At 68.9% G+C, this 47,571-nt stretch carries 44 protein-coding genes (1 of these 44 only partly in view); 14 read left to right on the forward strand and 30 right to left on the reverse strand.

Translation table 11 applies throughout. The annotated features are described in order from the left end of the window. The 3 genes in view from dnaG to dusB are tightly spaced (each overlapping or abutting the next) and all read right to left on the reverse strand, a layout consistent with a single transcriptional unit that may run on beyond the window. Positions 1-1,315: the 5' portion of a DNA primase gene (gene dnaG / locus ACTJKK_RS04845; protein ID WP_440747162.1), read on the reverse strand. 548 nt of this gene lie to the left of the window's left edge; the window shows 1,315 of its 1,863 coding nt (coding positions 1-1,315); the start codon lies at positions 1,313-1,315; its stop codon lies off the left edge, out of view. Next, positions 1,315-2,706 (reverse strand): deoxyguanosinetriphosphate triphosphohydrolase, encoded by a 1,392-nt coding sequence (locus tag ACTJKK_RS04850; RefSeq protein ID WP_247632053.1) that lies wholly within the window; start codon positions 2,704-2,706, stop codon positions 1,315-1,317. Before ACTJKK_RS04850 ends, dnaG begins: the two co-directional genes overlap by 1 nt. Further along, positions 2,699-3,853, reverse strand: a complete 1,155-nt coding sequence (dusB, locus tag ACTJKK_RS04855; protein ID WP_402784921.1) for a tRNA dihydrouridine synthase DusB — start codon at positions 3,851-3,853, stop codon at positions 2,699-2,701. The genes ACTJKK_RS04850 and dusB overlap by 8 nt, the downstream gene beginning before the upstream one ends. Positions 3,854-3,913: 60 nt before the next feature. Here dusB and ACTJKK_RS04860 point away from each other — a divergent pair, with 60 nt between their 5' ends. Next, positions 3,914-4,405, forward strand: coding sequence for a glutathione peroxidase (locus tag ACTJKK_RS04860; protein WP_247622239.1), 492 nt, complete (start codon positions 3,914-3,916; stop codon positions 4,403-4,405). Here ACTJKK_RS04860 and ACTJKK_RS04865 read toward each other — a convergent pair. Next, positions 4,402-5,106, reverse strand: coding sequence for a DsbA family oxidoreductase (locus ACTJKK_RS04865; RefSeq protein WP_440747163.1), 705 nt, complete (start codon positions 5,104-5,106; stop codon positions 4,402-4,404). The genes ACTJKK_RS04860 and ACTJKK_RS04865 overlap by 4 nt on opposite strands. Positions 5,107-5,162: 56 nt before the next feature. Between ACTJKK_RS04865 and ACTJKK_RS04870 the strand changes: the two genes are divergently transcribed. Continuing rightward, positions 5,163-5,774 (forward strand): AAA family ATPase, encoded by a 612-nt coding sequence (locus tag ACTJKK_RS04870; RefSeq protein WP_440747164.1) that lies wholly within the window; start codon positions 5,163-5,165, stop codon positions 5,772-5,774. Here the strand turns inward: ACTJKK_RS04870 and ACTJKK_RS04875 are convergent. Together ACTJKK_RS04875 and recO are read right to left on the reverse strand one after the other, a co-directional pair. Further along, on the reverse strand, positions 5,714-6,517 hold the full coding sequence (locus ACTJKK_RS04875) for an isoprenyl transferase (protein WP_440747165.1): 804 nt from the start codon (positions 6,515-6,517) through the stop codon (positions 5,714-5,716). The two genes, ACTJKK_RS04870 and ACTJKK_RS04875, sit on opposite strands and share 61 nt — an antisense overlap. Next, entirely contained in the window at positions 6,514-7,254 is a 741-nt protein-coding gene (gene recO, locus ACTJKK_RS04880; RefSeq protein ID WP_247622235.1) for a DNA repair protein RecO, read from the reverse strand. The genes ACTJKK_RS04875 and recO overlap by 4 nt, the downstream gene beginning before the upstream one ends. A gap of 34 nt (positions 7,255-7,288) precedes the next feature. Here recO and ACTJKK_RS04885 point away from each other — a divergent pair, with 34 nt between their 5' ends. After that, positions 7,289-7,975 (forward strand): trimeric intracellular cation channel family protein, encoded by a 687-nt coding sequence (locus ACTJKK_RS04885; RefSeq protein ID WP_247622234.1) that lies wholly within the window; start codon positions 7,289-7,291, stop codon positions 7,973-7,975. Between the two features lie 116 nt (positions 7,976-8,091). Here the strand turns inward: ACTJKK_RS04885 and leuA are convergent, their stop codons facing one another. Further along, a complete protein-coding gene (gene leuA, locus ACTJKK_RS04890; RefSeq protein WP_247622233.1) occupies positions 8,092-9,846 on the reverse strand; it encodes a 2-isopropylmalate synthase in 1,755 nt (584 codons plus the stop codon). A 189-nt stretch (positions 9,847-10,035) separates the two neighbouring features. Here leuA and ACTJKK_RS04895 point away from each other — a divergent pair, with 189 nt between their 5' ends. Then, complete coding sequence (locus ACTJKK_RS04895) at positions 10,036-10,695, forward strand: hypothetical protein (protein ID WP_440747166.1); 660 nt, start codon at positions 10,036-10,038, stop codon at positions 10,693-10,695. A 13-nt stretch (positions 10,696-10,708) separates the two neighbouring features. On the opposite strand, the gene ACTJKK_RS04900 is transcribed toward ACTJKK_RS04895, so the two are convergent. The 11 genes from ACTJKK_RS04900 to hrcA all read right to left on the reverse strand — a co-directional run bounded on the left by ACTJKK_RS04900 (position 10,709) and on the right by hrcA (position 19,807). Beyond that, a complete protein-coding gene (locus ACTJKK_RS04900) occupies positions 10,709-11,194 on the reverse strand; it encodes a hypothetical protein (protein ID WP_440747167.1) in 486 nt (161 codons plus the stop codon). Beyond that, entirely contained in the window at positions 11,194-12,168 is a 975-nt protein-coding gene (locus ACTJKK_RS04905; protein ID WP_440747168.1) for a hypothetical protein, read from the reverse strand. The genes ACTJKK_RS04900 and ACTJKK_RS04905 overlap by 1 nt, the downstream gene beginning before the upstream one ends. Beyond that, a complete protein-coding gene (locus ACTJKK_RS04910; RefSeq protein WP_440747169.1) occupies positions 12,161-12,685 on the reverse strand; it encodes a sigma-70 family RNA polymerase sigma factor in 525 nt (174 codons plus the stop codon). Before ACTJKK_RS04910 ends, ACTJKK_RS04905 begins: the two co-directional genes overlap by 8 nt. A gap of 54 nt (positions 12,686-12,739) precedes the next feature. Continuing rightward, positions 12,740-13,636, reverse strand: a complete 897-nt coding sequence (gene era, locus ACTJKK_RS04915; RefSeq protein ID WP_440747170.1) for a GTPase Era — start codon at positions 13,634-13,636, stop codon at positions 12,740-12,742. Next, positions 13,629-14,930 (reverse strand): hemolysin family protein, encoded by a 1,302-nt coding sequence (locus ACTJKK_RS04920; RefSeq protein WP_440747171.1) that lies wholly within the window; start codon positions 14,928-14,930, stop codon positions 13,629-13,631. The genes era and ACTJKK_RS04920 overlap by 8 nt, the downstream gene beginning before the upstream one ends. Then, on the reverse strand, positions 14,927-15,385 hold the full coding sequence (ybeY, locus tag ACTJKK_RS04925; protein WP_247622226.1) for an rRNA maturation RNase YbeY: 459 nt from the start codon (positions 15,383-15,385) through the stop codon (positions 14,927-14,929). Before ybeY ends, ACTJKK_RS04920 begins: the two co-directional genes overlap by 4 nt. Next, a complete protein-coding gene (locus ACTJKK_RS04930) occupies positions 15,382-16,404 on the reverse strand; it encodes a PhoH family protein (protein ID WP_247624677.1) in 1,023 nt (340 codons plus the stop codon). The genes ybeY and ACTJKK_RS04930 overlap by 4 nt, the downstream gene beginning before the upstream one ends. 91 nt (positions 16,405-16,495) lie before the next feature. Beyond that, positions 16,496-16,846, reverse strand: a complete 351-nt coding sequence (locus ACTJKK_RS04935; protein WP_440747172.1) for a histidine triad nucleotide-binding protein — start codon at positions 16,844-16,846, stop codon at positions 16,496-16,498. Positions 16,847-16,888: 42 nt separating this feature from the next. Continuing rightward, positions 16,889-17,617 carry a 16S rRNA (uracil(1498)-N(3))-methyltransferase gene (locus ACTJKK_RS04940; RefSeq protein WP_440747173.1) on the reverse strand — a complete coding sequence of 243 codons (729 nt, stop codon included), beginning with the start codon at positions 17,615-17,617 and terminating at the stop codon, positions 16,889-16,891. A gap of 3 nt (positions 17,618-17,620) precedes the next feature. Continuing rightward, positions 17,621-18,736 carry a molecular chaperone DnaJ gene (dnaJ, locus tag ACTJKK_RS04945; protein ID WP_247956328.1) on the reverse strand — a complete coding sequence of 372 codons (1,116 nt, stop codon included), beginning with the start codon at positions 18,734-18,736 and terminating at the stop codon, positions 17,621-17,623. Between the two features lie 36 nt (positions 18,737-18,772). Continuing rightward, a complete protein-coding gene (hrcA, locus tag ACTJKK_RS04950) occupies positions 18,773-19,807 on the reverse strand; it encodes a heat-inducible transcriptional repressor HrcA (protein WP_247632042.1) in 1,035 nt (344 codons plus the stop codon). 102 nt (positions 19,808-19,909) lie between these two features. Here hrcA and ACTJKK_RS04955 point away from each other — a divergent pair, with 102 nt between their 5' ends. After that, positions 19,910-21,331 carry a carboxylesterase/lipase family protein gene (locus tag ACTJKK_RS04955; protein ID WP_440747174.1) on the forward strand — a complete coding sequence of 474 codons (1,422 nt, stop codon included), beginning with the start codon at positions 19,910-19,912 and terminating at the stop codon, positions 21,329-21,331. A 16-nt stretch (positions 21,332-21,347) separates the two neighbouring features. Here the strand turns inward: ACTJKK_RS04955 and hemW are convergent, their stop codons facing one another. Genes hemW through lepA form a run of 4 tightly spaced genes read right to left on the reverse strand, consistent with a single transcriptional unit; the run spans position 21,348 to position 25,582 of the window. After that, complete coding sequence (hemW, locus tag ACTJKK_RS04960) at positions 21,348-22,565, reverse strand: radical SAM family heme chaperone HemW (protein WP_440747175.1); 1,218 nt, start codon at positions 22,563-22,565, stop codon at positions 21,348-21,350. After that, the gene (locus ACTJKK_RS04965; protein WP_247622219.1) at positions 22,565-23,218 is read right to left on the reverse strand and encodes a DUF1990 family protein; all 654 of its coding nucleotides are present in this window, start codon (positions 23,216-23,218) and stop codon (positions 22,565-22,567) included. Before ACTJKK_RS04965 ends, hemW begins: the two co-directional genes overlap by 1 nt. Before the next feature lie 10 nt (positions 23,219-23,228). After that, positions 23,229-23,729: a DUF1990 family protein gene (locus ACTJKK_RS04970; RefSeq protein WP_440747176.1), complete on the reverse strand. Its 501-nt coding sequence runs from the start codon at positions 23,727-23,729 to the stop codon at positions 23,229-23,231. Beyond that, positions 23,729-25,582, reverse strand: coding sequence for a translation elongation factor 4 (gene lepA / locus ACTJKK_RS04975; protein WP_440747177.1), 1,854 nt, complete (start codon positions 25,580-25,582; stop codon positions 23,729-23,731). Before lepA ends, ACTJKK_RS04970 begins: the two co-directional genes overlap by 1 nt. A 225-nt stretch (positions 25,583-25,807) precedes the next feature. Here lepA and ACTJKK_RS04980 point away from each other — a divergent pair, with 225 nt between their 5' ends. The 5 genes from ACTJKK_RS04980 to ACTJKK_RS05000 all read left to right on the forward strand — a co-directional run bounded on the left by ACTJKK_RS04980 (position 25,808) and on the right by ACTJKK_RS05000 (position 32,294). Continuing rightward, complete coding sequence (locus tag ACTJKK_RS04980) at positions 25,808-26,791, forward strand: ABC transporter permease (RefSeq protein ID WP_440747178.1); 984 nt, start codon at positions 25,808-25,810, stop codon at positions 26,789-26,791. Position 26,792: 1 nt separating this feature from the next. Then, positions 26,793-27,722, forward strand: a complete 930-nt coding sequence (locus tag ACTJKK_RS04985) for an ABC transporter permease (protein ID WP_336640185.1) — start codon at positions 26,793-26,795, stop codon at positions 27,720-27,722. Next, entirely contained in the window at positions 27,719-29,662 is a 1,944-nt protein-coding gene (locus ACTJKK_RS04990) for an ABC transporter ATP-binding protein (RefSeq protein WP_336640184.1), read from the forward strand. Before ACTJKK_RS04985 ends, ACTJKK_RS04990 begins: the two co-directional genes overlap by 4 nt. A gap of 108 nt (positions 29,663-29,770) precedes the next feature. Next, positions 29,771-31,483, forward strand: a complete 1,713-nt coding sequence (locus ACTJKK_RS04995; protein WP_440747179.1) for an ABC transporter family substrate-binding protein — start codon at positions 29,771-29,773, stop codon at positions 31,481-31,483. 85 nt (positions 31,484-31,568) lie between these two features. Further along, positions 31,569-32,294, forward strand: coding sequence for an alpha/beta fold hydrolase (locus tag ACTJKK_RS05000; RefSeq protein ID WP_440747180.1), 726 nt, complete (start codon positions 31,569-31,571; stop codon positions 32,292-32,294). On the opposite strand, the gene ACTJKK_RS05005 is transcribed toward ACTJKK_RS05000, so the two are convergent. Both ACTJKK_RS05005 and ACTJKK_RS05010 read right to left on the reverse strand, forming a co-directional pair. Continuing rightward, positions 32,289-33,509 (reverse strand): MFS transporter, encoded by a 1,221-nt coding sequence (locus ACTJKK_RS05005; RefSeq protein WP_440747181.1) that lies wholly within the window; start codon positions 33,507-33,509, stop codon positions 32,289-32,291. The two genes, ACTJKK_RS05000 and ACTJKK_RS05005, sit on opposite strands and share 6 nt — an antisense overlap. After that, on the reverse strand, positions 33,506-34,879 hold the full coding sequence (locus ACTJKK_RS05010; protein WP_440747182.1) for a glycoside hydrolase family 1 protein: 1,374 nt from the start codon (positions 34,877-34,879) through the stop codon (positions 33,506-33,508). Before ACTJKK_RS05010 ends, ACTJKK_RS05005 begins: the two co-directional genes overlap by 4 nt. 255 nt (positions 34,880-35,134) lie before the next feature. On the opposite strand from ACTJKK_RS05010, the gene rpsT reads away from it, so the two are divergent. Further along, positions 35,135-35,395, forward strand: coding sequence for a 30S ribosomal protein S20 (gene rpsT / locus ACTJKK_RS05015; protein ID WP_247622209.1), 261 nt, complete (start codon positions 35,135-35,137; stop codon positions 35,393-35,395). Between the two features lie 104 nt (positions 35,396-35,499). Here rpsT and holA read toward each other — a convergent pair whose 3' ends face one another. The 5 genes from holA to ACTJKK_RS05040 form a co-directional block, all read right to left on the reverse strand. Further along, positions 35,500-36,540, reverse strand: a complete 1,041-nt coding sequence (gene holA, locus ACTJKK_RS05020) for a DNA polymerase III subunit delta (protein WP_247622208.1) — start codon at positions 36,538-36,540, stop codon at positions 35,500-35,502. Between the two features lie 9 nt (positions 36,541-36,549). Continuing rightward, positions 36,550-38,883: a ComEC/Rec2 family competence protein gene (locus ACTJKK_RS05025; RefSeq protein ID WP_440747183.1), complete on the reverse strand. Its 2,334-nt coding sequence runs from the start codon at positions 38,881-38,883 to the stop codon at positions 36,550-36,552. Continuing rightward, on the reverse strand, positions 38,880-39,539 hold the full coding sequence (locus tag ACTJKK_RS05030) for a helix-hairpin-helix domain-containing protein (protein WP_440747184.1): 660 nt from the start codon (positions 39,537-39,539) through the stop codon (positions 38,880-38,882). The genes ACTJKK_RS05025 and ACTJKK_RS05030 overlap by 4 nt, the downstream gene beginning before the upstream one ends. Before the next feature lie 209 nt (positions 39,540-39,748). Then, complete coding sequence (gene leuS / locus ACTJKK_RS05035) at positions 39,749-42,325, reverse strand: leucine--tRNA ligase (protein ID WP_440747185.1); 2,577 nt, start codon at positions 42,323-42,325, stop codon at positions 39,749-39,751. A 34-nt stretch (positions 42,326-42,359) separates the two neighbouring features. Next, complete coding sequence (locus tag ACTJKK_RS05040) at positions 42,360-43,703, reverse strand: anthranilate synthase component I family protein (protein WP_440747186.1); 1,344 nt, start codon at positions 43,701-43,703, stop codon at positions 42,360-42,362. A gap of 41 nt (positions 43,704-43,744) precedes the next feature. On the opposite strand from ACTJKK_RS05040, the gene ACTJKK_RS05045 reads away from it, so the two are divergent. Genes ACTJKK_RS05045 through ACTJKK_RS05055 form a run of 3 tightly spaced genes read left to right on the forward strand, consistent with a single transcriptional unit; the run spans position 43,745 to position 46,317 of the window. Further along, a complete protein-coding gene (locus ACTJKK_RS05045; RefSeq protein ID WP_247956341.1) occupies positions 43,745-44,416 on the forward strand; it encodes a DedA family protein in 672 nt (223 codons plus the stop codon). Positions 44,417-44,420: 4 nt separating this feature from the next. After that, a complete protein-coding gene (locus ACTJKK_RS05050) occupies positions 44,421-45,446 on the forward strand; it encodes an App1 family protein (protein WP_247632027.1) in 1,026 nt (341 codons plus the stop codon). Position 45,447: 1 nt separating this feature from the next. Then, complete coding sequence (locus ACTJKK_RS05055) at positions 45,448-46,317, forward strand: 3-methyladenine DNA glycosylase (protein WP_440747187.1); 870 nt, start codon at positions 45,448-45,450, stop codon at positions 46,315-46,317. Positions 46,318-46,324: 7 nt separating this feature from the next. Here the strand turns inward: ACTJKK_RS05055 and ACTJKK_RS05060 are convergent, their stop codons facing one another. Further along, a complete protein-coding gene (locus ACTJKK_RS05060) occupies positions 46,325-47,344 on the reverse strand; it encodes a glycoside hydrolase family 3 N-terminal domain-containing protein (protein ID WP_440747188.1) in 1,020 nt (339 codons plus the stop codon). Between the last annotated feature and the right edge of the window lie 227 nt (positions 47,345-47,571).

Consider the following 47,571-nt stretch of genomic DNA (forward strand, 5'->3'; position numbering starts at 1 on the left):
GCGCCGAGCGCTCCACCTCGGTGTGCACCTCGGTCGGATCCATGCCCAGACGGCGGGCGAGCACGCGCTCGTACCCGGGACGCAGCAGGCGATCGCGGATCTCGGCCACGATCGGGGCGGCCGCGCGCAGAGCACCGACGCGCCCCTCCACCGTCGCCAGGTCGAAGCCGGCGAGCTTGCGGTCGATCGCGAACTCGAACATCGGCACCTTGGCGTCCATGAGGCCGCGCACGGCGGCATCACCGCGCTGCAGCCGCAGGTCGCAGGGGTCGAGGCTGTCGGGCGCCACGGCCACGAACGTCTGCGCGTTGAAGCGGTCGTCCTCGGTGAACGCGCGCAGCGCCGCCTTCTGTCCCGCCTCGTCGCCGTCGAACGTGAACACGACCTCACCCGAGGCGTTGTCGTCGCCCATCACCCGGCGCAGCACCTTGATGTGCTCGGCGCCGAAGGCCGTTCCACAGGTCGCCACCGCCGTCGTGAGGCCGGCGAGATGGCACGCCATGACATCGGTGTATCCCTCGACGACCACGACGCGCCGCGGATCTCCGCGGGAGATGTCGCGCTTGGCGAGATCGAGACCGTAGAGCACCTGCGCCTTCTTGTAGATCGGGGTCTCGGGGGTGTTGAGGTACTTCGGCCCCTGGTCGTCATCGAAGAGCTTGCGCGCGCCGAACCCGATCGTCTGACCCGACACATCGCGGATCGGCCAGACCAGGCGCCCGCGGAACCGGTCGTACACGCCGCGCTGCCCGGTGGAGACCAGGCCCGCGGTGCTGAGTTCCTCGCGCGTGAAGCCCTGGGCCGTCAGCGCCTTGAGCATGCCGTCCCATCCGCGCGGCGCGAAGCCCACGCCGAAGTGCGCGGCGGCACCCGCGTCGAAGCCGCGCTCGCCCAGGAACCGTCGCCCCGCCTCGGCATCCGCCGACAGCAGCTGCGACCGGAAGAACTCGGCCGCCGCGGTGTTCGCGGCGTAGAGCCGGCTCCGACCGCTCGTCTCGGGAGCCGCACCGCCGTCCTCGTAGTGGAGGGTGTAGCCGATGCGGCCGGCGAGCCGCTCCACCGCCTCGGTGAAGCTCACGTGGTCCATCTCGCGCAGGAACGAGTACACGTCTCCCGACTCGCCGCACCCGAAGCAGTGGTAGTACCCCACCTGCGGGCGCACGTGGAAGCTCGGGCTCTTCTCGTCGTGGAACGGGCAGAGTCCCTTGAGCGATCCGACGCCGGCGGATTTCAGCGCGACGCGCTCCCCCACGATGTCGGCAATGTTCGTGCGCGACTTGACCTCGTCGACGTCGGCCTGCCGGATGCGGGGCATCAGCGGGCCCCTTCGACGACGGTCGACCTCTCGGCGTGCGCGCGCGCCCCGGGGCGTGCGTGACGGGGGGTCCAGATGCCGACCTCGGCCGGGTCGATCTCGCCCACGAGGCGGTTGTGCCAGTCGATCGCGCTCTGGTCGGTGAGGCTGGCGATCTGGTCGACGATGACGCGGGCGCGCTGGTCATCGGTGTCGGCGTCGTGGAAATCCGCGGCGAACGCCGGTTCGAGCACATCGGCACCGGCCGACCACAGCGTGTCGGTCTGCCAGAGTGCGTCTGCGAGACGGGTGAGCACCCGGCGCTGCTCCTTGTAGACGCCCTTGCGCGCCTCGATCGTCACGATGGCCTGGCCCATGATGCCCTTGAGCACGGCGATCTCGGCCTCGACCACGCGCGGCACGACGACGTGTGCGTTGTAGCGCACCAGGGCCTTGCTGCCGTAGGCCTCGCGGGTCGCCGAGACGGCCGCGCGGGCGAAGCGCCCGATCAGGTCGCTCGTCAGGTTCTTCAGACGCGCGAGCGACTGGCGGCTGCGGTCGAACGACGAGAGCCACATCGACTGCGACGAGAGACGGTAGAGCGCGTCGGCCAGCTCCTCGCGCGTGAAGTCGTACCCCACCCACTGCTGGATGCGTCCGAGCAGGGCCTCGTGCTCTGCCGGATCCGAGAGCTGGGCGACGTCGAGGTAGCCGTTGACGATCGCATCCTCGAAGTCGTGCACCGAGTAGCCGATGTCGTCGGAGAGGTCCATGATCTCGGCCTCGATGCAGCGCAGACGCCCGGGCGCACCCTCGCGCATCCAGCGGAAGACCGCCTCGTCCTCGGGGTACACGCCGAACTTGAGCCGGCCACCGGGGTCGGGCACCGGGCTGTCGACCGTCCACGGGTACTTGCACGTGGCGTCGAGACTCGCGCGCGTGAGGTTGAGTCCGACGGAGCGCTCGTCGTCGTCGAGCACCTTCGCCTCGAGACGGGTGAGGATGCGCAGCGACTGCGCGTTGCCCTCGAATCCGCCGATGTCGGCCGCCCATTCGTTGAGCGCACGCTCACCGTTGTGGCCGAAGGGCGGATGCCCGAGATCGTGGCTGAGGCAGGCGGTGTCGACGACGTCGGCCGAGACCCCCAGAGCGGTGGCGAGTTCGCGCCCCACCTGCGCCACCTCGAGCGAGTGGGTGAGGCGGTTGCGGGCGAAGTCGGCGGTGCTCGCGGGGCTCAGCACCTGCGTCTTGGCGGCGAGGCGGCGCAGGGCCGCCGAGTGCAGGACGCGGGCCCGGTCGCGGGCGAAATCGTCGCGCTCCGAACGATGGGTCTCGGCGAAGAAGCGCTCGGCGTCGCGCGGGTCGTATCCGTCGCCGCGAGGTGCGCGCGCCGGTGTGACCGCGTCACCCACCGCTGTTCTCGATCTCTGCTCCGCGCATCATCTCCGAGGCCGATGCGGCGATCTCACGCGAGTCGAGCCACTTGTCCGGAAGCGCCGGGCGCTTGGGACGGCCGGCACGGCCGCGCTGGCCCTCGGCATCCGCTCCGGGATAGGGCGCGGTGTGATCGAGGCGTCCGAGCAGGTCGTCGATCTCGGCGAGGCTCGACGCCGTCGCGAGTCCGGTGCGGATGTCGCCTCCCACCGGGTAGCCCTTGAAGTACCAGGCCACGTGCTTGCGCACGTCGCGGCACCCGCGGTCCTCGTCCTCGAAGAACTCGACGAGCAGTTCCGCATGCCGACGGAAGGCATCGGCCACGAATCCGAGGGTCGCGTCGACCGGGTGGCTCTCGGCGCCGAAGGCGGCGGCCAGTTCGCCGAACAGCCAGGGGCGGCCGAGGCATCCGCGTCCGACGACCACGCCGTCGCAGTCGGTCTCGGCCATCATGCGAACGGCGTCGTCGGCCGACCAGATGTCGCCGTTGCCGAGCACCGGGATGCTGGTGACGGCCTGCTTGAGTTCGCCGATCGCGTTCCAGTCGGCGTTGCCCGAGTAGAACTCGCTGGCGGTGCGGGCGTGCAGGGCGACCGCGGCGACACCCGCGTCTTCGGCTGCGCGGCCTGCGTCGAGGAACGTGAGGTGGTCGGGATCGATGCCCTTGCGCATCTTCACCGTGAGCGGCACATCGCCCGCGGCCTTGACGGCCTGAGTGACGATGTCGGCGAAGAGCGAGCTCTTCCAGGGGAGCGCCGCTCCCCCGCCCTTGCGCGTCACCTTGGGGACGGGGCATCCGAAGTTCAGGTCGATGTGATCGGCGTGGTCCTCGGCGACGATGATGCGCACGGCCTCGGCGATGGTCTTCGGATCGACGCCGTAGAGCTGGATCGACCGGGGCGTCTCGCTCTCGTGATGGCGGATCAGACGCATCGTCGTCTCGTTGCGCTCGACGAGCGCGCGCGAGGTGATCATCTCACTGACGTAGAGGCCGGCACCGTACTCACGGCACAGACGACGGAAGGCGGTATTCGTGATCCCGGCCATGGGCGCGAGGACCACCGGCACGTCGAGGTCGATGGGACCGATGCGAAGCGTGCGCGCGGATGCGGTGGCGAGAGTCATGTCCTGACCATTCTCCCAGACGCGGAGCCTGTGGTGCCCCATCGACCTAAGCTGTGGAGTATGACCGATTCCGCGCTCCGTTCGATCCCCTTCACCGATGCGCAGGGCAACGAGAAGACTCTCGATGACCTCGGCGCCGATGTGCTGCTGGTGGTGAACGTCGCGTCGAAGTGCGGACTCACCCCGCAGTACGAGCAGCTCGAGGAGTTGCAGCGTCTGTACGGTGATCGCGGCTTCAGTGTGGTGGGCTTCCCGAGCAACCAGTTCCTGCAGGAGCCCGGTTCCGTGGAGCAGATCACGGAATTCTGCTCGACCACCTACGGCGTCACCTTCCCGGTGAACGACAAGGTGAAGGTCAACGGGCGGAACGCCGCCGAACTCTTCAAGGCTCTCAAGGAGACGCCCGACGCGAACGGCAAGGCCGGACGCGTGGAGTGGAACTTCGAGAAGTTCCTGGTGCTGCCCGACGGCGAGGTCCTCCGGTTCCGGCCGAAGCAGAAGCCGGACGACCCCGCGATCGTGAGCGCCATCGAAGGCGCGCTCACGCGTTAGACGGCGGCGGCTTCGGCCTGCGCGTCACCCTCGAGCTCGGCGTCTCCGCGCTTGGACCACAGGTCGCGCAGCACGTTCTCGAATGCGGCCGGCGGCTGCGCGCCGCTGATCCCGTACTGCCCGTCGATCACGAAGAACGGCACACCCTGGATGCCGTAGGCGCGCGCCTGCGCCTGGTCCTGACGGACGGCGGGAAGGTACTGCTCGGTCTCGAGCGCCTCCCGCGCGGCGTCGGCGTCGAGTCCGACCTCCACCGCGAGGGCGACGAGGTCGTCGATGCGACCGACGTGCTTGCCCTCGGTGAAGTAGGCCGACATCAGGCGCTCCTCCAGCTCGTGCTGGAGGCCCTGCGCCTTGGCGAAGTGCAGCAGCTCGTGCGCCTTGACGGTGTTCGTGTGCTGCAGCAGATCGAAGCGGTACTGGAGGCCCGCCTTCTCGGCGACGCCGGTGACGTTGGCGAGCATCTGCTCGACCTGGTCGCGCGGCATGCCCTTGTGGCCTGCGAGGAAGTCGATTTCGTCGCCGTCGAAGTCGACGGGGGTGTCGGGCGAGAGTTCGAACGAGTGGAAGGTGACGTTCACCTGCGGGGCGTCGTCATCACCGGCGACGGCTTCGAGCCCCTTCTCGAGATTGCGCTTGCCGATGTAGCACCACGGGCACGCGATGTCGGACCAGATGTCGATGGAGATGGGTTCGCTCACACCCTCATCCAACCCCACGCGCGTCCGCCGTATTCCGGCGTCGCTAGGATCGACGGATGCTGTCCGCCGACGATCCGCTCCCCCGGGTGCCGCAGCGCGTGCTGGTGGCGGGGGTCACGGGTTCGGGCAAGACGACGCTCGCTGGCCGCATCGCCCGGCTCTGGGGGCTGCGCCACGTCGAGATCGACGGGCTCTTCCACGGCCCGGACTGGACTCCGCGGCCGGAGTTCCTCGACGACGTCCGGGCCTTCGCGGCCGAGGACCGGTGGGTCACCGAGTGGCAGTACACGAGCAAGGGCACCGATCGCATCCTCGCCCCGCGCGCGGACCTCGTGATCTGGCTCGACTACCCCTACAGAGTCGTGCGCTCGCGACTGCTGCGTCGCACGATCGCTCGTAGCATCCTGCGCACGAAGATGTGGAACGGCAACGTCGAGAAGCCGATCTGGCGCATGTTCCGCGGTTCGCCCGAGGAGAGCATCCTCGCCTGGCAGATCGCGACGCTCGACAAGTGGACGGAGCGGATGCCCGTGGCCGCCGCCGCGTTCCCGCATCTCACGATCGTGCGTCTGCGGCATCCGCGCGAGGCGGAGCGGTGGTTGCGCGCTCAGTCCGAGGCGTCGGGCGCGTCGATCGCGCCGCCGAAGCGTCGGTCGCGGGACAGGTAGATCCCGATCGCCCGCCAGAGCTCCTCGCGGGAGAAGTCCGGCCACAGCGTGTCGAGGAAGACCATCTCGGCGTAGGCCGACTCCCAGAGCAGGAAGTTCGAGGTGCGCTGCTCACCCGAGCTGCGCAGGAACAGGTCGACGTCCGGCATGTCCGGCACGTAGAGGTTGCGACGGATCATCTTCTCGGTGATCGCGTTCGGCTTCACCCGGCCGGCCGCGACGTCCGCCGCGATCGAGCGCATCGCATCGACGAGTTCCACGCGTCCGCCGTAGTTCACGCACATCGTGAGTGTCAGGACGTCGTTGCCGCGCGTCAGCTGCTCGGCGTACTGCAGCTCCTTGATGACGCTGCCCCACAGCCGAGGCTTGCGCCCCGCCCAGCGCACGCGCACACCCCACTCGTTGAGCTGATCGCGGCGCCGGTGCAGCACGTCGCGGTTGTATCCCATGAGGAAGCGCACCTCCTCGGGCGAGCGTGCCCAGTTCTCGGTCGAGAAAGCGTAGACCGAGAGGTGCTTGACCCCCGCCTGGATGGCACCGGCGACGACATCGAGGAGCACCTCCTCGCCGGCCTTGTGGCCCTCGACACGGCTCAGTCCCCGACGGTTCGCCCAGCGGCCGTTGCCGTCCATGACGATCGCCACGTGCTCGGGTACCGCGCGGAACGCCGGCGGGTGCACCCCCGTCCAGTCGAGGGGACGGTACGCGATGGCGTCCTTGTGCGTGTAGGGCTTCGGGGTCACCGTGCTCCTCCGGGGATGTCGGATACGTGCGCGAGCGAGCGGATGCCGCGCTCGAGGTGCCATTGGGCGTAGGCGCTGATGAGGCCCGATGCGGCGGCGGTGTCGGCGGCGGACGCCGCGTCGACGGCATCCCACTCGCCCGCCATGAGCGCGCGCAGCAGACCCAGCGCCTTCTCGCCGATGCGCGGGCTGCCCGCCGGCGCGCACGACGTGCACACCAGGCCACCCAATTGAACGACGAAGGTCGAGTGCGGGCCCGGAGTACCGCATCGGGCGCACTCGCCGAACGAGGGCGCCCAGCCCGACAGGGCCATGACGCGCAGGAGGTAGGAATCGAGGATGCTGCGGGGGGCGTGTTCACCTCGTGACAGCGCGCGCAGACCGCCGACGAGCAGCAGGTACTGATCGGGAGTCGCCTCGGCATCGCTCAACCGATCTGCCGTCTCGACCATCGCGTTGGCGGCGGTGAAACGCTCGTAGTGCGCGACGATGTCGGCGCCGTAGGAGCCGAGCGACTCCGCCTGCTGCACGATGTCGAGCGAGCGCCCCTGATAGAGCTGCACGTCCGCGACCATGAACGGCTCGAGCCGCGAGCCGAACTTCGACGACGTGCGCCGCACACCCTTCGCGACCGCGCGGATCTTGCCGTGCTGCCGCGACAGCATCGTGACGATGCGATCCGCCTCCCCCAGCTTGTGGGTGCGCAGGATCACCGCTTCGTCTCGATAGGTAGGCATCCCTCGATTATCCTCCGTGCGAGACAATGGGCGGGTGACCGAACCGCTCTTCATCATCCCGTTCTGGGCGGATCTGCTGGGCGTGGGGCTCGGCGGCGTCCAGGGAGCCCTGTTCGCCTCCGGTTTCCAGGGTCAGCGACGCCTCGACTGGCTCGGCGTCGCGATCATCGGGATCATGATCGGGATGGGTGGCGGTCTCATCCGCGACATCCTGCTCGGGCAGACCCCGGCGACACTGCAGAACCAGTGGTACCTCGTCACGGCGACCGGGGCCGCGCTCTTCGGAATGCTGCTCGCCGGGCTCTTCACTCGTCTGAACAAGGTGATCGTCGGGCTCGACGCGATCGTCATCGGCATGTTCGGCGCCTTCGGCACGAGCAAAGCCCTCGCCCTCGGCATCCCCGAGGTTCCCGCCGTCTTCATCGGCGTCTGCGCAGCGGTCGGCGGCAGCGTGCTGCGCGACATGCTCATGGGCCTGCCGACCGCGATCATGCACGTCGGCTCGCTGTACGCCGTGGCCGCCGGTGGCGGATGCGCGTTCATCGTCATCGCGCACGCCCTGGGCATGTCGATCCCCCTCGCGGCGGTCATCGGCATCGCCGTCACCGCGGTGATCCGCGTGCTCGCGGTGAGCTTCGACGTCTCGTTACCCGAGCAACGGCGCCTCTACCGCCGCAAGGTTGCCGCCGAGACCGGGGCGATCCCGATCGTCAAGCCCTGACACGTTCTCGCTGGGTCCCTGAGCTCGCCGAAGTGCCCCACCACGCGCAACGGCTCCTCGTGGGGACGCTTCGACAGGCTCAGCGACCCATGCAGGTCGGCGACCTGGAAAGCCGGTCAGACGGCGGCGAGCTCGCCCTGCCGAGCGCGGATCGAGCGGTTCACACCCGACACGATCGCCTTGAGCGACGCGGTCGAGATGTCGCCGTCGATGCCGACGCCCCACAGGCGCTGATCGCCGATCTGCAGCTCGACGTAGGCTGCGGCCTGCGCGTCGCCGCCGGCGCTGAGAGCGTGCTCGACGTAGTCGTAGAGCGTGATGTCGAAGCCCTGCGCGCGCAGCACCTCGATGAAGGCGGCGATCGGTCCGTTACCGTTCCCCGCGACAGCCACCTGCTGGTCGTCGTCACGGAGAGTGACGTCGAGCACCACGTCACCCGACATGTCGCTGCGGGTCTGCGTGGCGAGCAGTTCGAAGCGCCCCCACTTGTCCTCGCTCGATGCGGCCGGCAGGTACTCGTCGTTGAAGATCGACCAGATCTGGTCGCTCGTGACCTCACCGCCCTCGGCATCCGTCTTCGTCTGCACGACGCCCGAGAACTCGATCTGCAGCTTGCGCGGCAGGTCGATCGCGTGGTCGGCCTTCAACAGGTAGGCGACGCCACCCTTTCCGGACTGCGAGTTGACGCGGATGACGGCCTCGTAGGAACGACCCAGATCCTTCGGATCGACCGGCAGGTAGGGCACCGCCCATTCGATGTCGTCGACCGTGACGCCCTCGGCGTCGGCCCGCACGGCCATGGCCTCGAAGCCCTTCTTGATCGCGTCCTGGTGCGACCCGCTGAACGCGGTGAAGACCAGGTCTCCCGCCCAGGGGCTGCGCTCGGGCACCGGCAGCTGGTTGCAGTACTCGACCGTGCGCTTGACCTGGTCGATGTCGCTGAAGTCGATCTGCGGGTCGATGCCCTGCGTGAACAGGTTGATGCCGAGTGCGACGATGTCGACGTTTCCGGTGCGCTCCCCGTTACCGAACAGGCATCCCTCGATACGGTCGGCACCGGCCATGTAGCCGAGCTCGGCCGCGGCGATCGCGGTCCCGCGATCGTTGTGCGGGTGCAGCGAGAGGATCACGTTCTCGCGGTGGTTCAGGTGCCGGCTCATCCACTCGATCGAGTCGGCGTACACGTTCGGCGATGCCATCTCGACCGTGGCGGGCAGGTTGATGATGACCTTGCGGTCGGGCGTCGGCTCGAAGACCTCGATCACCTGGTTGCAGATGTCGGCGGCGAACTCGAGTTCGGTACCCGTGTAGCTCTCGGGCGAGTACTCGTAATAGACCTGCGTCTCGGGGATGCGCTTCTCGAACTCGCGGCAGAGTCGTGCACCCTCGAGGGCGATGTCGATGATGCCCTGCTTGTCGGTGCGGAAGACGACCTCGCGCTGCAGCACGCTCGTCGAGTTGTACAGGTGGACGATGGCCTGCTTCGCGCCGGCGATCGACTCGTAGGTGCGCTCGATCAGGTGCTCACGCGCCTGGGTCAGAACCTGGATCGTGACGTCGTCGGGGATCAGGTTCTCTTCGATCAACTGGCGGACGAAATCGAAGTCCGTCTGGCTGGCCGACGGGAAGCCGACCTCGATCTCCTTGTATCCCATGTTCACCAGGAGCTCGAACATCACGCGCTTGCGCTCGGGCGACATCGGGTCGATGAGAGCCTGGTTGCCGTCACGGAGGTCGACGGCGCACCAGCGCGGCGCGGTCGTGATGCGGGCATCGGGCCAGGTGCGGTCCGGGAGGTCGACGGTGATCTGCTCGTGGAACGGCCGGTACTTGTGGATCGGCATCCCGGAGGGGCGCTGCGTGTTCTGCATGATGGGCTTCTTCTCTTCGTCAGAATGTACGGGCCAACACAAGCGCCGCGACGAGGAAGGCCCTAGCTCTTAGGACTCGTCGCGGCAGCTAAGAAGAAGCAGACCGCCGAAAGGCATGTGGTCATGCTAGCAGGATGCCCCGTCCGCCGTGCACGTGAGACGAACGCCGTCTCCACGACACTGGTGGGTATGAGCACACCACTGCGTCGCCATCTCCTCTGGTCCGCTGCCCTCGCGACGGCGCTCGCGTCGACCCTGGCCGCCTGCGCGACGGGTCCCGGCGCGGGTGGGTCGCCGACGAGCAGCGCCGACCCTCAGGCGCAGGACTTCTCAGGCATCGTATCCGAGCCGCCGACGGGACGCGTGCGCGGCACCGGCACGGTGCTCGACGTCGGCGGAGAGGTGCAACTGTGCCTCGGCGGCGTCGCCGAGTCGTACCCGCCGCAGTGCACGGGTGTGCCGCTCATCGGATGGAGCTGGGACGGCGTTGACGGGAGCGAGACCAGCGGTAAGACGACCTGGGGCGCCTACGCGGTGACCGGACGGTACGACGGGGAGAGCATCACCGTCACCGACCCGCCCGTGCTGCTGGCGCTGTACGACCCGGTGCGACCCGACGATCCGACCGGAGGCATCGAGGGAGATGCGACCGCCGGCGAGCTGACGGAGATCCAGGACGATCTGAGCTCACGCCTCGGCAGCGACGCGCTGACCCTCTGGACCGAGCGCGGCTACGTCTGGGTGCAGGTCGTCTGGGACGACGGGCAGCTCCAGCGCGCGGTCGACGCGGAGTACGGCGACGGCACGGTCATCGTCCTCCCCGCGCTGAGCGAGTTCGACGCGTCCTAGGAGGATGATGGGCTCAGAGGACGCAGCGGACCGTCTTCGCCGTCCCGCCGACGTTCACCCATCCACCGGCGTTCGCCGTCGCGAGCACGCCGCCCGCGCTGTTGCGCGCCTGGGCGTAGCCGGAGCTCCGGGCATTGGCGAGGGAACGGGGCACGAAACCGCTCGGCACCGTGAGCGTTCCGCACGTGCCCCAGGACACGCTCGTGCCCGACAGCGAGCCGGCGCTGAAGGCGCAGATCCGTCCGGACGCGCAGTTTCCCACGGCGGCGCGGGCGAAGAGCCCACCCAGGCCCGACGGAACCGTGACCTCCATGTCGAGCGCCGGCCAGACCGCGCGATGCGCGTCGATCAGCACGCCCCCGGGAATCTCGTCAAGCATCTGCGCGATCTGCGGATCGACCTCGTCTCCCCCGGTCGCGGCGGAAGCCGCAGCGGGGGTGGCTACCACGAGCAGGCCGGCGACGATCAGGGCCGAGAACACGGCACGGGGAGACCTCATCACAGAATCCCTTCGATGTCCCAGAGCTGGTACGAGATGATGGCGCCCGCGGCGAACGCCTCGTTGTCGAGGAGGTTGGTGCGCTCGACACCGACGATGCGCCCGGTATCGGCGGAGAGCAGGACGACATCGCTCGAGGTGCCGTCCGGTGACGGGACGCGCAGCGCGGTCACGGGTCGCTCCAGTCGATCGATCGAGGTGCCCAGCGCCTCGACCCCCGGCACCTGCTCCAGGATGCCGAGCATCTCGGACTCCTGGGCGTTCGTGAGCGTCCACTGCCCCTTGGCCGAGCTGATCGCGGCGACGACGTCGAAGCCGGTCGGATCGCTCGGCAGCCAGTAGGCCTCGAGCACCGCCCGCATGTTCTCCGGCGTGGCAGCGGGCATGTCGACGATGGGGGCGGCGAACTCGCCCGGCGCCATGTCGAGCTCCCACGCGACCTCGCCGCTGCTCGAGATCTCGGAGCCGACGTTCGCGGCGGCATCCGCGGGATCGTAAGGCACGCCCTCGATCGCGACCGTTCGCCCGGACAGATCCGGGTTCCAGGTCGTCGTCACGAGCTGCGGCACGACCTCGGTCTCGCGGGTGCCCATGTCCACCGCGAACGACCACGATGCGGACTGAACGGCGCGTTCCGCTCCGGCGGGTCCGTCGCTCGTCGCGAGGGCGGCCTGCGCGTCGTCGAGAATCTGAGCGGCCGTTCCGCCGGCATCGAACTCGAGCGGGAGGGGTGTGCCGGCCACGGCCGCGTTCTGCGGAACCATGACGGCGACCGCGACGACGGCGGATGCCGCGGCGACGGTGAGCCCCGACGCCCATCCGGCGACGACCGCGCGGTGCTGGCGCGGGGCGCGCGTATCGCGCAGGATCCGATCCCGCAACGCGATGGCTCGCAGGTCGGGTGCGGATTCCCGCGGTGTGCGCGCCGGGTCGGCGTCGGTGAGCACGCGCTCGAGCAGAGCACTGTCAGTCATCGACGATCACCCCCTCCGATCTCAGCGCTTCGCGCACGTGTTCCTGTGCGCGAAGCAACGTCTTGCGCACACGGGCCACGGAGATCCGCGCGAGTTCGGCGATCTCCCCCACCGACAACCCATCCCAGTACGTGAGCACGATGATACGCCTCTCGCGGGCCGGGAGTACAGAGAGAGCACGCAGAACGGCCGCCTGCTCGGTCGCATCCGCCTCGTCGCGCGGACCGCGGATCCCCTCGTGCACCGCTGCCGCCGTGCTCGACCGGGTGCTCGCGGCGTGCGAGCGCGCGCGCAGCGCACGATCGGCGGCGCGCAGGAGCCACACGCGCCCCATCGGCTTGCGCGGATTCAGTCGCGCCCAGGCCGTCACGAAGACCTCCGAGACGATCTGGGTCACCTCGCCGTCATCGACGACGACGCCTTCGATGTGGTGACGAATCGCCGCCCAGTGGGCGTCGAAGACCGTGGAGAAGACCTCGTCCCGCAGCGATTTCGGGTCGTCGCTGCCGGTGATCATGCGCTCGGGGGTGGCGGTCCCGCGTACGCCGCCTGAGTCCCTCGGGAAGTCATGTCAGAACCCGAGCCGGCCCAGCTGCTTCGGGTCGCGCTGCCACTCCTTCGCGACCTTCACGTGGAGGGCGAGGAACACGCGGGTGCCGAGGAGCTGCTCGACCTGCGCGCGGGCGCGCGCACCCACGTCACGCAGGCGCTTGCCCTTGTGCCCGATGATGATCGCCTTCTGACTGTCTCGCTCGACGATGATCGATGCGTGCACATCGGTGAGGTCGCTGCCCTCACGCGGGGCCACCTCGTCGACGACCACCGCGATCGAGTGCGGCAGTTCATCGCGCACGCCCTCGAGCGCGGCCTCGCGGATGTACTCCGCGATCCGGTCGTCCTGCGACTCGTCGGTCGTGATGCCCTCGGGGTACAGTGCCGGCCCCGTGGGCATGAGGGCCAGGATCTGATCCGAGAGCACGTCGAGCTGATCGCGCGTGAGCGCCGAGAGCGGGACCACAGCCGCCCAGTCCTCGCGCAGCGCATCGACCTCGAGAAGGCGCTCGGTGATCTCGTCGCGTCCCGCGGCATCCGTCTTCGTGACGATCGCGACCTTCTTCGCGCGCGGGTATCCGTCGAGCGAGGCGGCGATCCGCCGATCGCCCGGGCCGATCTTCTCGGTGGCCGGGACGCAGAAGCCGATCACGTCGACGTCGCCGAGCACCTGCTCGACGAGATCGTTCAGACGCTCGCCGAGGAGCGTCCGCGGCTTGTGGATGCCGGGGGTGTCGACGATCACGAGCTGGCCGTCGGGGCGGTTGAGGATGCCGCGGATCGCGCGCCGGGTCGTCTGCGGCTTCTCGCTGGTGATCGCGATCTTCTCGCCGACCAGGGCGTTCGTGAGAGTCGACTTCCCGACGTTCGGTCGGCCGACGAAGGTCACGAACCCGCTTCGGTTCTGCTCAGTCATCGTGTCGTTCTCCTTCGTCGTCCGCAGCTTCCTCGCCACGCGCTGCTCTCTCCACGAACACCGTGGCGATCCCTCTGCCGCGTCCTCGGGACGCGCCGCCCGTCAGGACCAGCCCGTCGACGACGGCCGTCGCACCGGGCTGCGGAACCTGCCCGAGCGCCTTGCCGAGGAGGCCGCCGATCGAGTCGACGTCCTCGTCCTCCAGTTCGAGCCCGAACAGATCGCCCACGTCCTCGAGCGAGAGGCGGGAGCTCACGCGGTAGCGCCCGTCGCCCAGGTCGAAGAATTCGGCGGATACCCGATCGTACTCGTCCGATATCTCGCCGACGAGTTCCTCGATGAGGTCCTCGAGCGTCACGAGTCCCGAGATCCCGCCGTGCTCGTCGATCACCAGGCAGACGTGCACCGCATCGCGCTTCATCTGCTGCAGGAGCGTCTCGGCGCGCATCGACTCGGGAACGAAGGTCGCAGGCCGCGAGATGGGGCGGATGAACGCTCCGCGCCAGGCACCCTCGTCACGGTAGGCGAACTGCACGAGGTCCTTGAGGTAGAGCACACCCACGACGTCGTCCGCCTCGTCGTCGACCACGGGCATGCGCGACACCCCTCGGTTGAGGAAGAGTTCCATCGCCTCGCTGGTCGACGCCGTGGCATCGACGGTGACCATCTCGGTGCGCGGCACCATGACGGCGCGCACGAACTGGTCGGTGAAATCGAACACGGAGTGGATGAGGTCGCGGTCGTCGGCCTCGATGAGGTCGTTCGACGCCGCCTCGTCGACCATGCTGAGCAGTTGCTCCTCGGACGAGAAGGAGCTGCGTCCGGCGCCCGGCGTCACGCGGTTGCCGAGGAGGACGAGCCCCTGCGCGATCGGGCCCAGGATGATGCGCAGGCCGCGCACGATCGGAGCGTTCGCACGCAGCAGACCGTCGGCGCGGTGACGTCCGACCGTGCGCGGGCTCGCACCGACCAGCACGAACGTGATGCCGGTCATGAGCACGGCGGCGGCGAGCATCGCCCACCAGATGTTGTCGAACAGCGAGGTGAACGCGACCGTGACGAGCACGGCCGCCGTCACCTCGGCGAGCACGCGGATGAAGGCGACGGAGTTGACGTGGGCGTCGGGATCGGCGGCGATGCGCGCGAGCTGAGCGGCGTTGCGCCCCTCGGTGCCCATCTCCTCGAGGTCGGCGCGCGACCGCACGCTGAACGCGGCGTCGATCGCCGACATCAAGCCGCCGAAGGCGACGAGGAGGACGGCGGCGGCGAGGAGGGAGACGGCGACGAGCGTCATCGCCGACGCTCGGCCGCGGCGAAGCTCTGGATGAGCTCCTTCTGCAGGCCGAACATCTCACGCTCCTCATCGGGCTCGGCGTGGTCGTAGCCGAGCAGGTGGAGCAGGCCGTGCGTGGTGAGCAGGATGAGCTCGTCCATCAGGGTGTGCCCGGCGGCCTGGGCCTGCGTCTCGGCGACCTGCGGGCAGAGCACGATGTCTCCGAGCAGACCGGGAGCGGTCGGACGGTCCTCGGTGCCGGGGCGCAGTTCGTCCATCGGGAAGCTGAGCACATCGGTGGGACCGGGCTCGTCCATCCACTGCACGTGCAGCGCTTCCATGGCGCCCTCGTCGACGAGGACGATCGCGACCTCGGCATCCGCACTCACGTGCAGTTGAGCGAGGTTGTGGTCGGTCAACCGCTGCAGCACGGTCTCGTCGACGTCGATCGCCGACTCGTTGTTGATCTCGATCATGAGAGTCCTCGTTTCGGCATGCGGTCACGGGGACCGGGTCGTTGCGCGCCACGTCGATCGGCGCGGTTCGCGAACTCGGCGGCCTGCTCGCGCTCGAACCGCTGCGCCGTGCGCTTCTCGTCGTACTCGCTGTAGGCGTCGACGATGCGGCCGACGAGCGAGTGGCGCACCACGTCGTCGCTGGTCAGTCGGGAGAAATGGATGTCGTCGATGTCGCCGAGCACGCGGGTCACCATGCGCAGACCGGACGAGCCCTGCGGGAGGTCGACCTGGGTGATGTCGCCGGTGACGACCATCTTCGTGCCGAACCCGAGACGCGTCAGGAACATCTTCATCTGCTCGGGGGTGGTGTTCTGCGCCTCGTCGAGCACCACGAACGAGTCGTTGAGCGTGCGACCGCGCATGTAGGCGAGCGGCGCGACCTCGATCGTTCCCGTGGCCATGAGCCGCGGTACGATCTCCGGGTCCATCATCTCGTTGAGCGCGTCGTAGAGCGGTCGCAGGTAGGGGTCGATCTTGTCGGTCAGGGTGCCGGGCAGGAAGCCCAGGCGCTCGCCCGCCTCGACGGCGGGGCGGGTGAGGATGATCCGCGTGACCTCCTTGCGCTGCAGTGCCTGCACCGCTTTGGCCATCGCCAGGTAGGTCTTGCCCGTTCCGGCGGGACCGATGCCGAAGACGATCGTGTTCTCCTCGATCGCGTCGACGTACTCCTTCTGACCGAGAGTCTTCGGGCGGATGACCTTGCCGCGGGTCGACAGGATCGCCTCGCCGAGCACCTCGCTCGGACGAGGTCCCCCGTCGCGGAGCATCCGGGCGGAGCTGGTGACGTCGCTCGGAGCCAGATCGGCGCCGCCCCGGGTCATCTGGAGCAGCTCCTCGACGAGCGTCTTCGCCGCGGCGACCGCCGATGCCGAACCGCTGAGCGTGATCTCGTTGCCGCGCACGAGGACCTGCACATCGCGGTGCTCCTTCTCGAGCATCCGCAGGAGCCGGTCCTGCGGACCGAGCAGCTGCACCATCGCGACGCCGTCGGCGTAGATCTTCTCGACGGACTCCGGAGCGGATGCTCCGCTGCGGCGTTCCGGGATCTCAGGACTCTGGTCGTGGTTTTCAGGCACCGACACTCTTCTCGTTCAGTCCCCCGCCCAGCACGTGGGCGTGGACGTGGAACACGGTCTGTCCGGCGTTCGTGCCGGAGTTGAAGACGAGGCGGTAGTCGCCGTCGTCGGTGTGCTGCGCGGCGAGTTCCTTCGCGAAGGAGACCATCTCGGCGAGCAGCGTCGGGTCGCCCGCCGCGATCTCGGCGACGTCGCGGTACTCCGCGGTCTTCGGGATCACCAGGAGGTGGACCGGCGCCTGGGGCGCGATGTCACGGATGGCGAACACGCGTTCGGTCTCACCGAGGACCTCTGCGGGGATCTCACCGTTCAGGATGCGCGTGAAGATCGAGGGTTCGCTCATGTTCCCAGTCTAGCGGCGGGGTCCGCCGGCACGGCGGTGCGCTCACCAGCGCCGGAGGGCGACGGAGAGCACTGCGATCGCCGCGGGTCCGGCCGTCGAGGTGCGCAGCACCGTGTTTCCCAGCAGCACCCGCTCGGCGCCCGCCGCGGTCAACCGGGCGATCTCGTCGTCCGAGACGCCGCCCTCGGGTCCGACGACCAGCACGATGTCGCGGTCGTCCGCGGTGATCTCCGACAGCCGGGTCGTCGCCGACGGGTCGAGGATCAGCACGCGCTCCACGCTCGCACGGGTCGCCAGCTCCCCCGTGCTCGCGGGAGCCGCGACCTCGGGGACCCATGGCCGATGAGCCTGTTTGGCGGCCTCGCGAACGATCGTCGCCCACCGCTCACGGCCCTTCACGGCCTTGGGCCCCTCCCAGCGGGAGACGCTCCGGCTCGCCTGCCAAGGCACGATCTCGTCGACGCCCAGCTCGCAGGCGGCCTGCACCGCGAGCTCGTCGCGGTCACCCTTCGCGAGCGCCTGCGCGAGGACGATGCGCGGGGTCGGCGACGGGTGCACGGCCCGATCGGAGATCCGCGCGTCCACTCGTGCGGGAGCGACCTCCTCGGCGACGCCCTGGAGCCAGACGCCCCGACCGTCGCCGATCGTGACCTGCTCCCCCACACGGAGGCGACGGACGACCGCCGCATGCTTCGCCTCGGCACCGGTCAGCGACACGAGGTCGCCGGGCTCGGCATCCGACGACGTTTCGACGAGGAAATGCAGCGCCATGGCTCAGTGCGTGCGGAAGCGGTCGCGGAGCTTGGAGAAGAGACCCTGCTGGAACTGCGCCAGCTGGGGCCCCGGAGCCTTCGCCTTCTTCGCGAAGTCCTCGATGAGCGCCCGCTGCGCGGAGTCGAGCTTGGTCGGAGTCACCACCTGCACGCCGACGCGCAGGTCACCCCGCTGCGAACCGCGCAGCGGCGTGATGCCGCGTCCCTTGATCGTGAGCACGTCGCCGGACTGCACGCCCGCGCGCACCTCGAGATCCACCGCACCGTCGAGGCCCTGGATCGAGGTCTCGGTGCCGAGGATCGCATCGGTCATCGACACCTCGAGCGTCGCGAGCAGGTCGTCTCCGTCACGGCTGAACGCCGCGTGCGGGTTGACCGTGACCTCGACGTACAGGTCGCCGTTCGGGCCGCCGGCCTTACCGACCTCACCGGAGCCGGGCAGCTGCAGGCGCAGGCCGGTCTCGACGCCGGCGGGGATGTCGAGCGAGACGGTACGACGAGAGCGCACGCGCCCCTGACCGCCGCAGGTACCGCACGGGTACGGGATGGTCGTGCCGTAGCCCTCGCACGTGCCGCAGGGCTGCGAGGTGACGACGTTGCCGAGCAGGCTGCGCACCGTGCGCTGGACGTGTCCGGAGCCGCCGCAGATGTCGCAGGTGACGGGCGACGTGCCCTCCTGGCAGCAGGAACCCTGGCATGTCTCGCAGAGCACAGCGGTGTCGACCTCGATGTCGCGATGCGCACCGAAGACGACGTCGCCGAGGTCGAGGGTGACCCGCACCAGCGCGTCCTGCCCCCGTTCGCGGCGGGAACGCGGGCGCGCACGCCCTCCACCCTGTCCCGCGCCGAAGAACGTCTCGAAGATGTCGCCGAAGCCGCCGAAACCTCCGCCGAAGTTCCCGGCCGCGCCGTCTCCCCCGCCCATGTCGTAGCGGCGGCGGGAATCGTCGTCGCTGAGCACGTCGTACGCGTGCGTGACGAGCTTGAACTTCTCCGCCGCGTCCTCGCCCGGATTCACATCCGGGTGCAGCTGACGCGCGAGGCGCCGATACGCCTTCTTGATCTCGTCGGTGGAAGCGTCCCGGGACACCCCGAGAACCTCATAGTGGTCCGCCACGATCGCCTTTCTGCGTTGTTCTTCGTCGACGGCCGCTCAGCGGCTCGTCTCGTCTTCGTCGAGCATCCGCGTCAGGTAACGGGCCACGGCCCGCGCCGCCGCGAGATTGCTCGGATAGTCCATGCGCGTCGGCCCCATCACGCCGACCCGCGCCGTGCCGCTGGGGGCGGCGTAGTTGCTCGCGACGATCGACGCCTCGCCCAGCCCGAACGGGGCGTTCTCGGTGCCGATGCTGGCCGCGAGGCCGTGCTCGTCGGTGACCATCTCGCTCATGAGCCGCAGGAGCGTCACCTGCTCCTCGATCGCCTCGAGCAGCGGATGGATGCTTCCGCGGAAGTCCTGCTCGCGACGCGCGAGCGTCGCGGCCCCCGCCATCACCAGGCGCTCCTGACGGAACGTACCCAGCTCGTCGACGATCACGGTGGCGAGAGCCCGCAGTGCGGCATCGCCGGGAGCGGCCTCGGGCGCCGCCAGCAGCGTCTGCAGACGGTCGGCCGCGTCACTGACGGCCTGCCCCGTGAGCAGGGCGGAGAGCCGAGCGCGGAGCATGATCGTGTCACCCTCGTCGATCTCGATCGGCAACGGGGCCATCCGTTGCGAGACCCCGCCGGCGTCGGTGACGAGCACGACGAGCATGCGGGTCGGGGCGAGCGGCACGAGTTCGATGTGGGTGAGGTGCGCACGGGCGAACGACGGGTACTGCGCGAGCGCGACCTGACCCGTCAGCTGGGTCAGCACGCGCACGGTGCGCACCATCAGGTCGTCGAGATCGCTCGGCGCCGCCAGGAACGACTCGATCGCCGTTCGCTGAGCGGACGAGAGCGGGCGCAGCTGGGCGAGATGATTGACGAAGACGCGGTACCCCTTGTCGGTGGGCACGCGGCCCGACGAGGTGTGCGGCGCGGTGATGAGCTCCTCGTCCTCGAGGAGCGCCATGTCGTTGCGGATCGTGGCTGCGGAGACCCCGAAGGAGTGGCGGTCCACGATGGAACGGCTGCCGACGGGTTCGTGGGTCTCGACGTAGTCCTGCACGATCGCGCGGAGAACCTGGAGTCCTCGCTCTGTGACCATCGCCCTTCCCTTCCGTTGGCACTCGGACGTTCAGAGTGCCAATCCTACCCCGCCCGCGGCTCGTCTCGTCGGAGGTCGGGGCTCCGCCCTAGGATGACGACCATGACCGCCCCCACCGCCGAGCTGTCCACCGGAATCGTCGAGGGATCGAGCGAGGGCGGGGCATCCCGGTTCCTCGGCATCCCCTACGCCGCCCCGCCCTTCGGCGAGAACCGGTTCCGGGAACCGCGGCCGGCGACTCCGTGGACCGGCGTGCGTCCCGCCACGGCCTTCGGGCCCACGGCCCCGCAGTCGCCGTATCCCGGCGCGATCGGCGAGCTGCTCGGATCGGTCAGGATCGACGGTGACGACATCCTGACCGCCAACGTCTGGGCGCCGACGGATGCCGAGCGCGCCCCGGTGCTGCTGTGGATCCACGGCGGAGCGCTCGAGCGCGGCACCGCGGCGCTTCCGCTCTACGACGGGGGCGGCTTCGCCGCCGCAGGGATCGTCTTCGTGTCGATCAACTACCGCCTCGGCTCGGAGGGTTTCTCGGTGCTCGACGACGCTCCGCGCAATCTCGGCCTCCGGGACGCGGCCGCAGCTCTCGAGTGGGTGCATCGCGAGATCGGCGCGTTCGGCGGCGACCCCGCACGCATCACCCTCATGGGCGAATCGGCCGGAGGCGCGATCGTCGCGGGCCTTCTCGCGCGCGACGGCTCCCGCGCCCTCGTCGCGCGCGCGATCATCGAGTCCGGTCCGTTGGAGGCGCAGCCGCCGCAGAAGGCGGGGCGGGTGACCGCGGCTCTCGCGAAGCGGCTCGGCATCCGCGCCGATCGTGCGTCGTTCGCGTCCGTCCCTCCCGAGAAGCTGCTCGAGGCGCGTCGCGCGCAGTCCGCGGGTTCGTCGCCGCTGGGTGGAGCGCCGGGGTTCCAATTCGCGATCGATCCCGACAGCCTTCCGCGCTCGCCTCACGAGGTCCTGCCGACCATCGACACGCCGCTGCTCATCGGCAGCAACACCGATGAGTACCGGCTCTGGTTCACACCCGAGACCCTCGCCGAGATCCGCCCGCTCAAGCTCTTCATCGCCCGTCTGGCCCTGGGAATCCCGCGCCGAGCCGTATCGGAGTACCGGAAGGCGTTCCCGGAGGCCTCCACCGGCGAGATCTTCGGACAGTTGGCGACCGACGTGATGCTGCGCGCGCCACTCTCGCGCGCGGCGCGCGCACGCCCCGCGCTCACCTTCGTCTACGAGTTCGCGTGGCCGAGCCCGGTGCGCGACCTGCGTGCCGCGCACGCTCTCGAGCTCGGATTCGTCTTCGATCGTCTGGCGGATGCCGAGGCGCAGCGCCTCGCGGGCGCCGACGCACCCCAGGCTCTCGCCGACGAGATGCACGCCGCCTGGATCTCGTTCGTCACGACAGGTTCACCCGGCTGGGCGGCGTACGGCGCCGACCGCACGACACGGGTGTTCGACACGACGAGCGGCACGCTCCCCCAGCGGCGCACCGCCGGAATGGATCTGCTCCCGGCCCGGAGCTGACCGCCTCGGTCCCGCGTCAGTCGGTGAGCTCGCGCACGACGGCATCGGCCAGGAGCCGTCCGCGCAGCGTCAACTGCACCCGACCCTGCACCGCGGCGCGGGCGTCGACGAGGCCGTCGGCGATGAGACCCGCGACGTTCGCGCGATTGCCGGCCGGCAGGTCGGCCACCGCGATGCCCTCGACGAGGCGGCTCTGGAGCAGCACCCGTTCGAGCATCCGCGCACCCTCGTCCGGGCGCTCGGTGCCGGCCGCCGGAGAATCGGATGCCGAAAGCCGCTGCGCGTACGCCGCCGGATGCTTGACGTTCCACCAGCGGAGTCCGGCGACGTGGCTGTGCGCACCCGGCCCGAAGCCCCACCAGTCGCTCCCCCGCCAGTAGGCGAGGTTGTGACGCGAGCGCTGCGCGTCACTGCGGGCCCAATTGCTCACCTCGTACCACTCGAAGCCCGCCGCGGCGAGGCGGCGATCGGCCAGCTCGTACATGTCGGCCTGCAGATCGTCGTCGGGCGTCGGCACCTCGCCGCGCCGGATCTGCCGGGCGAGCTTCGTGCCGTCCTCGATGATGAGCGCGTACGCCGAGACGTGGTCGGAGTCGAGTTCGAGGGCCGCATCCAGCGACGCCTCCCAGTCGGCGAGGGACTCGCCCGGCGCGCCGTAGATCAGATCGATGCTGACCGCGAGCCCGGCTTCCTTCGCCGCGGCGACGGCCGTGCGCACGTTGTCGGGGTCGTGCGTGCGGTCGAGCGCGGCGAGCACGTGCGGCACCGCCGACTGCATGCCGATCGAGAGACGCGTCACGCCGGCATCCGCGAGCGTGCGGGCGACCTCCGGCGTGACGGTGTCGGGGTTGGCCTCGACCGTGACCTCCGCGCCCTCGGCGAGGCCGAAGGCCGAGACCGCGGCGCCGAGCATCAGCGCGAGATCGCCGGCGGGGAGCAGCGTGGGTGTTCCCCCGCCGAAGAAGACCGTGTCCATCGGGCGCAGCGCACCCGCTTCGTCGAGCACGTTTCGCGCGAGATCGATCTCGGCGAGCAGCGTGGAGGCGTAGTCCTCCTGACGGGCGCCGCGCAGTTCGCTCGAGGTGTAGGTGTTGAAGTCGCAGTATCCGCACCGCACGCGGCAGAACGGGATGTGGAGGTACGCCGAGAAGGGAACCGAGGGATCGATCGGCAAATCGGCCGGCAGGCGGCCGTCGGACGGTGCGGGATCGCCGAGAGGAAGGGGCCCCGCCATCAGAGGGGGGTCGCGTAGAGCGGGGAGATCGCCCGGAGATAGCGGGCGAAGAGCTCGCGACGGCGACGCTTCACGAGCGGCGGCACCGTGCGGTAGAGCAGGGAGTTGGGGGCGTCGAACGCGCGCACCGTGAACCAAACCTCGTCGTTGTCCTCGCGCCAGTCGACGTCGAAGGACTCCTCGCCGCTGACGACCGAGCCACCGACCGTGCCGAGCACGAAACCGATGCGTCGAGCCTCCTCGGTGACCGAGATCACACGCAACTCGGCATCCGCGCGCATGCCCGACAGACGACCGCGCACGCGTAGCGTCATGCCCGGGCCCACGAACGGAGTCCCTTCGGCATCGTAACGGGGCTCGACGTCGCGCTTGCTGGGGGCGATCGGGTTGCCCTCGGCATCGAAGCTCACGCCCGCGTACGCCGGGCCGGGCGCGGGGCGCACGTCTTCGATCGCGAGGCCGGCCGCGCGCTGTGCCGTCCACGACAGCAGAGCTTCGCCGGCGGTCTGGAACCGCTCCGCTCCGGATCCGATCCGCCAGGACTCCTCCGCCGGGAAGCTGCGCTCCGGCGGGTACTGCATCAGATCGGGCGCGTGGGTGGCACCCACGGCCGCATAGTCCACCGTGTCGTCTCGGAAGTTCCCGCGCCGCATGAGATCCAGCCTACTGGCGGTTGCCTGGACGAACACCCCACTCGCGCGCCTCGGCGGCGACGATGCGGGTGTACCGCGCGTGGGTGCGGCGCTGGATCAGCCTCAGCGCGGGCGACAGCAACCACCACACGAGGGTCGCGGGGCGCGAGATCGAACGGGCGGTGAACACGCCGTCGTCGAGCACGAACGATTCCTCTCCGTAGATCGGATGCCCCGGGCGCGTCTCGTACCCGAAACCCCGCTCATCCGCCCACACCACCCGGATCGGTTCGGAGAATCGGATGCCGAACACGCGCTTGGCCAGCACACCCTCGGCGTTCGCGACCGGCGAGGACGCCGGGCCGTCGAAACCCGCACGACGCTTGAACTCCCAGGAGCGGATCAGCGTGCGCACGGCACCCTGAGCCTCCGGAGCAACCGCAACGCTGCGCTCGGACAGGTGCATCCCCGCCGGCACGTCGACGATCGGATGCCGCGTCACCCCGCGCATGTACGGCGGGAGCGGCCTCACTACTTCTTGTCCTTGCCCTCGACGTCGCCCGACAGCGCGGCGATGAACGCCTCCTGGGGGACCTCGACGCGGCCGACCATCTTCATGCGCTTCTTGCCCTCCTTCTGCTTCTCGAGGAGCTTGCGCTTGCGGGTGATGTCACCGCCGTAGCACTTGGCGAGCACGTCCTTGCGGATGGCGCGGATCGTCTCGCGAGCGATGATGCGTGCACCGATCGCCGCCTGGATCGGCACCTCGAACTGCTGGCGAGGGATGAGCTTGCGCAGACGCTCGGCCATCATGGTGCCGTAGGCGTAGGCCTTGTCGCGGTGGACGATCGAGCTGAACGCGTCGACCTTCTCGCCCTGGAGCAGGATGTCGACCTTCACGAGGTCGGCCTCCTGCTGCCCCGCGGGCTCGTAGTCGAGCGAGGCATAGCCCTGCGTCTTGGACTTGAGCTGGTCGAAGAAGTCGAAGACGATCTCGCCGAGCGGCATCATGTAGCGCAGCTCGACGCGCTCCTCCGAGAAGTACTCCATGCCGAGCAGCGAGCCGCGACGCGACTGGCAGAGCTCCATGACCGTGCCGACGTAGTCCTTCGGGAGCAGGATCGCGGTCTTGACGATCGGTTCCGACACGGAGCCGATGCGGCCGTCGGGGTACTCGCTCGGGTTCGTGACCGTCACGGTCTCGCCGGTGTCGGAGGTCAGCACCTCGTAGATCACGCTCGGCGCCGTGGTGATGAGGTCGAGTCCGAACTCGCGCGAGAGCCGCTCGGTGATGATCTCGAGGTGCAGCAGGCCGAGGAAGCCGCAGCGGAAACCGAAACCGAGAGCCACCGACGTCTCCGGCTCGTACTGCAGGGAGGCATCCGAGAGCTTGAGTTTGTCGAGGGCTTCGCGGAGTTCGGCGTAGTCGCTGCCGTCGATGGGATAGATGCCCGAGAAGACCATGGGCTTGGGGTCGGTGTATCCGGACAGCGCGTCGGCCGCGGGCTTGCGTGCCGACGTGACGGTGTCGCCGACCTTCGACAGTCGCACATCCTTCACGCCCGTGATGAGGTACCCCACCTCGCCGACCCCGAGTCCCTTGGTCGGGATCGGCTCGGGGCTCGACACGCCGACTTCGAGCGCCTCGTGGTTCGCGCCGGTCGACATCATCTGGATGCGCTCGCGCGGCGACAGACTGCCGTCGACCATGCGGACGTAGGTGACGACGCCGCGGTAGGCGTCGTAGACGGAGTCGAAGATCATCGCGCGCGCCGGAGCATCCGCGTCACCCACCGGGGCAGGGATCTCCTTGACGAGTCGATCGAGCAGCGCCTCGACGCCGACGCCGGTCTTGCCGGAGACGCGGAGAACGTCTTCCGGCTTGCCGCCGATGAGCGAAGCGAGCTCCCTGGCGTACTTGTCGGGGTCGGCGGCCGGGAGGTCGATCTTGTTCAGCACCGGGATGATGTGCAGATCGTTCTCGAGCGCGAGGTAGAGGTTCGCGAGGGTCTGCGCCTCGATGCCCTGCGCCGCGTCGACGAGCAGGATCGCTCCCTCGCACGCGGCCAGCGAGCGGGAGACCTCGTACGTGAAGTCGACGTGGCCCGGGGTGTCGATCATGTTGAGCGCGAACGTCTCGCCCTCGATCTCCCACGGCATGCGCACGGCCTGGCTCTTGATCGTGATGCCGCGCTCACGCTCGATGTCCATGCGGTCCAGGTACTGAGCGCGCATGTCTCGGTCGGAGACGACACCGGTGATCTGCAGCATGCGGTCGGCGAGGGTCGACTTGCCGTGATCGATGTGCGCGATGATGCAGAAATTTCGGATCTGCGTCGCGGGCGTCGCGGCAGGCTGAAGCGGAGTGAGAGCGCGTGGGGACATGTTGCGTCGATTCTACGGTGAGGGAGGCCTAATGCCCGATTCCGCCGATCCGGTGGTAACGTCGCCCAGGTCTCCGGCGTGGAACCGAGTTCCACGGAGGAAACGACCCCGTAACATCTTTTTGGTATACCGGAACGTGCGAAGAGGCGCGTCCGGAGTGAAGCACATTGATCGGATCCGCAACGGTGATCCCGTTCGGCTCTGGTGAAGAGAGAGATACCGACCTTGATCAAGTACCTGCTGCGTCGAGCACTGGGCTGGCTGCTCATGATCGTCGTGGCGACCAATGTCACCTACTTCCTCGCCTGGTCCTTCCTGGACCCGCGGAGCAACTACGTGGGTCGCCGACCTCCACTCTCCCCGGATGAAGTCACTCGAATGCTCGAGCCACTGAATCTCAGCGACACGGTTCCACTGGTCGAGCGGTGGTGGACGTGGTTCAGCGGGATCCTCTTCCGCTGGGACTGGGGCCAGAGTCCGGTCGGTCAGTCTGTGAACGACCAGATCGCGTATCGGGCACTGATCTCGGGAGAGCTCGTGATCGGCGCGACCATCCTCGGCGCCGTCCTGGGAATCGGCCTCGGTGTCTATACGGCTTCGCGCCAGTACAAGCTGGGCGACCGCATCGGTCAGGCCACCTCGATCATCACGATGAACGTCCCCATCGTCGTGGCCGCGCTCGGCATCGTTCTCTTGGCGATCGCCTTCAACGAGTGGGTCGGCGTCCGAGTCTTCTACGTCACGGGGGCGGGCGGCAAAGACGTGGACGGATTCTTGCCCTTCATCGTCGACAAGCTCCAGCACCTCACCCTTCCGACGATCGCGCTGGTGTTCACCGGATACGCGAGCTATCACCTTCTGCAGCGCTCCCTCCTCCTCGACAACATCAAGGCGGATTACGTGCGCACGGCCCGCGCCAAGGGCCTCACCAAACAGCAGGCCATCCGCAAGCACGCGCTGCGCCCTTCCCTGATCCCGGTCGCCACGCAGCTGGCCTTCACGATTCCGACGGTGTTCACCGGCGCCATCCTCACCGAGACGATCTTCGGTTGGAACGGGATGGGAAAGTACTTCGTCGACACGATCAGCAAGAACGACGTGCATGGTGTTGTGGCCATCGCCGCCTTCGGCGCCGTCCTCACCGCCATCGGTGCGGTCCTGGCGGATATCGCTGTCGTGGTCCTCGATCCTCGAGTGAGAGTGAGTTGACATGAGCACCGAAATGATCGACCCGACACTGCACCCGGAGTCCGAAGTCTCTGCCCCCGTCATCGCACAGCGGAAGCGCACCTCGGTGTTCGGGCTGTACTACCGCCGGTTCGTGCGCAATCGTCCAGCGGTCGTCGGCGTCTTCATCTTCATCGCACTCGTTCTCTTCGCCATCATCGGCCCGCTGGTGGCGAAGTACGACCACATTTTCCTCGACTTCCTGAACCTCGGTACTGGCCCCTCCGCCGAGCACTGGTTCGGCACCACCCCCGCCGGGAACGATCTGTTCGCGCAGGTGTCGATCGGCCTGCAACGCTCGCTCATGATCGCGCTCACGGTTTCCGTCGGAACAACCGCGCTCTCGGCGATCGTCGGCACGGCGGCGGCATACTTCGGCGGCGCTCTCGAGCGATCGACTCTTCTGGTGATCCACTTCCTGATGGTCATTCCGACGTTCCTCATCCTCGCCCTCGTCTCCAACACCGCGGGCGGTGACTGGCGGGTCATCGCACTCGCCCTGATCTTCGTCGGATGGTTCTTCCAGGCGCGAGTCATCTGGACGATGGCGCTCTCGTTGCGCGAGCGCGAGTACGTGCACGCGGCACGCTATATGGGCGTGCGGGGCATGAAGATCGTGTTCCGTCATCTGCTGCCCAACATCGGTTCACTGCTCGTGATCAACTTCACGTTGGGCGTCGTGGCCGCCGTGATGACCGAAACCGGGCTGTCCTTCATCGGCTTCGGCGTGAAGATCCCGGATGTCTCGCTCGGATCCCTGATCGGCAGCGGCGCCAACACCATCACCAGCGCTCCCTGGGTGTTCTACTTCCCCGCGGCCGCTCTGACTCTGCTCACCGTATCGATGGCGCTCGTCGCCGACGGTCTACGGGACGCCCTCGATCCCACTTCGGCGGCTGGAGGCCGCGCATGAGTATCACTACCGCATCCACCGTCCTGTCCGTGCGCGACCTCCGAGTCAGCTTCCCCTCCGAGGCCGGACGGGTCGACGCCGTCCGAGGAGTGTCCTTCGATCTGGAGGCGGGCAAGACCCTCGGAATCGTCGGCGAGTCGGGGTCGGGAAAGTCCGTGACCTCACTCGCCATCATGGGACTGCTCGACGAGAACGCGAAGGTCACCGGCTCTGTCGTGTTCGACGGTCAAGAGCTCCTCGGCAAGACCGACAAGCAGATGTCGATGATCCGCGGCAACGGCATGACGATGGTCTTTCAGGACCCGCTCACGTCGCTCACCCCGGTCTTCACCATCGGGGACCAGCTGATCGAAGCCCTCACGGTGCACCGCAAACTCGCCAAGAAGGACGCCTGGGAGCGCTCGGTCGAGCTCCTCGCTCTCGTCGGCATCCCCGAGCCGGAGAAGCGCATGAAGGCGTTCCCCCATGAGTTCTCCGGGGGTATGCGCCAACGCGTCGTGATCGCCATCGCCATGGCCAACAATCCGAAGCTCATCATCTGCGACGAGCCGACCACCGCACTCGACGTCACGATCCAGGCCCAGATCCTCGAGTTGATCGAGAAGGCGCAGAGCGAGACCGGTGCAGCGGTCATCATGATCACTCACGATATGGGGGTCGTGGCTCGGACGGCCGACGACGTCATCGTGATGTATGCGGGCAAGCCCGTCGAGCAAGCCGAGGCCCGGGAACTCTTCCATCACACGCGGATGCCGTACTCGATCGGCCTACTGGGCGCGATCCCCCGCGTCGACAAGTCGGAGAAGCAGCCCCTGGTCCCCATCAAGGGCAACCCGCCGCTGCTGATCGATCTCCCCGACGCCTGCCCGTTCGCTGACCGCTGCCCGATCGTCATCGACGCGTGCCGGAAGAGGGAGCCGGAGCTGCTGCCTGTATCGGCCGATTCCGCGGCGACACACAGCGCGGCCTGCATCCGGTCGCAGGAGATCGAAGACGGTGGCCTGATCGGCGGCATACCCGTGTATCCGATCCCGGTGATCCCCGAGAGCGATCTCACGCGCACGCCCCGTGAAGATCGTCCGATCACGCTCGAGGTCCGCAACATGACCAAGACCTTCCCCCTGATGAAGGGCGCTCTCTTCAAGCGCAAGGTCGGCGAAGTGCACGCGGTGAAGGGCATCAGCTTCGACGTGCGCGAGGGCGAGACCATGGCCATCGTCGGCGAATCCGGCTCCGGCAAGACGACGACTCTGCTGCAGATCATGGACTTCGAGCGACAGAGCGATGGCGACATCGTGATCGCGGGCACGAGTGTCGACGACATCAGCAGCGGGCGCCAGGAGCGCGCGCTCCGTCGCGACATCCAGATCGTGTTCCAGGACCCGATGGCCGCACTCGACCCGCGCATGACGGTCGCCGACATCATCGCCGAGCCGATGACCGCGATCGGCACCTCCCGTTCGGATGCGCACGTCCGTGTGCAAGAGCTCATGGCTCTCGTCGGACTCGACCCCGCACACCTCGATCGTTTCCCGAGCGCCTTCTCCGGTGGGCAGCGACAGCGAATCGGAATCGCTCGGGCGCTGTCGACCAATCCCAAGATCGTCGTGCTCGACGAGCCGGTCTCGGCACTCGACGTCTCGATCCAGGCCGGTGTGATCAACCTGCTCGACGAGCTCAAGGTCAAACTCGGCCTGTCCTACCTCTTCGTGGCGCACGACCTGTCCGTGGTCCGGCACATCGCCGACCGGGTTGCCGTGATGTATCTCGGCGAGTTCGTCGAGCACGGCGATGTCGACGACGTGTTCGACCACCCACAGCATCCCTATACTCAGGCGCTTCTGTCAGCGATCCCGGTTCCGGACCCCGATGTCGAGCGCACGCGGCAGCGGGTCGTGTTCGACGCGAAGACCATGACCACTCAGCCGCTTCTCTCCTGACCGGCGCTCCGGTAACGGTTAAGCCCCATTCACCGACAGACCCGAGCCATCCGGACAGAAGCGAACTAACCTCCCCTTTATGACACGCCGAAAGGCGAAAGGAGCACCATGAAAACCACCACGAAGCTGACGGGCATCATCGCCCTCGGCGGCGCTCTCGCACTCGTGATCAGCGGATGTGCGGCGGGCGGAGACAACGGCGGCGCCGACGGCGGCAACACGCCTCAGGAGACCAAGCAGGCGGACTACAACCCGCAGCCCCGTGAGAACCTGCAGGAGGGCGGCGAGGTGAACTTCGGTATCAACGAGGTCACGCCGCAGATGAACCCCTTCAACGGCAACGCCAGCGCCGACACGACGCGCCTCGCGCAGTGGTACAACCCCCAGGTGTTCCTGATGACGCCTGAGGGCGACGTCTCCGCGAACCCGGCGTACCTGGACGCGTGGGACATCACCACCGAGAACGGCAAGACGACCATCACGATGAAGGTCAACGAGAAGGCGGTCTGGAACGACGGCACGCCGATCGACTACACCGCGTTCGAGACCACGTGGAAGGCCAACAGCGGCGAGGACGAGGCGTACGAGACGAGCTCGACCGACGGATACAAGGAGATCGAGTCGGTCACGAAGGGCGCCACGGACAAGGACGTCATCGTCACCTTCAAGGGCGAGTTCGCGTGGCCCAAGATGCCGTTCCTCAACGGCATCCTGAACCCCGCTGTCAACTCGCCCGAGGTGTTCAACACCGCGTACATCGAGAACGCGCACCCGGAGTGGGGCGCCGGCCCCTACAAGCTCACCGAGTACGACGTGAACGGTCAGCGGGTGACCTTCGAGCCGAACGAGAAGTGGTGGGGTGACAAGCCGCTGCTCGACAAGGTGACGTACACCGGCCTGGACGCCGCAGCGTCGATCAACGCTTTCAAGAACGGCGAGATCGACATGGTCGGCACCAACACCAAGGACCGCCTCGCGCAGGTGGCGGACATGGAGGACGTCGTCACGTACCGCTCGCAGCAGACCGCGAAGACGATCGTCATCCTCGACGCCGAGAAGCCTCAGCTGCAGGACCTCGATGTCCGCGAGGCGTTCTTCATGGCGATCGACATCGACCAGCAGAAGCAGATCGCATGGAACGGCCTCGATTACGAGGAGGCGCCGGCAGGCTCGCTCAACATGTACGACTTCCAGGACGGCTACAAGGACTCGTTCGCCGAGGCGGGCCTGAAGTTCGATGTCGACGGCGCCAAGAAGCTGCTCGACGACGCCGGGTGGACCGAAGGTGAAGACGGCATCCGCGAGAAGGACGGCGTGAAGCTCGAAATCGTCTACCCCATCCACAGCGACGACCCGACGATCGAGGCGCTCGCCAAGGCACTGCAGCAGCAGGAGAAGGCCGTCGGTATCGACCTGCAGATCGAGAAGCGCTCCCCCGCGGACTTCTCGACCGACTTCAGCACGAAGAACTGGGACGCGTTCTCCCTGCGCTTCACGGACTCCGACCCGTTCGGACCGCTGTACTTCTGCCAGCTGTACTGCTCCGACAGCAGCCTGAACCTCTCGGGAACCGGCACGGCCGAGATCGACGAGAAGATCAAGTCCGAGGTCGAGACGCAGACGACGGCGGAGGACTGGACTGCCGCCACGATGAAGCTCGAGCCGGAGATCATCGCGGACACGTGGGGCGTCATCCCGCTCTACAACGGTCCGTCGATCTACACGGTCAAGGAGGGCCTGGCCAACCTGACCCCGGAGCCCTACGTGGGCCTCGATCTCTTCGGCGTCTCGCCCGTCGAGAACGTGGGCTGGGAGAAGTAATCCCCTCATCTGAGGCGGGGTCGGTGGTCTTCCACCGGCCCCGCTTTCTCGTGCGGTGCGCGGGCTGCGCACCTAGGCTGAGAGCGTGAGCGTCCAGATCGTCTTCGTGCACGGCATCCGCACGTCGGCCACCATGTGGCGTTCGCAGCAGGCGTTCCTCGACGCGCGGGGGTACGGGCACACCGCGGTCGACCTGCCGGGGCACGGCACGCGCATCGCCGAGGACTTCACGCTCCACGAGGCCCTGCACACGATCGATGCCGCCGTCCGCGATGCGGCGACGCGCGGACCGGTGCTGCTGGTCGGGCACTCCATGGGCGGGATCCTGTCTCTCGCCTACACCGGAGGCGGGGAGACGACACCGGTCGCGGGTCTGGTCGCGGCGTCGTGCACCGCGTTGCCCGTCGGTGCCGGGCTCGCCGCCTATCGCTGGCTCGCGCGCGCGATGGATTCGCTGCCCGACCGCGGACGCTGGCTCTCGGATCGTGTGCTCGACGCGACGATCCCCCCGGAGACCCGCGAAGACTTCGGCGCGGGCGGCTACGCGCTCGACGCGCAGGACATCGCCCTGGGCAGCCTCGCGGCGCTCGACCTCGCCGCGGCGGTCGCCCGCATCCGACTGCCGCTCTGGTTCGTCAACGGCCAGTACGACCAGCTGCGTCGCCACGAGACGCTTTTCTGCTCGCTGGCCCCTCAGGCCGAGCTCATCGTGGTGCCGCGCACCACGCATCTCGTCACGGCGATGCGACCTCGCGTCTTCAACGCCGTGCTGCAGCTCGCGATCGCGACCCTCGAGAACGAGAGCTCATGACCTCTGCGGCTGCCTCGCGAAGCCGGTGAGCACTCCGCCTGCGAGTGACAGCACCGCGGCGGCGGCGAAGACGAGCCAGAATCCTCCCGCCAGCGCCACCAGTCCCGCCCCGAGCACCGGACCGATCAGTTGGCCGAGAGCGGCCGTGACGTTCACGATGCCGAGATCGCGGGCGTGGTCCTTCTCATCGGGCAGCAGATCGGCGGCGAACGCGAGGCCGACGGTCGAGAACGCGCCGTAGCCGAGCCCCATGAGGGCGGCGGCGATCATCGTCATCTCGAAGGTCGGCACGAGCGCGATCGCCACACCGGATGCCGCCTGCACGACCGTGGCGATCACGGCGAGCCGGCGCCGGTCGCCCGTGCGGTCCGACAGGATGCCGGTGAGAACGGACGCCGCGACCACGAACAGCGTGTAGACGACGATGAGCAGCAGCAGGTTGTCCTGCGCCGTCGACGACGGCTGACCGAGTCCGTGCAGCAGGAAGAAGAAGAACAGCGCGGTCCCCAACGCATTGCCGACGTTGGTCACGAGGCGCCCGGCGAGCATCCACGCGAAGTCGCGATCGCGCAGCGAGGCGAGGGGTCGACGGTCGCGGGTCGTCGGCCGCACGGCTTCCGACGCGGAGGGATCGGGCAGCAGCAGGGCCACCGCAGTGCCGACCGCCGCGATCACGGCGGCGAGCAGCAGATACCCCGAGACGATGTCGAGCCCGAGGAGAACGACGAGGCCGACGCCCAGCACGATCCCGACCGCCTGACTCGACCCGACGGCCGCGGATGCTGCGCCCCGCTGGGTCGTGGGCAGTTGGTCCGCGATCATCGCGGTGAAGGCCGCCGACGACACCGCGACACCGATCGATACACCGACCCACGCCCCGCCGACCGCCCAGGGCCCCTCGGAGAAACCGGTGAGCACCAGGAAGGCCGCGGTCGTCCACACGCCCGCGAGCGCCCACGGACGCCGTCGAGGGCGCCCCGGTCGAGCACGATCCGACAGCGCCCCGGCGAGCGGTCCGGCGACGATCCCCGCGAGTCCGCCAATGCCGAGGACGAGCCCCGAGGAGACCACTCCCCGGATCCAATCGTCATCGGGGGTGTCGAGCTGCAGCGGCAGGAGGAGCTGCACGGGCGTGAGCTGCACGGTCCAGATGGCGAGCCAGGCGAGGGTGAACAGCGACATCCATCGCGCGCCGACCCGCGTCGCCGCGGTCATTGCACGCTCCGCTCGATCGCCACCGCGGTGCGCGTGCGGGCGATGGCGTCGCGGTACCAGTCGTACGAAGCCTTGGGCGTGCGCTCCCCCGTGGTGAAATCGACGTGCACGAGGCCGAAGCGCTGGGTGAATCCGTCGGCCCACTCCCAGTTGTCCAGGAGCGACCAGACCGTGTACTCCTCGACGGGAACGCCCGCGGCCATCGCCTCGCCGACCGCCGCGATGTGTTCGGCGAGGTAGTCGATGCGTTCGGCATCGTCGATGCGGACCGCGCCGTCGGACTCGGGGAACGAGGCGCCGTTCTCGCCGATGATCACCGGCGGCATGTGCGGATGCCGGCGATGGAGGTCGACGAGCAGATCGCGGAGCGCCCCGGGCACGATCGGCCACTCGGGGCCGAAACCGGTGACGGGCGCCCCGGGCGTCGGCACGATCTCGAACGGCAGTGGTCCCGCCGGATCGGCGGCGGTCACCGTCGTCGGGTTGTAGAAGTTGATGCCGTAGAAGTCGATCGACGCCGCGATGCGCGCGAGTTCACCGTCGAGCACGGGCATCGGCGGCAGGCCGAACGCCTCGAGGTCGGGGTACTCACCCGCGAGCAGGGGTTCGCTGAACAGTCCGTTGTGGAGCGTGTCGTACATGGTCGCCGCCACGAGGTCTTCCCGCGTTGCGGTGAGCGGCAGCACGCGGGTGTGATTGTTGACGAGTCCGACGGCCGTCGCGCCGCGCGACCGCAACGCCTCGGCGGCGTACGCGTGCGCCAGGAGCTGATGGTGGACGGTCGGCAGGGCGTGGAAGAGCAGCGGTCGAGCGGGGGCGAGCGCCCCGGTGCCGTACCCCTGCAGCGTGGTCATCGCCGGTTCGTTGAGCGTGTACCAGTGGGTCACCCGATCGCCGAGCCGATCCGCCACGATCGCGGCATAGTCCGCGAAGCGTTCGGCCGTATCGCGGACGAGCCAGCCGCCGTCGGACTCCACCGCGCTCGGCATCTCCCAGTGGTACAGCGTCGGGAACGGGGTCGCGCCGACCTCGAGCAGCGCATCGACGAAGCGGGAGTAGTGATCCAGCGCGGCGGTGCTGGCCGGGCCGCGCCCGTACGGCTGCACCCGCGCCCACGGAATCGAGAAGCGATAGCGATCGATGCCGAGGTCCGCCACCAGGGCGACATCCTCCTCCGGATGCCGATAGCTGTTGCAGGCGCGTTGCGGCGTCGAGGCGTCTCGCACCGCACCCGGCACATCGACGAAGTCGTCCCAGATCGAGCGCCCTCCCCCGTCGTCGGAGGGAGAGCCTTCGATCTGGATGGCGGACGTCGCCGCGGACCAGCGGAGACCTGAGGGCAGAACGGTATCGCGGGAAGCAGAACTCATGTCGCTCCTTGGCGTCTGTGTCGGGTGATCCTGATTCTGCACCCGGTACCGCGTTTCGCGCGACCGAGTTCCGCGATCGGCTCGTCGTGTACGACTCCGGACGCCACCCGAGAGGCGTCGTTTCGCGTGATCCGCCCGACTGCTGGTAGAGTTGCTTCTTGGCTTGCGTGTGGGTTCTTCCCTCACGACCGTCGTGCAGCAGCCCTCTTCTGCTGCCGGCACTCCGAATCACTCCTGTACAGAAAGCGTCCACACGTGGCAAACATCAAGTCGCAGATCAAGCGCAACAAGACCAACGAGAAGGCTCACGAGCGCAACAAGGCCGTGAAGAGCGAGCTCAAGACCCTCGTTCGTCAGACCAAGGCAGCCGTCGCCGCAGGCGACAAGGCAGCCGCCGAGGCCACCCTCAAGAAGGCCGCCGTCAAGCTCGACAAGGCCGTCAGCAAGGGTGTCCTGCACAAGAACCAGGCGTCGAACCGCAAGTCGGCCATCGCCAAGTCGGTCGCCGCTCTCTGAGCCAGCACCGCTGAGAAAGGCCCGTCCCGTTCGCGGGGCGGGCCTTCTTCCTGTCGGTGACGCGTGCAGGCTTCTCCCCTGACGCGACGGAGCGGAGTGGCGGACTACTCCTCGCCGAACGGGCGACGGGTGGCGATGACCGTCACCATGCGCTCGAGCGCGAAGATCGGGTCGCGCGATGCGCCCTTCACCTCGGCATCCGCCCGTGCCGTCGCCTGGATCGCGAGCCCGAGCGAGCGCTCGTTCCACCCGGCGAGATCGCGTCGTGCACGATCGACCTGCCAGTCCTTCATGCCGAGTCGCTGGGCGAGCTGACGGCTCGGTTCCCGGTTTCCCGCGACACGCGCCATGGTGCGCAGCTTCATCGCGAAGGCCGCGACCATCGGCACCGGATCGGCGCCCGACGACAGCGCGTGCCTCAGCGAGATGAGCGCCTCGCCGTAGCGACCGGCGATCGCCGTGTCGGCGACGACGAAGGCGGAGACCTCGACGCGGCCGCCGTAGTACTTGGTGACGATGTCGTCGGTCACATCACCCTCGACATCGCCGATGAGCTGCTGGCAGGCGGCGGCGAGCTCGGTGAGGTCGTCGGCGAAGGCCGAGACGAGCGCCCGCAGCGCCGAGGGCTGGATGCGCTTCTTCGCGGCCTTGAACTCACCGGCGGCGAAATCGACGCGGTCGCCGTCGCGCTTGATGGCGGGGCAGGCGATCTCGATGCCCTCGCCCGTTCCGGCGCGCAGAGCGTCGAGAAGCTTCTTACCGCGCACGCTGGCTCCGGTGTGCCGGAGGATCACGGTGGCACCGTCCTGCGGCTGGTCGAGGTACGACACGGCCTCCTGCAGGAAGGCATCGGAGCAGCGCTCGACGCCCGAGACCCTCACGAGCCGCGGCTCGCCGAAGAGCGACGGCGACGTCATGGCAAGCAGGGTGCCGGGTGCGTAGTCGTCGGCCCGGATGTCGCTGACCTCGAGGGCCGGGTCCTCCGCGCGCAGATAGTCGCGGATGCCGGCGATCGCACGCTCGGCGCAGATCTCCTCGGGCCCGGACACCAGCACGAGCGGGGCGGGACGCGGTTCTCGCCAGGAGACCTGGGGGATCTTCGACGGCTTGGCGGCGGTGCGGGAAGAGGATCGCGGAGCTGCCATGGATCCAGCCTACTCGGGGGCACCGACGTCGGATTCCGTCCAGACCGCGATCCGGCCGTCGTCGATCCCCAGCAGGATGCGTCCCTGTCGATCGGTGCGAAGGACGTGCGCCCCGACCGCCGTCAGCAGGTCGAGCGTCTCCGCGCGCGGATGGCCGTAATCGTTGTCGATGCCCGCGCTGAAGACCGCGATCGCCGGACGGATCGTCTCGTAGATCGCGGGATCCTGATCGGCACTGCCGTGATGGGCGACCTTGACCACGTCGTAGGGTCCCGCCAGACGGACGTTGCGCGCGAGCATCCGCTGCGCTTCGGCCGACAGGTCGCCGAGGTAGAGCGAGCGCGGCACGCCACCACCGGAGACCTCCATCACGACGCTCGCGTCGTTGCCGGAGGGGAACACCGCCGACTCGCGGAGCGGCCAGAGCACCCGCCAGGTCGATGCACCGAGCGTGCCGCGCATCCCCGCCATCGCCTCGGTGACAGTCGCACCAGCGGCCCCCAGCCCGTCGAGGATCAGCTGTTCCTCCGCCTCGACGACGGGTCCGTGGAGCACCTCGTCGACGCGTCCGCGCACGGCGTCCACTCCCCCGACATGATCGAGGTCGAAGTGCGTCAACACGAGGAGGTCGATGCGGTCGATGCCGAGCGACCGCAGGCAGTCGTCGAGCGGGCCCGGCTCCGGGCCGGTGTCGATCAGTGCGACTTCTCCTTCCGATCGCACGAGCAGCGCATCCCCCTGACCCACGTCGCACGCCGCGATCGACCAGCCGGATGGCGCCGCCATCGCCGCGAGCGGCCCCTGCAGAGCGAGATGCGCGCCGCCCAGCGAGAGTGCCACGATGAGCACCACCGCCGCGACGCGGTACGTCCAGGAGAACCACCGGCCTCGGCGGCCGCCGACGTCGCTCGCTCCTCGCCGCCCGCGCACGATGATCCCCAGGGCGGCGCTGAGCACCGCGACGAGCACGGCACTGCCGATGCCGGGAACCAGGGATGCCTGCGCGAGCGGCAATCGCGCGCTCACCGTCGCGGTCACCGAGATCCACGCGGCCGGCAACCAGGCGGATGCCGCGAGAAGATCGGCGAGCATCGGGATCGGTGCGGCGAGGCAGGCGAGAAGACCGATCACGGTCGCGATCGGCGCCGCGGGAGCGGCGAGCAGGTTGGCGGCGATCCCCACCAGGGACTGCTGCTCGGCGAACAGCGCGATGATCGGACCGCAGGCCAGTTGAGCTGCGAGGGGCACCGAGATCGCGAGAGCGAGCGGCTGCGGCATCCACCGAGCGAGCCCGCGCGCAAGCGGAGGCGCCAGCAGGATGAGCGCTCCCGACGCCGCGACCGACAGGGCGAACCCGGCCGTCGCGGCCAGCCAGGGGTCGGCGATGAGGATGCCGGTGGCGCACAGCGCGAGCATCCCCGCGCCGGCGCTCGGACGGCCGAGGAGCACCGTGAGCATCGCGACCCCGGCCATCACCGCCGCGCGGATCACACTGGGTTCGGGGGTCACCAGCACCACGAATCCGGCCAGTGCGAGAGCGGCGACGACGACCCGCAGACGGCGCCCGCCCCCGCACAGGGCCACGAGCCAGAACGCCGCCGCGACCACGATCGCGCAGTTGGCGCCACTGACCGCGGTCAGGTGGCTGAGGCCGCTGGTACGCATGTCGTCGTTCAGCGCGTCGGAGACCGCCCTGGTGTCACCGACGGCGAGACCGGGCAGCAACCCCGCACCCGGCTCGGGCAGGCGCGTCGCTCGCTCGATGAACGCGCTGCGCGCGCCAGCCGCAACCGCGAAGACACCCGAAGCCGGGCGCACGATCTCCGCCTCGCTCGCGAAGACGACGGCTGCCGAGCGCTCCCCCGGATCCGTCGCCTCCAGCTGCCCCGTCACTCGGATCGTCGCACCGAGATCGACCCCCTCGGCCGGCTCGACACCGATGCGCACCGGCGCCGAGACCGCTGCTGTACCTTTCGCCGATTCGATAGAGCGAGACTGCGCCTCGAACCAGAGGCGCCCGTCCTTCCCGACCGACGCCGACGACGACACGTCCGCGACGACCTCGACCGCGAACGCCTCCCGCTCGCGAACCGCCTCGCGCGCCGGCATGGCGAGGCAGGCTGTCGTCGCCACCGCGGCCGCCGCCGCGAGCACCACGATCACGAGTCCCCCGCGCTCCGCTCCACGAGTGCGGGAACACCTCACGACGACCCCGGCCACAATGGCCGCGAGCATGCAGGCCGTAGCCGCTGCGCCCGCGATCTGCGGGAGGAACACGCACAGCAGCCCCGCCGCCCAGGCTCCCCCGGCGATCGGCAGCAGTCGGAGGTCGCGTCGCCTCACACCCGCACGCCGTCGCGTAGACCCTCGAGCAGCTTCTCGCCGATGCCCGGCACGGCGAGGAGGTCGTCGACGGTCTGGAAACGCCCGTTCTCGTCGCGCCACGAGATGATGCGCTCGGCCAGCGCGGGGCCGATGCGCGGCAGGGTCTCGAGCGCCGCCTGATCCGCGGAGTTCAGGTCGATCCGGTCGTCGCCCGGAGCGGTCGACCCCGAGCCCGGAGCCGTGCCGGAACCCGGTTCGGGAACGGTCGCGCCGACGACGGGCACGACCACCTGCTCACCGTCGGTCACGATGCGGGCGAGGTTGATCGCGGCGAGGTCGGCCTCCTCGGTCGTTCCGCCGGCCGCAGCGAGGGCGTCGACGATCCGAGCATCGATCGCGAGCACGTACAGTCCCGGCTTCTCGACGGCGCCGAGGACGTGCACGTAGAGCTCCCCGCCCGGCGCGGTGGCGCCCGCGGCATCCGTCGCACCGGTCGACTCGTCACCGGTCGACTCGTCTCCGATCGACTCGTCTCCGATCGACACCGTCTCGACGGGGGCGGCCTGTCCGCGGAGGATCCCGAGCCCGACCGCGACCGAGAGCACGACGAGGGCGAGCACGACCGCCGCTCCGATGCTCAGGCGCAGGCGCCGGGGCGCAGACGGAGGATCCACGGGCGGAGCATCCACAGGCAGGGCGTCATCTGGAAGTGCTTCGGTCGGCGGCATCCGCCCACGCTAGGCCGCCCGATTCCGCTGGCCCGCACCGCTTCCCGCACACCGTGGACAACTCCGCACATCGGTCAGCCGTGCAGAACCACACCCGCCGGAACGCCGAGACCGCCGCCCGGCATCCGGACGGCGGTCTCGATCGAGAGAGCGGATCAGCCCGTGACGACGAAGCTCACGATCTTGGGCGCACGCACGATGACCTTGACGATCTCCTTGTCACCGATCGCCCGGATCACGCGCTCATCGCCGCGGGCGAGAGCCTCGAGTTCCGCCTCGCCGATGCGTGCGGAGACCTCCAGCTGAGCGCGCACCTTGCCGTTGACCTGCGCGACGGCGGTGATGGTGTCTTCGACCAGCAGCGCCGGGTTCGCCGAACGCCATGTCACGAGACCCACGGACGGCTCGTGTCCGAGGATCTCCCACATCTCCTCCGCCGTGTGCGGGGCGATGAGGTCGAGCATCACGGCGACGGTCTCGGTGGCCTCGCGCACCGCCGGGTCGGCAGCGCCGTTCGCACCGTTGTCGATCGTCTTGCGGATGGTGTTCACCAGCTCCATCAGGCGGGCGACGAGCACGTTGAACTTGGTCTGCTCGACGAGCGCCGGCGCTTCGGAGAGAAGCTTGTGCGTCGTGCGACGCAGCGTGGCGTCCCCGCCGTCGAAGACGACGTCGACCGGGCTCGAGACCTCGCGCGCGATGCGCAGCGCCCGCGACAGGAACTTCTGGGCACCCGTCGTCGAGACGTCGGCCCAGTCCTTGTCGTCTTCCACGGGCCCCGCGAACGCCAGGCCCACGCGCAGTGCGTCGGCGCCGTGCGCGTCGAGCTCCTCCTGGAAGAGCACGAGGTTGCCCTTGCTCTTCGACATCTTCTGGCCGTCGAGGAGAACCATGCCCTGGTTGATCAGGTTCGAGAACGGCTCGGTGAAGTCGATCAGCCCCATGTCGAACAGCACCTTCGTGATGAAGCGTGCGTACAGCAGGTGCAGGATCGCGTGCTCGACACCGCCGATGTAGGAGTCGACCGGAGCCCATCGTGCGGCCTGGGCGGGGTCGAAGGCGACCTGATCGCTGTTCGGCGACAGGAAGCGCAGGAAGTACCACGAGCTGTCGACGAAGGTGTCCATCGTGTCGGGGTCGCGCAGCACGGGCTCACCGGTGGCGGGGTCGACCGTGCGCACCCAGCCCTCGGCACCGCCCAGGGGCGAGGTGCCCTTCGGCTTGAGATCGAGGCCCTCGATGCTCGGCAGACGAACCGGCAGCTTGTCCTCCGCGACCGGGATGATGCTGCCGTCTTCGGCGTGCAGCATCGGGATCGGCGTTCCCCAGAACCGCTGACGCGAGATCAGCCAGTCGCGCAGACGGTAGTTCTTCGCGGCGCGACCGGTGCCCGAGGCCTCGAGCTGCTCGATCGCGCGGGCGATCGCGTTGCGCTTGGACAGGCCGTTGAGCTCGCCCGAGTTGATCAGACGCCCCTCACCCGTGAGCGCGATGCCCGTCGACGCGGGGTTCTGGTCGTCGAGGGCGCCGGTGTCGATCGGCACGCCCTCGTCGTCGACCTCGATGACCGGCATCGCTCCCGTGATGGGCGCCGTCGTATCGACGACGACCTTGACCGGCAGGTCGAACGCGCGGGCGAAGTCGAGGTCGCGCTGGTCGTGCGCAGGAACCGCCATGACCGCACCGTGACCGTAGTCGGCCAGTACGTAGTCGGCAGCCCAGATCGGCAGCTTCTCGCCGTTGACCGGGTTGATCGCGTAGCGCTCGAGGAAGACGCCCGTCTTGGGGCGATCCGTCGCCTGGCGGGCGATGTCGGTCTCCTTCTGCACCCCTTCGAGGTACGTCTGGAAGCGCTCGCGCACCTCGGCCGGAGCATCCGCCGCCAGCTCAGCGGCCAGGTCGGAATCGGGCGCGACGACGAAGAACGTGGCGCCGTGCAGCGTGTCGGGGCGCGTCGAGAACACGGTGACCGGTTCGTCACGGCCCTCGATACGGAAGTCGACGTCGGCGCCGACAGAGCGGCCGATCCAGTTGCGCTGCATCTGCAGCACCTTGTGCGGCCAGAAGCCCTCGAGCTGGTTGAGGTCGTCGAGCAGACGGTCGGCGTAGTCGGTGATGCGGAAGTACCACTGCGTCAGCTTCTTCTTGACGACCTCGTAGCCGCAACGGTCGCAGCGACCGTCGACGACCTGCTCGTTCGCCAGCACCGTCTGGTCGTTGGGGCACCAGTTGACGGCGCTCTTCTTGCGGTAGGCGAGACCGCGCTCGTGCATCTTCAGGAACAGCCACTGGTTCCAGCGGTAGTACTCGGGGTCGGACGTGTGCAGCACGCGCGACCAGTCGAACGATACGCCGTACGCCTGGAACCCGACCTTCTGCTGCGCGATGTTCTGATACGTCCACTCGCGCGGGTCGGCGCCCTGACGGATCGCCGCGTTCTCGGCGGGCAGCCCGAAGGAGTCCCACCCGATCGGGTTCAGGACGTTGTGCCCGCGATGACGCCAGAAGCGCGCCACGATGTCGGAGTACAGGTAGTTCTCGGCGTGCCCCATGTGCAGGTCGCCGGACGGGTACGGGAACATCGCGAGCACGTAACGCCGGGGGCGCGTGTCGTCATCGCCGCCGGTGAGGAACGTCTCGTTCTCCGCCCAGTACTTCTGCCACTTGGCCTGGATGGCATGAGCCGACGACGTCTCGTCCTCGGCGGGAGCGGTGGACAGGTTCTCAGACAACGAACGCACGACCAATCTGAAAGGAAAATCGGGATCAGTTCAGGATATCGGAACCCCAGGCCCCGGGCAGGACAGCGCCCAGCGCCGCGAGCGGCGCACGCGCTTTGGTCGCGACCTCGGCGACCTCGGCCGCGGCATCCGATCCCCAGGTGATCCCGCCACCGGCGCCGACGGTCGCCCGCTCGCCATCGATCACGATGCTGCGGATGACCATAGCGAGATCGACGGCGCCGTCGATTCCGATGTAGCCGAAGCATCCGGCGTAGATCCCGCGCGGACCGCCTTCGAGCGCGTGCAGGCGCGTCATGGCCGACAGCTTCGGGGCCCCGGTCATGCTGCCCGCCGGGAATGCGGCGTCGAGGAGTGAACCGACGGTCGCACCGGGCGCCGCCGTGCCGCTGACCGTGCTCACGAGCTGGTGCACCGCGGGATAGCTCTCCACGACCCACAGCCCCTCCACGCGGATGGACCCTGCGACGCAGACGCGGGAGAGATCGTTGCGCATGAGATCGACGATCATGACGTTCTCGGCGCGTTCCTTGGGGTTGACGGCGAGCTCGGCAGCGAGAGCGGCATCCTCGATCGGATCCGCGGATCGCGGCCGCGTTCCCTTGATGGGCCGCGTGCGGATGACGCCGTCCGCGGCGAGGAGGAACTGCTCGGGGCTCGCGCTCAGCAGCGCACGCCCCTGGATCCGAACGAAACCTCCATGGTGCGCGGGCGTTGCGGCGCGCAGTCGCGCGTAGACCGCGACCGCATCGCCGACACCGGTAGCCGAGAAGCGCGTCGTGAGGCAGAGCTGATAGGCGATCCCCTGCCGGATCAGGTCACGGCAGCGCTCGATGAGGCTCGCGTACTCCGCCGGTTCGTGCCGGGCCTCGGCCACGACACCGGCGACCGGCGCGTTCGGCAGGTCGGGAAGAGCGGATGCCGCGACCGCCGCCTCCTCGACGAAGGACTCCCACTCGCCGAAGTCTCCCTCGGTCTGCACCCACACCCGCCGACGCGCATGGTCGAACGCGGCGAAACGCTGCACACGCATCCACGACGCCCGGTCATCCGCGTCGCCGCCGTCGGTCGGGGCACCGGCCGCGGCCGCCCCGGTCTCGTAGTCGTGCCAGCCCACCCATCCGCCGCGGAACGGCGGTCGTTCATCGTCGGCCGCTCCCCCGTCGGCGGGAGCGCCGCGGACCTCCCCGAGCGCCACATCAGCGGGCAGCGCCGACGGCTCACCGACCCCGACGAAACTCCACCCGTTCGCCGTATCGAGACCCGCGTCGAGCCAGAACACCTCCGGCGACGAGGCCTCGAGAACACGGAAGACGTCGACGGGCTCGACCCAGACGGAAAGGGGACGAGCGGGTGGACGATGGGGCACCTTGTCAGCCTAGAACCTGGCCGCTCCCGTATTCTCGTGCTGTGGATGACCTCTTGACCTGGCTGTTCGAATTCATCCGTTCGATCGACCCCGTCACCCGCACTCTCATCGCCGGCGTCGCCGTCATGCTCGAGACCAGCGTCCTCATCGGACTCATCGTGCCCGGCGACACCGTCGTGATCATGGCCTCGATCGGCGTTCGAGGTCCGGTCGAGGCGACCGCGATGGTGATCGCCGTCGTCATCGGCGCGCTGATCGGCGAGAGCATCGGTTTCGCTCTGGGTCGCTGGCTCGGCCCCCGCATCCGCACGTCGTGGCTCGGGCGCCGGATCGGCGAGAAGAACTGGGTGCGTGCCGAGCGCTATCTGCAACGCCGCGGCGGAATCGCGATCTTCCTCTCGCGATTCCTGCCCGTGCTGCACTCGCTCGTGCCCCTCACGGTCGGCATGAGCGCCTACTCCTACCGGCGTTTCCTGGCGTGGACGGCTCCCGCCTGCGTGATCTGGGCGGTCGCGTACGTCAGTGTCACCTCTCTCGCCGCGCTGACCTTCGACGAGATGGTCGATCGCGTGCACTACGCCGGATACGTCTTCGTCGGCATCATCGTCGTCTTCCTCGTCGTGGTCTACCTCGGCAAGAAGCTCCTCGAGCGCTCGGAAGCCCGCCACCTCGAGGCCCACGACGCGGAACCCGAGGCGGACGTGAAAGACTGAGCCAATGGCTTCCGCACCCCCGGCGCCCCGGATCCACTGGTTCGCCCGACTCGAACACCGCTTCCATGTGTGGCGTGAAGTTCGTGCGCGCAAGCGGGGTCGCACCGCGACGGTCGTGCCGTTCCCGGGCTATGGCGGACCCGGCTGGGTGCGCGTCGTCGGGCGCGTCCTGATCGTGCCGCCGCAGCGACGCGGTAAGGACGGGGAGCTCGCGAGCATCCGCGGCTGGCGAAGCTTCGTCGGGATCCCGGTGAGTTTCGCGAAGGTCTCGGTGCACGTCGGCGACACGGTCCACCAGGTCGTCGCCGACCGCGGCGGGGTGGTGGACGCCGTGATCCACGCGGATCTCGATGCCGGATGGCAGACGTTCCGCGTGTCGACGGAAGAGCAGGAGCCGGTCGAGGCGACCGCCTTCGTCGTCGGCGAGTCCACCACGTTCGGGGTCGTCTCCGACGTCGACGACACCGTGATGGTGACCGCTCTGCCGCGTCCGTTCATCGCGTTCTGGAACTCCTTCGTGCTCGACGAGCACGCCCGCATCCCCGTGCCCGGCATGGGCGTGCTCCTCGACCAATTGCTGCGCCAGCATCCGGGCGCTCCGATGGTGTACCTGTCGACCGGCGCATGGAACATCGCGCCGACGCTTCGCCGCTTCCTGAGCCGCCACCTCTTCCCCGCGGGTTCCATGCTCCTCACCGACTGGGGCCCCACGCACGACCGCTGGTTCCGCAGCGGCCGCGAGCACAAGCTCACCAACCTGCGTCGGCTCGCCGACGAGTTCCCGCACGTGCGCTGGCTGCTCATCGGCGACGACGGGCAGCACGACGAGGCCATCTACTCGACCTTCCTCGAGGAGCATCCCGATTCCGTCGCCGGCGTGGCGATCCGTCGTCTGCTCCCCGCGGAGGCCGTTCTCGCCGGTGGGCGCACGGATGCCGAGCCGCACGGCGACGAGGACGTGCCCTGGGTCAGCGCCGAGGACGGCGCCGGGCTCCGCGACCGGCTCGGCGACGCCGGCATCCTGGACTGACATGCCCCTCCCCCTGGACGAGGTCGACTGGCGCGCGCGGGAGCACGCCCACCAGGAGCGCGCCGACGCCCTGACCGTCGAGCACCGCTCGCGCGCCGCGGCCGGGGAGAAGCACCCCGTGTGGGACTTCCTCTTCACCTACTACTCGTACAAGCCCGCGCAGCTGCGTCGCTGGCATCCCGGCGCGGGCGTCGAGCTCGCCGGCGCCCCGGAGCGCGCGGGCTGGCGCTGGTACGCCGAGGGATCGGCGCCCGACAGCGTCGTGCCCGATGCTCCGGCCTTCGCGCGCGAGAAGCCGGAGCTCGCGGGACTCGTCGAACGGATGCTGCGCCGCACCGCCTCACGCCCCGGACAGTTCGGCTGCTTCGGTCTGCACGAGTGGGCCATGGTCTACCAGGCGGACGAGCACCGCCATCCCGTGCCGCTCCGGCTGGGACGAGAGGGCACCGACGCGGTGGTCGAGGCGCACGATCTGCGCTGCACCCACTTCGATGCCTTCCGCTTCTTCACTCCCGAGGCCGTGCCCCTCAACCGCTCGGCGCTCACGCGCGAAGAGCAGCCGCTGTTCGAGCAGCCGGGCTGCCTGCACGCGGGGATGGACCTCTACAAGTGGGCGACCAAGCTCGGACCCCTCGTTCCCGGCGACCTGCTGCTCGATGCGTTCGAGCTCGCGCGCGACATCCGCCTGCTCGACATGCAGGCCGCCCCTTACGACCTCTCGGCCTGGAACGTCGAGCCGGTGCCGATCGAGACGAGCGAGGGCAAGGCGGAGTACGTGCGCCGCCAGCGGGTCTTCGCCGACCGCGGTGCGGCATTGCGCACGGCGCTGCTCGACGCGTGGCTCGGCGATGCGGAGACCGCGGCCGCGTAAGGCGAGCTCAGCCGGCGGGCGTGCAGTCCTCGCACACCGACCAGTCGGCCGTATCCGCGGCCAGCTCGAGGCGCAGCTCCCTGACGCGGGTCGCCGCGTCGGCAAGTCGCTCGGCCGGCAGGTCGCCGGACTCCACGGCGGCGACCAGTCCCGCGACCATCCGACCGGCGGTCTCGGGCGTTGACCCCGCGATCATGAGCACGAGGTCGTTGCCCGCGGCGATCGCGGCGACGCCGTTCGCCACCGGATCCGCGTAGGCGGGGTCGCCCGACGAGAGCAGCATGCCCAGATCGTCGGTCACCATGACGCCCTCGAAACCGAGTTCCTCGCGAGCGATCCGATGCCACTCGGCCGACATCGACGCGGGCGCGGGATCGACCGCGGTGTAGGCGAGGTGTCCGAACATCAGCAGCGAGGCACCCGCATCGATCCCGGCGGCGAACGGGGGCTCGTCGGCCGTGCGCCACTGCTCCTTCGACATCGGCGTCGTCGGGATCGCGTGATGCGAATCCCCCTCCGCCGCTCCGTGTCCCGGGAAGTGCTTGAGGGTCGAAGCGAGGAACCCCTCCTGCGCCGTCGTCGCCGCCGTGACGCGCTCCGAGGCCGACGACGGGTCGGTGCCGAGAGCCCGCCCGTAGATGAAGGATGCGGAATCCGCGGTGACGTCGGCGACGGTGCCGAAGTTGACATTGACCCCGGCGCGGGCGACCAGTGAGGCCCGTGCCGTGAAGGCATCCGTCGTGTCCTCCACCGGCGCGGACTTCAGGGTCGTCGATGCCGCGAACGCGTCGGACGGCAGACGCGAGACGATCCCGCCCTCCTGGTCGATCGCGATCAGCGGAGGAAGCGACTCGTCGACCGTCAACGCGGAGGTGAGCGCGCGCAGCTCCGGCTCGGTGGCGGGGATGTTCGACCCCATCAGGATGAAGCCGCCGAGTCCCTGCTGCATGTACGCGTGGAGAGCCGCGGCATCCGTCACCGGGATGTGTCCCATCACGACGCTCGCCGCCTGCTTGGTGACGCTCATGCCGCGCACCTCGGCCTCCGCGCGCGCAGCGGGACCGAGAGTCGCGGGGGTCGCGGCACCCGTCTCCAGACGAAGAGCGGCCGGCCGCGGGGTCTCCGACGGCGTCTGCGCCGCCGCGGGTGCCGGGGGGGGGGGGAAGGAGAGGGGGGGGGGTCCCTGTGTGGGGAGGGAGGGGAGTACGCCGCCTCCACACCCACAAGAAACGCACGAAAGCAGTCACCGGTGTT

Origin of the sequence: Microbacterium sp. 22179, assembly GCF_052045715.1 — a bacterium.
In the GTDB taxonomy this organism is placed as follows: Bacteria; Actinomycetota; Actinomycetes; order Actinomycetales; family Microbacteriaceae; genus Microbacterium; species Microbacterium galbinum.

Coding starts and splice junctions, on each gene's coding strand:
- dusB (WP_402784921.1), bottom strand. CDS start 3,853: ATGACTCTCGCCACCGCATCCGCGCGCACGCTTCGCATCGGTCCCATC.
- ACTJKK_RS04860 (WP_247622239.1), top strand. CDS start 3,914: ATGACCGATTCCGCGCTCCGTTCGATCCCCTTCACCGATGCGCAGGGC.
- ACTJKK_RS04870 (WP_440747164.1), top strand. CDS start 5,163: ATGCTGTCCGCCGACGATCCGCTCCCCCGGGTGCCGCAGCGCGTGCTG.
- recO (WP_247622235.1), bottom strand. CDS start 7,254: ATGCCTACCTATCGAGACGAAGCGGTGATCCTGCGCACCCACAAGCTG.
- leuA (WP_247622233.1), bottom strand. CDS start 9,846: ATGCAGAACACGCAGCGCCCCTCCGGGATGCCGATCCACAAGTACCGG.
- ACTJKK_RS04895 (WP_440747166.1), top strand. CDS start 10,036: ATGAGCACACCACTGCGTCGCCATCTCCTCTGGTCCGCTGCCCTCGCG.
- ACTJKK_RS04900 (WP_440747167.1), bottom strand. CDS start 11,194: ATGAGGTCTCCCCGTGCCGTGTTCTCGGCCCTGATCGTCGCCGGCCTG.
- ACTJKK_RS04905 (WP_440747168.1), bottom strand. CDS start 12,168: ATGACTGACAGTGCTCTGCTCGAGCGCGTGCTCACCGACGCCGACCCG.
- ACTJKK_RS04910 (WP_440747169.1), bottom strand. CDS start 12,685: ATGATCACCGGCAGCGACGACCCGAAATCGCTGCGGGACGAGGTCTTC.
- era (WP_440747170.1), bottom strand. CDS start 13,636: ATGACTGAGCAGAACCGAAGCGGGTTCGTGACCTTCGTCGGCCGACCG.
- ACTJKK_RS04920 (WP_440747171.1), bottom strand. CDS start 14,930: ATGACGCTCGTCGCCGTCTCCCTCCTCGCCGCCGCCGTCCTCCTCGTC.
- ybeY (WP_247622226.1), bottom strand. CDS start 15,385: ATGATCGAGATCAACAACGAGTCGGCGATCGACGTCGACGAGACCGTG.
- ACTJKK_RS04930 (WP_247624677.1), bottom strand. CDS start 16,404: ATGGTGCAGCTGCTCGGTCCGCAGGACCGGCTCCTGCGGATGCTCGAG.
- ACTJKK_RS04935 (WP_440747172.1), bottom strand. CDS start 16,846: ATGAGCGAACCCTCGATCTTCACGCGCATCCTGAACGGTGAGATCCCC.
- ACTJKK_RS04940 (WP_440747173.1), bottom strand. CDS start 17,617: ATGGCGCTGCATTTCCTCGTCGAAACGTCGTCGGATGCCGAGCCCGGC.
- hrcA (WP_247632042.1), bottom strand. CDS start 19,807: ATGGTCACAGAGCGAGGACTCCAGGTTCTCCGCGCGATCGTGCAGGAC.
- ACTJKK_RS04955 (WP_440747174.1), top strand. CDS start 19,910: ATGACCGCCCCCACCGCCGAGCTGTCCACCGGAATCGTCGAGGGATCG.
- hemW (WP_440747175.1), bottom strand. CDS start 22,565: ATGGCGGGGCCCCTTCCTCTCGGCGATCCCGCACCGTCCGACGGCCGC.
- ACTJKK_RS04965 (WP_247622219.1), bottom strand. CDS start 23,218: ATGCGGCGCGGGAACTTCCGAGACGACACGGTGGACTATGCGGCCGTG.
- lepA (WP_440747177.1), bottom strand. CDS start 25,582: ATGTCCCCACGCGCTCTCACTCCGCTTCAGCCTGCCGCGACGCCCGCG.
- ACTJKK_RS04985 (WP_336640185.1), top strand. CDS start 26,793: ATGAGCACCGAAATGATCGACCCGACACTGCACCCGGAGTCCGAAGTC.
- ACTJKK_RS04990 (WP_336640184.1), top strand. CDS start 27,719: ATGAGTATCACTACCGCATCCACCGTCCTGTCCGTGCGCGACCTCCGA.
- ACTJKK_RS04995 (WP_440747179.1), top strand. CDS start 29,771: ATGAAAACCACCACGAAGCTGACGGGCATCATCGCCCTCGGCGGCGCT.
- ACTJKK_RS05005 (WP_440747181.1), bottom strand. CDS start 33,509: ATGACCGCGGCGACGCGGGTCGGCGCGCGATGGATGTCGCTGTTCACC.
- ACTJKK_RS05010 (WP_440747182.1), bottom strand. CDS start 34,879: ATGAGTTCTGCTTCCCGCGATACCGTTCTGCCCTCAGGTCTCCGCTGG.
- holA (WP_247622208.1), bottom strand. CDS start 36,540: ATGGCAGCTCCGCGATCCTCTTCCCGCACCGCCGCCAAGCCGTCGAAG.
- ACTJKK_RS05050 (WP_247632027.1), top strand. CDS start 44,421: ATGGCTTCCGCACCCCCGGCGCCCCGGATCCACTGGTTCGCCCGACTC.
- ACTJKK_RS05055 (WP_440747187.1), top strand. CDS start 45,448: ATGCCCCTCCCCCTGGACGAGGTCGACTGGCGCGCGCGGGAGCACGCC.
- ACTJKK_RS05060 (WP_440747188.1), bottom strand. CDS start 47,344: ATGAGCGTCACCAAGCAGGCGGCGAGCGTCGTGATGGGACACATCCCG.